At 69.1% G+C, this 55,562-nt stretch carries 54 protein-coding genes and 2 pseudogenes (1 of these 56 running past the window's edge); 39 read left to right on the top strand and 17 right to left on the bottom strand.

Translation table 11 applies throughout. From position 1 onward, the window contains the following. Positions 1 to 211, top strand: the 3' end of a protein-coding gene (locus D8M39_RS09200) for a hypothetical protein (protein WP_055082961.1). It extends 278 nt beyond the left edge of the window; only the last 211 of its 489 coding nucleotides appear in the window; the start codon falls outside the window, past its left edge; its stop codon occupies positions 209 to 211. A 147-nt stretch (positions 212 to 358) separates the two neighbouring features. Here D8M39_RS09200 and D8M39_RS09195 read toward each other — a convergent pair whose 3' ends face one another. Then, positions 359 to 838, bottom strand: coding sequence for a GNAT family N-acetyltransferase (locus D8M39_RS09195; protein ID WP_055082963.1), 480 nt, complete (start codon positions 836 to 838; stop codon positions 359 to 361). A 61-nt stretch (positions 839 to 899) separates the two neighbouring features. Between D8M39_RS09195 and D8M39_RS09190 the strand changes: the two genes are divergently transcribed. From D8M39_RS09190 to D8M39_RS09175, 4 genes are all read left to right on the top strand, one after another. Continuing rightward, on the top strand, positions 900 to 1,862 hold the full coding sequence (locus D8M39_RS09190; protein ID WP_012399287.1) for a 1-phosphofructokinase family hexose kinase: 963 nt from the start codon (positions 900 to 902) through the stop codon (positions 1,860 to 1,862). A 40-nt stretch (positions 1,863 to 1,902) separates the two neighbouring features. Continuing rightward, positions 1,903 to 2,787 (top strand): 5'/3'-nucleotidase SurE, encoded by an 885-nt coding sequence (gene surE / locus D8M39_RS09185; protein WP_055082973.1) that lies wholly within the window; start codon positions 1,903 to 1,905, stop codon positions 2,785 to 2,787. Positions 2,788 to 2,955: 168 nt separating this feature from the next. Then, positions 2,956 to 4,623, top strand: coding sequence for an MFS transporter (locus D8M39_RS09180; protein WP_126874868.1), 1,668 nt, complete (start codon positions 2,956 to 2,958; stop codon positions 4,621 to 4,623). A 353-nt stretch (positions 4,624 to 4,976) separates the two neighbouring features. Continuing rightward, the gene (locus tag D8M39_RS09175) at positions 4,977 to 5,204 is read left to right on the top strand and encodes a hypothetical protein (RefSeq protein ID WP_232300215.1); all 228 of its coding nucleotides are present in this window, start codon (positions 4,977 to 4,979) and stop codon (positions 5,202 to 5,204) included. Here D8M39_RS09175 and D8M39_RS09170 read toward each other — a convergent pair. Next, the gene (locus D8M39_RS09170; protein WP_126874867.1) at positions 5,201 to 5,686 is read right to left on the bottom strand and encodes an NUDIX domain-containing protein; all 486 of its coding nucleotides are present in this window, start codon (positions 5,684 to 5,686) and stop codon (positions 5,201 to 5,203) included. The two genes, D8M39_RS09175 and D8M39_RS09170, sit on opposite strands and share 4 nt — an antisense overlap. Positions 5,687 to 5,709: 23 nt before the next feature. On the opposite strand from D8M39_RS09170, the gene D8M39_RS09165 reads away from it, so the two are divergent. The 6 genes from D8M39_RS09165 to D8M39_RS09140 all read left to right on the top strand — a co-directional run bounded on the left by D8M39_RS09165 (position 5,710) and on the right by D8M39_RS09140 (position 9,924). Next, positions 5,710 to 6,723, top strand: coding sequence for a nitronate monooxygenase family protein (locus D8M39_RS09165; RefSeq protein ID WP_055081983.1), 1,014 nt, complete (start codon positions 5,710 to 5,712; stop codon positions 6,721 to 6,723). A 98-nt stretch (positions 6,724 to 6,821) separates the two neighbouring features. Next, positions 6,822 to 7,331, top strand: coding sequence for a TetR/AcrR family transcriptional regulator (locus tag D8M39_RS09160; protein WP_055081985.1), 510 nt, complete (start codon positions 6,822 to 6,824; stop codon positions 7,329 to 7,331). Then, complete coding sequence (locus D8M39_RS09155; RefSeq protein WP_055081987.1) at positions 7,328 to 7,690, top strand: multidrug efflux SMR transporter; 363 nt, start codon at positions 7,328 to 7,330, stop codon at positions 7,688 to 7,690. The genes D8M39_RS09160 and D8M39_RS09155 overlap by 4 nt, the downstream gene beginning before the upstream one ends. Beyond that, on the top strand, positions 7,687 to 8,016 hold the full coding sequence (locus D8M39_RS09150; protein ID WP_055081988.1) for a multidrug efflux SMR transporter: 330 nt from the start codon (positions 7,687 to 7,689) through the stop codon (positions 8,014 to 8,016). The genes D8M39_RS09155 and D8M39_RS09150 overlap by 4 nt, the downstream gene beginning before the upstream one ends. A 64-nt stretch (positions 8,017 to 8,080) precedes the next feature. Continuing rightward, positions 8,081 to 9,121: a Dyp-type peroxidase gene (locus tag D8M39_RS09145; protein ID WP_094393327.1), complete on the top strand. Its 1,041-nt coding sequence runs from the start codon at positions 8,081 to 8,083 to the stop codon at positions 9,119 to 9,121. Between the two features lie 2 nt (positions 9,122 to 9,123). Beyond that, positions 9,124 to 9,924 carry a family 1 encapsulin nanocompartment shell protein gene (locus D8M39_RS09140; protein ID WP_055083032.1) on the top strand — a complete coding sequence of 267 codons (801 nt, stop codon included), beginning with the start codon at positions 9,124 to 9,126 and terminating at the stop codon, positions 9,922 to 9,924. Positions 9,925 to 9,994: 70 nt separating this feature from the next. Here D8M39_RS09140 and D8M39_RS09135 read toward each other — a convergent pair whose 3' ends face one another. Continuing rightward, complete coding sequence (locus D8M39_RS09135; RefSeq protein WP_126874866.1) at positions 9,995 to 11,881, bottom strand: FAD-binding monooxygenase; 1,887 nt, start codon at positions 11,879 to 11,881, stop codon at positions 9,995 to 9,997. Between the two features lie 405 nt (positions 11,882 to 12,286). On the opposite strand from D8M39_RS09135, the gene D8M39_RS09130 reads away from it, so the two are divergent. The 8 genes from D8M39_RS09130 (at position 12,287) to D8M39_RS09095 (ending at position 20,644) form a co-directional block, all read left to right on the top strand. After that, entirely contained in the window at positions 12,287 to 13,819 is a 1,533-nt protein-coding gene (locus D8M39_RS09130; RefSeq protein WP_126874865.1) for a fumarylacetoacetate hydrolase family protein, read from the top strand. Between the two features lie 45 nt (positions 13,820 to 13,864). Beyond that, on the top strand, positions 13,865 to 14,554 hold the full coding sequence (locus D8M39_RS09125; protein WP_083482341.1) for a GntR family transcriptional regulator: 690 nt from the start codon (positions 13,865 to 13,867) through the stop codon (positions 14,552 to 14,554). A 38-nt stretch (positions 14,555 to 14,592) separates the two neighbouring features. Next, on the top strand, positions 14,593 to 16,128 hold the full coding sequence (gene hpaE, locus D8M39_RS09120) for a 5-carboxymethyl-2-hydroxymuconate semialdehyde dehydrogenase (RefSeq protein WP_094393330.1): 1,536 nt from the start codon (positions 14,593 to 14,595) through the stop codon (positions 16,126 to 16,128). Between the two features lie 143 nt (positions 16,129 to 16,271). Continuing rightward, a complete protein-coding gene (gene hpaD, locus D8M39_RS09115; protein ID WP_055083040.1) occupies positions 16,272 to 17,438 on the top strand; it encodes a 3,4-dihydroxyphenylacetate 2,3-dioxygenase in 1,167 nt (388 codons plus the stop codon). A 210-nt stretch (positions 17,439 to 17,648) separates the two neighbouring features. Next, positions 17,649 to 18,434: a 2-oxo-hept-4-ene-1,7-dioate hydratase gene (gene hpaH / locus D8M39_RS09110; RefSeq protein ID WP_094393331.1), complete on the top strand. Its 786-nt coding sequence runs from the start codon at positions 17,649 to 17,651 to the stop codon at positions 18,432 to 18,434. Beyond that, entirely contained in the window at positions 18,431 to 19,255 is an 825-nt protein-coding gene (locus D8M39_RS09105; protein ID WP_371413776.1) for an HpcH/HpaI aldolase/citrate lyase family protein, read from the top strand. Before hpaH ends, D8M39_RS09105 begins: the two co-directional genes overlap by 4 nt. Positions 19,256 to 19,411: 156 nt before the next feature. Beyond that, the gene (locus D8M39_RS09100) at positions 19,412 to 19,951 is read left to right on the top strand and encodes a nitroreductase family protein (protein WP_126874864.1); all 540 of its coding nucleotides are present in this window, start codon (positions 19,412 to 19,414) and stop codon (positions 19,949 to 19,951) included. A 261-nt stretch (positions 19,952 to 20,212) separates the two neighbouring features. Beyond that, entirely contained in the window at positions 20,213 to 20,644 is a 432-nt protein-coding gene (locus tag D8M39_RS09095) for a cytidine deaminase (RefSeq protein ID WP_126874863.1), read from the top strand. Between the two features lie 558 nt (positions 20,645 to 21,202). On the opposite strand, the gene D8M39_RS09090 is transcribed toward D8M39_RS09095, so the two are convergent. Further along, positions 21,203 to 22,435, bottom strand: a complete 1,233-nt coding sequence (locus D8M39_RS09090) for an RNA polymerase sigma factor (RefSeq protein WP_126874862.1) — start codon at positions 22,433 to 22,435, stop codon at positions 21,203 to 21,205. A gap of 8 nt (positions 22,436 to 22,443) precedes the next feature. Continuing rightward, a complete protein-coding gene (locus D8M39_RS09085) occupies positions 22,444 to 22,824 on the bottom strand; it encodes a YciI family protein (RefSeq protein ID WP_174233404.1) in 381 nt (126 codons plus the stop codon). A gap of 774 nt (positions 22,825 to 23,598) precedes the next feature. On the opposite strand from D8M39_RS09085, the gene D8M39_RS09080 reads away from it, so the two are divergent. Further along, a complete protein-coding gene (locus D8M39_RS09080; protein ID WP_238694031.1) occupies positions 23,599 to 24,081 on the top strand; it encodes a GNAT family N-acetyltransferase in 483 nt (160 codons plus the stop codon). 214 nt (positions 24,082 to 24,295) lie between these two features. Next, on the top strand, positions 24,296 to 24,880 hold the full coding sequence (locus D8M39_RS09075) for a maleylpyruvate isomerase N-terminal domain-containing protein (protein ID WP_126874860.1): 585 nt from the start codon (positions 24,296 to 24,298) through the stop codon (positions 24,878 to 24,880). Between the two features lie 166 nt (positions 24,881 to 25,046). On the opposite strand, the gene D8M39_RS09070 is transcribed toward D8M39_RS09075, so the two are convergent. Then, complete coding sequence (locus tag D8M39_RS09070) at positions 25,047 to 25,724, bottom strand: enoyl-CoA hydratase/isomerase family protein (RefSeq protein ID WP_126874859.1); 678 nt, start codon at positions 25,722 to 25,724, stop codon at positions 25,047 to 25,049. 125 nt (positions 25,725 to 25,849) lie between these two features. Here D8M39_RS09070 and D8M39_RS09065 point away from each other — a divergent pair. After that, positions 25,850 to 27,275: pseudogene (locus tag D8M39_RS09065) on the top strand (NAD(P)/FAD-dependent oxidoreductase). 213 nt (positions 27,276 to 27,488) lie between these two features. Further along, entirely contained in the window at positions 27,489 to 28,139 is a 651-nt protein-coding gene (locus D8M39_RS09060) for a DUF1345 domain-containing protein (protein ID WP_094393334.1), read from the top strand. Between the two features lie 57 nt (positions 28,140 to 28,196). On the opposite strand, the gene D8M39_RS09055 is transcribed toward D8M39_RS09060, so the two are convergent. From D8M39_RS09055 to D8M39_RS09045, 3 genes are all read right to left on the bottom strand, one after another. Further along, positions 28,197 to 28,988 carry a hypothetical protein gene (locus D8M39_RS09055; RefSeq protein ID WP_179229830.1) on the bottom strand — a complete coding sequence of 264 codons (792 nt, stop codon included), beginning with the start codon at positions 28,986 to 28,988 and terminating at the stop codon, positions 28,197 to 28,199. Positions 28,989 to 29,335: 347 nt separating this feature from the next. After that, complete coding sequence (locus D8M39_RS09050) at positions 29,336 to 30,022, bottom strand: hypothetical protein (RefSeq protein WP_126874858.1); 687 nt, start codon at positions 30,020 to 30,022, stop codon at positions 29,336 to 29,338. An 87-nt stretch (positions 30,023 to 30,109) separates the two neighbouring features. Continuing rightward, positions 30,110 to 30,931 carry a sulfurtransferase gene (locus tag D8M39_RS09045; RefSeq protein ID WP_126874857.1) on the bottom strand — a complete coding sequence of 274 codons (822 nt, stop codon included), beginning with the start codon at positions 30,929 to 30,931 and terminating at the stop codon, positions 30,110 to 30,112. 79 nt (positions 30,932 to 31,010) lie between these two features. On the opposite strand from D8M39_RS09045, the gene D8M39_RS09040 reads away from it, so the two are divergent. Next, positions 31,011 to 31,403 carry a hypothetical protein gene (locus tag D8M39_RS09040; RefSeq protein WP_055086509.1) on the top strand — a complete coding sequence of 131 codons (393 nt, stop codon included), beginning with the start codon at positions 31,011 to 31,013 and terminating at the stop codon, positions 31,401 to 31,403. Positions 31,404 to 31,419: 16 nt separating this feature from the next. Here the strand turns inward: D8M39_RS09040 and D8M39_RS09035 are convergent, their stop codons facing one another. After that, a complete protein-coding gene (locus D8M39_RS09035) occupies positions 31,420 to 31,599 on the bottom strand; it encodes a hypothetical protein (RefSeq protein ID WP_055086511.1) in 180 nt (59 codons plus the stop codon). 118 nt (positions 31,600 to 31,717) lie between these two features. On the opposite strand from D8M39_RS09035, the gene D8M39_RS09030 reads away from it, so the two are divergent. The 7 genes from D8M39_RS09030 (at position 31,718) to D8M39_RS09005 (ending at position 39,061) form a co-directional block, all read left to right on the top strand. Then, complete coding sequence (locus D8M39_RS09030) at positions 31,718 to 32,434, top strand: TIGR00266 family protein (protein ID WP_055086521.1); 717 nt, start codon at positions 31,718 to 31,720, stop codon at positions 32,432 to 32,434. A 45-nt stretch (positions 32,435 to 32,479) separates the two neighbouring features. Further along, positions 32,480 to 33,292, top strand: a complete 813-nt coding sequence (locus D8M39_RS09025; protein ID WP_126874856.1) for a carbon-nitrogen hydrolase family protein — start codon at positions 32,480 to 32,482, stop codon at positions 33,290 to 33,292. Positions 33,293 to 33,619: 327 nt separating this feature from the next. Further along, positions 33,620 to 34,747, top strand: a complete 1,128-nt coding sequence (locus tag D8M39_RS09020; protein ID WP_094393340.1) for a Gfo/Idh/MocA family protein — start codon at positions 33,620 to 33,622, stop codon at positions 34,745 to 34,747. 67 nt (positions 34,748 to 34,814) lie between these two features. Then, positions 34,815 to 36,227 (top strand): TIGR01777 family oxidoreductase, encoded by a 1,413-nt coding sequence (locus D8M39_RS09015; RefSeq protein WP_055086517.1) that lies wholly within the window; start codon positions 34,815 to 34,817, stop codon positions 36,225 to 36,227. 49 nt (positions 36,228 to 36,276) lie between these two features. Beyond that, on the top strand, positions 36,277 to 36,447 hold the full coding sequence (locus D8M39_RS12575) for a hypothetical protein (protein WP_153245896.1): 171 nt from the start codon (positions 36,277 to 36,279) through the stop codon (positions 36,445 to 36,447). Continuing rightward, positions 36,441 to 37,985 (top strand): hemolysin family protein, encoded by a 1,545-nt coding sequence (locus D8M39_RS09010; protein WP_055085958.1) that lies wholly within the window; start codon positions 36,441 to 36,443, stop codon positions 37,983 to 37,985. The genes D8M39_RS12575 and D8M39_RS09010 overlap by 7 nt, the downstream gene beginning before the upstream one ends. Next, positions 37,982 to 39,061, top strand: coding sequence for a hemolysin family protein (locus D8M39_RS09005; RefSeq protein WP_055085960.1), 1,080 nt, complete (start codon positions 37,982 to 37,984; stop codon positions 39,059 to 39,061). The genes D8M39_RS09010 and D8M39_RS09005 overlap by 4 nt, the downstream gene beginning before the upstream one ends. Positions 39,062 to 39,119: 58 nt before the next feature. Here D8M39_RS09005 and D8M39_RS09000 read toward each other — a convergent pair whose 3' ends face one another. Both D8M39_RS09000 and D8M39_RS08995 read right to left on the bottom strand, forming a co-directional pair. Continuing rightward, the gene (locus D8M39_RS09000; protein WP_126874855.1) at positions 39,120 to 41,636 is read right to left on the bottom strand and encodes an MMPL family transporter; all 2,517 of its coding nucleotides are present in this window, start codon (positions 41,634 to 41,636) and stop codon (positions 39,120 to 39,122) included. 77 nt (positions 41,637 to 41,713) lie between these two features. Continuing rightward, positions 41,714 to 42,397 (bottom strand): TetR/AcrR family transcriptional regulator, encoded by a 684-nt coding sequence (locus D8M39_RS08995; RefSeq protein ID WP_161971386.1) that lies wholly within the window; start codon positions 42,395 to 42,397, stop codon positions 41,714 to 41,716. Between the two features lie 96 nt (positions 42,398 to 42,493). Between D8M39_RS08995 and D8M39_RS08990 the strand changes: the two genes are divergently transcribed. From D8M39_RS08990 to D8M39_RS08975, 4 genes are all read left to right on the top strand, one after another. Continuing rightward, complete coding sequence (locus tag D8M39_RS08990; protein WP_126874870.1) at positions 42,494 to 43,696, top strand: sensor histidine kinase; 1,203 nt, start codon at positions 42,494 to 42,496, stop codon at positions 43,694 to 43,696. Continuing rightward, complete coding sequence (locus D8M39_RS08985; RefSeq protein ID WP_055085966.1) at positions 43,693 to 44,577, top strand: response regulator transcription factor; 885 nt, start codon at positions 43,693 to 43,695, stop codon at positions 44,575 to 44,577. The genes D8M39_RS08990 and D8M39_RS08985 overlap by 4 nt, the downstream gene beginning before the upstream one ends. 170 nt (positions 44,578 to 44,747) lie before the next feature. Then, positions 44,748 to 45,545: an ABC transporter ATP-binding protein gene (locus D8M39_RS08980; RefSeq protein WP_238694030.1), complete on the top strand. Its 798-nt coding sequence runs from the start codon at positions 44,748 to 44,750 to the stop codon at positions 45,543 to 45,545. Next, positions 45,545 to 47,761 (top strand): FtsX-like permease family protein, encoded by a 2,217-nt coding sequence (locus D8M39_RS08975; protein ID WP_126874853.1) that lies wholly within the window; start codon positions 45,545 to 45,547, stop codon positions 47,759 to 47,761. Before D8M39_RS08980 ends, D8M39_RS08975 begins: the two co-directional genes overlap by 1 nt. A 188-nt stretch (positions 47,762 to 47,949) precedes the next feature. Here the strand turns inward: D8M39_RS08975 and D8M39_RS08970 are convergent, their stop codons facing one another. After that, positions 47,950 to 48,465, bottom strand: coding sequence for a hypothetical protein (locus D8M39_RS08970; RefSeq protein ID WP_055085972.1), 516 nt, complete (start codon positions 48,463 to 48,465; stop codon positions 47,950 to 47,952). A 620-nt stretch (positions 48,466 to 49,085) separates the two neighbouring features. On the opposite strand from D8M39_RS08970, the gene D8M39_RS13020 reads away from it, so the two are divergent. The 3 genes and pseudogenes from D8M39_RS13020 to D8M39_RS13015 form a co-directional block, all read left to right on the top strand. After that, positions 49,086 to 49,376 carry a plasmid mobilization relaxosome protein MobC gene (locus D8M39_RS13020; protein WP_238694029.1) on the top strand — a complete coding sequence of 97 codons (291 nt, stop codon included), beginning with the start codon at positions 49,086 to 49,088 and terminating at the stop codon, positions 49,374 to 49,376. Beyond that, complete coding sequence (locus D8M39_RS08960; RefSeq protein ID WP_126874851.1) at positions 49,373 to 50,119, top strand: relaxase/mobilization nuclease domain-containing protein; 747 nt, start codon at positions 49,373 to 49,375, stop codon at positions 50,117 to 50,119. Before D8M39_RS13020 ends, D8M39_RS08960 begins: the two co-directional genes overlap by 4 nt. 111 nt (positions 50,120 to 50,230) lie before the next feature. Next, positions 50,231 to 50,422 (top strand): annotated as a pseudogene (locus tag D8M39_RS13015) (IS5/IS1182 family transposase); the annotation flags it as partial. A 121-nt stretch (positions 50,423 to 50,543) separates the two neighbouring features. On the opposite strand, the gene D8M39_RS08955 reads toward D8M39_RS13015, so the two are convergent. Further along, on the bottom strand, positions 50,544 to 51,023 hold the full coding sequence (locus tag D8M39_RS08955) for a general stress protein (protein WP_094393349.1): 480 nt from the start codon (positions 51,021 to 51,023) through the stop codon (positions 50,544 to 50,546). Positions 51,024 to 51,649: 626 nt separating this feature from the next. Between D8M39_RS08955 and D8M39_RS08950 the strand changes: the two genes are divergently transcribed. Next, a complete protein-coding gene (locus D8M39_RS08950) occupies positions 51,650 to 52,741 on the top strand; it encodes a hypothetical protein (RefSeq protein WP_126874850.1) in 1,092 nt (363 codons plus the stop codon). Between the two features lie 50 nt (positions 52,742 to 52,791). Here D8M39_RS08950 and D8M39_RS13230 read toward each other — a convergent pair whose 3' ends face one another. The 3 genes from D8M39_RS13230 to D8M39_RS08935 all read right to left on the bottom strand — a co-directional run bounded on the left by D8M39_RS13230 (position 52,792) and on the right by D8M39_RS08935 (position 54,733). After that, positions 52,792 to 53,133 (bottom strand): integrase core domain-containing protein, encoded by a 342-nt coding sequence (locus tag D8M39_RS13230; RefSeq protein WP_161971385.1) that lies wholly within the window; start codon positions 53,131 to 53,133, stop codon positions 52,792 to 52,794. 71 nt (positions 53,134 to 53,204) lie between these two features. Then, positions 53,205 to 54,017: an IS5 family transposase gene (locus D8M39_RS08940; RefSeq protein ID WP_126874849.1), complete on the bottom strand. Its 813-nt coding sequence runs from the start codon at positions 54,015 to 54,017 to the stop codon at positions 53,205 to 53,207. A 101-nt stretch (positions 54,018 to 54,118) separates the two neighbouring features. Then, a complete protein-coding gene (locus D8M39_RS08935; RefSeq protein WP_126874848.1) occupies positions 54,119 to 54,733 on the bottom strand; it encodes a hypothetical protein in 615 nt (204 codons plus the stop codon). Positions 54,734 to 55,562: the final 829 nt, after the last annotated feature.

The following is a 55,562-nucleotide window of genomic DNA, read 5'->3' as shown; positions in this document are numbered from 1 at the left end:
GGAAAAGGACGAGTCTTCGTATGCCCACGACAAGAAGATCATCGGGCAGGCGCTCCAGTCCTCCGAGAACCGACCGCGCTACGACTTTCCCAGGGCGCACGAAGAGACACTGCTCTGGGTGTCCGATGCCGTGGCGTGGTGCTACCAGAAGCGTGGCCGCTGGACGGGATTGGCCGCTCCGCTGGTGGCTGACGTGGTGGAGCTGACCTGACCTGTTATAAGCGCGAGCCAGGCTCGTCGAACGGTGCGGATGACTGCCTGGCCTACTTCTCGGAGCTGGTGCTCCTCGCGAGTCCCACTATGGCCACCCCCGGGTCGGACGTCACGCCCTTGAGCGGCCACACGGGCCACCTCCGCCCTAGAGCACCCGCCCCAGGAACACCGAAGCGGTGGTGTCCCGGTGGAAGGACTCCACCGGTTCGTAGCCGCGGTTGCGGAACATCGCGATGCCCTCGGTCATCTCGGGGTTCAGGGAGACCACCGCGGTGCTGGCGCCGAAGGAGCGCACCTTGTTCTCGAGCGCCCGGACCAGGGTGCGGGCGTGGCCCCGGCCGCGGTGCTCCGGCGCCACCCAGATCCGGCGCAGCTCTACCCGGTCGTCGTCGATCCTGCGGACCGCGCCGCACGCGATCACCTCGCCCGTGACCAGGTCGGTCATCAGGAAGAAGTCCCCGTGGGGCGGGGTGACGTCCTCGGGGCCGGTCACCTCGGTGAGCTCGGGGTCGAACCCGCCGTCGATGCGGTGGTCGAGCTCGCTGAAGTACGCGCCCAGGGCCGCCAGGGTGTGCTCGCTGGCGGCCTGGCCCTCCACGATGCGGACCGGTGCGGTGGAATTCATCCCACCATGGTGGCACCTCGGTGTGCTGTTCACCAGGGACCGCGTGCGGTAGCTTTCGTGCGTGACCGATACCCGTTCCGGCGCCGCACCGCGCCTCTCCGTCCTGGTGCCCACCCCGCTGCTGATCACGGAGATCACGGAGCCCGCCGCGTACCGCAACCGCAGCGCCCACGAGTCGGACGTGCACATGCACCCGGGCGGGCAGGGGCTGTGGGTGGCCCGCATGGCCGGTTCCCTGGGCGCGGACGTCTCGGTGAACGGGCCGTTCGGCGGTGAGCTGGGCACCCTGATCCGTTCCATGCTGGACGGGCTCGGCATGCAGGTCAACGCCGTGCGCTACGGGTACGGCAACGGCGGCTACGTGTACGACCTGCGCGGGGAGGACCGGGAGACCGTGGCCCACATGCCGCCGCCAGAGCTCTCCCGCCACGAGCTGGACGATCTCTACGGCACGGCGTTCGTGGACGCCCTGGCCTCGGACGTCCTCACGGTCACGGGCGCGGAGCCCGGGGACGTGGTGCCGGCCTCCTTCTTCGGACGTCTCATCCGGGACACCCGGGACGCCGGGACCACCGTGGTCGCGGACCTCAGCGGCGCCCCGGCCCTGGCCGCGGTGGCCGCGCACGTGGACGTGCTCAAGATCAGCCACGAGGAGGTCCGGGACCTGGACCTCGGCTCGGACGACACCCCCGAGTCCCTCGTGGATGCCGGGCGGGCGCTCGTGGAGCGGGGCGCGGGCGCCGTCGTCGTCTCGCGCGCCAAGGACCCGGCGCTGCTCGTGGAGCAGGACTCCGTGCGGGAGGTCTGCGCGCCGTCCATCACGCCGCTGGACCACCGCGGGGCCGGGGACTCGATGACCGCCGGGATCTCCGTGGGGCTGGCGCGCGGGCTGGACCTGGTGGACGCCGTGGCGCTCGGTGCCTCTGCCGGGGCGCTCAACGTGGCCCGGCGCGGACTGGGCACGGGCAACCGCACCACCGTCGAGAAGTTCGCCCGTCAGATCACGGTGCGCCGGATCTCCTGAGCCCTGGCCCGGGTGCGTGACGCGTGCCACGATGGTGGACATGCACATCCTGGTGACCAACGACGACGGCATCTCGTCCCCGGGGCTGGCGGTCCTGGCGAGGGCGGCGCTGGAGCGGGGGCACACCGTGAAGGTGGCGGCGCCGGCGGAGGAGTACTCGGGTGCCAGCGCGTCCCTGTCCGGCGAGGAGGTCGACGGGAAGATCGCCCTGGTCCCCGCCAGCCCGCCGGAGATGCCCGAGGACGTGGAATGCGTGGGGGTGAAGGCCGCCCCCGCGCTGATCGCGTTCCTGGCCTCCTACGGCGCCTTCGGGCAGCGCCCGGACATGATCCTCTCCGGCGTGAACCTGGGGGCGAACACGGGCAAGGCCACCCTGCACTCGGGCACCGTGGGTGCGGTGCTCACGGGCGCGTCCCACGGGATTCCGGGGATCGCGGTGTCCATCACCTCCGGTGCCCCCCAGCACTGGGACACGGCCCTGCTGGTTACCCGCTACGCCCTGGAGCGCTGGGAGCAGCGCCCGTTCGACGAGTGGATTCTCAACGTCAACGTCCCGGACGTGTCCCCGGATCGGCTGCGCGGGCTCAAGCCCGCCCGGCTCGCGAGCTTCGGCGCGGTCCAGGCGCAGATCGGGCGCGGGGACGAGAAGCACATCGCGGTGACCTACAGCGCGGAGACCGGTCCGGAGGAACCCGAGAGCGACCACTACCTCCTCACCCACGGCTGGGCCACCGCCACCCTGCTGCGCGCCCCCGTGGACGATCCCACCCAGGACACCCACGCCGTGCCGCGCCAGGAGCTGGGGATCGCGGGGCCCACCCCGTTCTGGGACGTCACCCTCCCGGGCCTCACGGACGACGACGCCGCCGCACCCGGTCCCGGCGACGTCACCGTGGACTCCGCCACGGTCATGCGCCGGACCTGACGTCCCGCCTCCCGTGAGCGGTAGGCACACGACGATCACGACGTCCGCCACCGGTCTCTGCACGTTCACACGGTGAGCGGATAGTCTTCCCGCGAGAACACTCGCCCGTCCCAGCCGGCCACCGGCCGGGGCCAGGGTGGGAGCGGACCCCCTGCGGAGGGCGTGAGCATGGCATCGACACCAGCGACGGACACGCACCCCAGTGGCGTCGCCACCGCGGACGCCCCGAGCCGCAGGGACTGGGTGGCCCTCGGGGCGCTCGCCGCCGGGCTCGGGATGATCGTGCTGGACGGCACGATCGTGGGGGTCGCCCTGCCCGCGATCATCCAGGACCTGGGGCTGAACCTCACGGACGCGCAGTGGGTCAACAGCCTCTACGCGGTGCTGCTCGCGGCGCTGCTGCTGTCCACGGGCAAGCTCGCGGACCGCTGGGGACGCAAGACCATGTTCATGGTGGGGCTCGTGGTCTTCGCCGGGGGCAGTCTGCTGGCGGCCCTGTCCGGCACGGCGGGGGCGCTCATCGCGTCCCGCGCGGTGCAGGCGCTCGGCGCGGCGTTCATCATGCCGTCCACGCTGTCCACGGTGAACGCGCTGTTCCGCGGGAAGTACCGCGGCCCGGCGTTCGGCGTGTGGGGCGCGGTGATGTCCGGCGCGGCGGCGATCGGCCCGCTGGTGGGCGGCGCGCTGACCCACTGGGCGTCGTGGCACTGGATCTTCCTGGTGAACCTGCCGCTCGCAGCGATCATCGCGGTGGTGGGGTGGAGCAGCATCACCAACACCCGCAGCGACGTGCGCGAACGCGGTGCGGACGTGGACGGTGCCATACTCAGCGCCATTGCGTTCGGCGCGCTGGTGTTCGCGATCATCGAGGGCCCGGCCATAGGCTGGCTCACCCCCACGGCGGACTTCTCGATCTTCGGGTGGGTGTGGCCCGCCACGGCGCCGGTGTCCATCGTGGCGAGCGCGCTGGTGGTGGGGTTCGTGGCGCTCGCCCTGTTCGTGGTGTGGGAGCGCCACCGCGCGAAGGTGCGCCGCTCGGCGCTGCTGGACCTCGGTCTCTTCCAGGTGCGCACGTTCTCGTGGGGCAACCTGGCCGCCGCCATGGTGGCCGTGGGCGAGTTCGCGATCATCTTCGTGCTGCCCCTGTACCTCACCAACGTGCTGGGCCTGAACATCATGCAGTCCGGGCTGGTGCTCGCGGCCATGGCCATCGGCGCGTTCATCTCGGGTGCGTCCGCCCGGCACCTCGCCGCGAAGTTCGGGGCGCCCGGGACCGTGCTGATCGGCCTGGGGCTCGAGGTGGTGGGCGTGGTGGTGCTCGCCCTGGTCATGGGCCCGGGCACCGCCGCGTGGCTCGTGGCGCTGCCACTCGTGGTCTACGGCGTGGGCCTCGGGCTCGCGTCCGCGCAGCTGACCGGCACCGTGCTGCGGGACGTGCCCGTGGCGTCGTCGGGGCAGGCCTCCGCGACGCAGAGCACCGTCCGCCAGATCGGCTCGGCGCTGGGCACGGCGTTCGCGGGCGCGGCGCTGTCCGTGTCCATGAGCCTCACCCTGCCCGCCGCCCTGGACGCCACCGGGCTCGACGCCGCCCAGGCGGACCAGCTCGCGGAGACTACCCGCCAGTCCGCGGGCGGCGTGATCCCGCAGCTGCAGGCGCAGGCGGAGCAGCACCCCCTCGGGCCGGAGACGCAGCACGTGATCGACGCCCTCTCCACCGGCTTCATGCACGCCACCCAGTGGGCTCTCGTGATCGCCACCGGGTTCATCCTGCTCGGCTTCCTGGGCGCGCTGCAGGTCCGCCGGGCGGCGCGGCGGGACGATACGCCCGCGGCCTGATCGACTCTCGCGCGCCGCTTCCGAAGCCGCTGGCGCCGTCCAGCCGACGACGCCGCACGGCCGGCCCCATGCGTCGTCTCACCCCGGTCGCACGGCGGGGGAAAGTGGCCGAACGGTCATTGCCCGGGCCCGCCCGGTCTGAAACGGTGGGAGACCGGGAGATTCCAGGTGCAGCAACCGGAGCAGGTGAGACGGCAATGCCCACGAGCGAACCGAACGCCTTCGAGGCACGCCATGGCGGACGGAGGTCCGCGAAAGGCGCACCAGTGGGCGACTCGGGCGAGTCCCAGCCCCGGCGGCAGGAGATCCTGAGGGCGGATCCGTACTATCCCCACACAGCGTGGCGGACGGTTATGACGTGGCTGCTCTACTTCTTCGTCTTCCTGGGGTTCGCGGCACTCCTCACCATGATCGTTCCGGACCTCCAGTTCGGGTGGTATTACGTGGCATACACCGCCGTGTTTGCCACGGTCGGCACGGCCATTCAGATCGTGAACCGCAAGGCTCGCGTGCGGATGCTGGAGAACTCGGACCAGATCTCGCGTGCGCACGCGACCCGGGCCACCCCGGGGATCAGCTAGCTCTGCGTCCCCCGCACCGTCGGCAGCGCGTACCAGCGGGCCAGGGGCGCCAGATCCGGCACGTCCTCCACACCGTCCAGGGGCTGCCACCGCAGCTCCTCGATCTCCGCGGCCGGCACCGGGGTCTGCGTCAGCGCCACGGTGCTCATGAACACGTGGCTGTGCAGCCCGTGACCGGGTTCGTTGGCGGCGTCGCTGTGCCACTCGCCCACCGGCACGAGGTCCGCCGGGGGCAGTTCGATCCCCAGTTCCTCGCGCACCTCGCGGATCCCGGTCTCCTCGGGGGTCTCGCCCGCCTCCGGTTTCCCGCCGGGGAACATGAACATGCTGGTCCCGCGCTTGCGCACGGTCAGCACGCAGCCGTCCGAGGCGCGGCGCAGGACCACGCCGGTGACCTTGATGACGGGGCGGGCGGCGTCGTCGTTCCCGGAGGGGGAGGAGGACGGAACGGGGGCCTGGCGGGGATCATGGGATGCGGACACGCCTGCCAGTGTAAGGAGACGCCATGACCAACCCCCTGACCATCCTGCCCGTGCCCGTGGTGCAGGCGCCCATGGCGGGCGGGCCGTCCACGCCCGCGCTCGTGGTGGCCGTTGCGCGCGCCGGCGGGCTGGGCATGCTCGCCGCCGGGTACAAGAGCACTGAGGCGATGGCGGAGGAGGTCCGCGAGGTTGCGGCGCACACGGACCGCTTCGGCGTGAACCTGTTCGTCCCCGAGCAGGACCCGTCGGACCCCGCGGCGCTCGCCGCCTACGCCCGCGCCCTGGCGCCGGTGGCCGCCGAGCTGGGCGTGCCCGCCCCGGAGCCGGGCGAGTACGTGGACGACGAGTACCCCGCGAAACTCGCGCACCTCACGGCCCACCCCGTCCCACTCGTCTCGTTCACGTTCGGCCTGCCCACCGCGGACGACGTCGCCCGGTTGAGGAACGCGGGCAGCGCCGTCGTGCTCAACGCGACGTCTGCGGAGGAGGTGGCGGCAGCGGCCCGGCTGCGCCCGGACGCAATCGTGGTGCAGGGCCTCGAGGCGGGAGGGCACCGCGCAACCCACGGGCAGGCAGGGCAGCCGGAGGAGATCACCACGGCCGCTCTCCTCGACGCCGCACGGGAGCTGACCGACCTTCCCCTCGTCGCCGCGGGCGGGATCGCGGGCCGGGACGACGCCGCCGCCCTCCTCGCGCGGGGTGCTGCGGCCGTGCAGGTGGGCACGCTGTTCCTCACCGCGGTGGAGGCCGGCACCAAGCCCGCTCACCGGGAGGCCCTGCTGGGCGGCACCCACACGGAGACCGTGGTGACCCGCGCGTTCTCCGGGCGGGCGGCCCGAGCGCTGCGCAACGGCTTCACGGACCGGATGGCGGCGCACGAGGTGACCGGCTACCCCCAGGTGCACTACATGACCGCACCGCTGCGGGCGGCGTCGTCCTCGGACCCCGAGGGGCTGAACCTGTGGGCGGGCACGGGCGCGGCGGCCTGCCGGGAGACCAGGGCGGCGGAGGTCGTGGAGCTGTTCCGGGGGCTGTGAACGGGTCTCAGCACACGCCGATCGACCGTCTGCGCCATCTGACCTGACTGAACGCCGCGTGAACTTTTACCTACCATACGTATGGTAGGCTCACCGCTGTGACAACCAAGACCGAGATCCTGGACAGCGCGCTGGAGGTGCTGCGCTCCGGGGGCACCCTCACCATCGATGCCGTGGCCCGTGCCGTCGGCATCACCAAACCGGGGGTGGTGCACCACTTCCCCACCAAGGAGACCCTCACCGTGGCCGTCACGGAGCACCTCCTGGACGGCTGGGAGGAGGAGCTCGCGGCCCGCGCCGGGGACCGGACGGAACCCGTGGACCGACTGCGCGCCTACGTGGAGCTCACCCTGCTGGGGGAGATGGACGTCGCGGACGTGGCCCTCGTGGCGGACCTGCGCCTGCGGGAGAAGCTCGCGGCACTGTGGTCCGCGCGGATGTCCTCGTGGTTCGGGGAGCTGGACGCACCGGCCCTCGTGGCCGCCCGGCTGATGGCGGACGGGGCGTGGATCGACCGCTCACTGGGACTGCTGGACCTGGACGCCTCCCGCCGCTCGGCGGTGGCAGGCGTCGCGCTGGAGCTGATCGAGAAGGAAGTGGGCCGATGAAGAAGTGGCTGTACCTGGTGGCCGCGATTGTGCTGGAGGTCTCCGGCTCGCTCTCGCTCAAGGCCGCCATGGACGCACCACAGTTCCACGTGATCGTGGTGCTGGGATACCTCGGGGCGTTCGTGGGGCTGTTCGCGGCCCTGCGCAACGGCATGAGTCTGGGCGTGGGGTACGGGATCTGGGGTGCCACCGGGGTGGCCGCCACGGCCGTGCTGTCCCTGGTGATCTTCAACGAGCCCATCACCCCGGTCATAGGTCTGGGCATCGTGCTGGTGATCGCCGGTGTCCTCACGGTGGAGCTCGGCTCCCAGCTGGCCCTCAAGAAGCAGAACACCCTCACCACGAAGGAGATCCGATGACCGCCCTCGCCGCTCTGTCCCTGGCCTCGGCCATCCTGTGCGAGGTCGTCGGCACCGTGTCCCTCCGCCTGGCCAGTGCGGGCCGGAAGGTCTGGTGGGTGGGTGCCACCGTGGGCTACGTCCTGGCGTTCTGGCTTCTGGCCGTGGTGCTGAGCCATGGTGTCCCGCTGGGTGTGGCGTACGGGATCTGGTCCGCCATGGGAGTGGCGATCACAGCCGTCATCAGCCGCGTGTTCTTCAAGGAACCGCTCACCTGGCTCATGTGCCTGGGGCTCGCGCTGATCGTGGGGGGCGTGCTGTGCATCGACTTCGGGGCCATGCACTGAGCAACCCCGGGGGATAGTGTGGACGCACAGGCCTGAGACGGCAGCCCCCACCCACGGAGACACCATGCCCACCCAGAAGATCGTGGCCTCACCGGCCAAAGCGGCCCTGTTCCTGGTCCTCACCGTCAACGAGGGCGCCGAGGCCGAGGTGGCGGACGTGCTCACGGAGGTCTCGGACCTCACCAAGGCCGTCTCTTTCCGCGTGCCCACCAGCAACCTGCTGTGCGTGGTGGGCGTGGGCCACGACGCCTGGGGGCGGCTCTTCGATGCGCCCCTTCCCAGGGACCTCCACCCGTTCCGCGAGTTCCACGGGGACGTGCACTCCGCACCGGCGACCCCCGGCGACCTGCTCATCCACCTGCGGGCGGGCACGCAGGACGTGTGCTTCGAGCTGGCCAAGCACCTCATGACGCGCCTGGGCCCGCACGTGCACGTGGAGGACGAGGTGCACGGCTTCAAGTTCTTCGAGGAGCGGGACCTGCTGGGCTTCGTGGACGGCACCGCCAACCCGGAGGGCGAGGACGCCTGCACCGCCGCCCTGGTGGGGGACGAGGACCCCGACTACCGCGGCGGCAGCTACGTGCTGGTGCAGAAGTACCTGCACGACATGACCGCGTGGGAGGCGCTGTCCGTGGGTGAGCAGGAGCGGGTGATCGGGCGCTCCAAGCTCGAGGACATCGAGATGTCCGACGCGCAGAAGCCCGCCAACTCGCACGTGGCCCTCAACGACCTCGACCCCGTGGACGGCCGCAAGCGCGAGATCGTGCGCGACAACATGCCCTTCGGTCGGGTGGGTTCCGCCGAGTTCGGCACGTACTTCATCGGCTACGCCGCGGACCCCGCGGTCACCGAGACCATGCTGGAGAACATGGTGGTGGGGGACCCGCCGGGCACCTACGACCGCATCCTGGACTTCTCCACGGCCATGACGGGCGGGCTGTTCTTCGCGCCGCCGCGCTCCTTCCTGGACGACCCCTCCACCGTCGCGGCCCGCCCCTCGGCCACCGCGGAGACCACCCCGAACGACGGCACCGCCCCAGTTGCCGCCCCCGCCGACGGCTCGCTGGGTATCGGCAGCCTCAAGAACACCGAGTCAAGGAGTTGAGCATGAACAACCTGCACCGGGACCTCGCACCGATCTCCTCCGCCGCCTGGGCGGACATGGGCGACGAGGCCCGCCGAACCTTCGCGGCCCGTGCCGCGGCCCGCCGCACGGTGGACATGCCGGAACCGGCCGGCGCCGAGTTCTCCGCCCTGGGCACGGGGCACGTGAGCCGCGTGGCCGCGGACACCCCCGGCGTGGAGGCCCTGCAGCGCCACGTGGTGCGCGTGGTGGAGCTGCGCGCGCCGTTCACGCTCAAGCGCTCTGACATCGACGACGTGGAGCGCGGCGCGGCGGACCCGGACTGGCAGCCCGTCAAGGACGCCGCCGTGGCGCTCGCGTCCGCCGAGGACCGCACGGTGTTCTACGGCTCGGACTCCACCGGGATCCAGGGCATCGCCCCGGCCAGTGACAACGAGCGGCTGAGCCTGCCCCAGGACGTGCGCGAGTTCCCCAACGCCGTGGCCAAGGCCAAGACCGAGCTGCGCCTTGCGGGGGTGGCGGGTCCCTACAACCTGCTGCTGCCGGCGGAGCTCTACACCGAGGTCACGGAGACCACCGACCACGGCTACCCCGTGCACGAGCACGTCTCCCGCATCCTGGGTGAGGGCTTGATCATCTGGGCCCCCGCGCTCGACGACGCACTGCTGGTCTCCGCGCGCGGTGGCGACTACGAGCTGCACCTGGGCCAGGACGCCGCGATCGGGTACACGTCCCACACCGCGGAGACCGTGGAGCTCTACCTGCGCGAGACCCTGACCTTCCGGGTCAACACCTCGGAGGCCAGCGTGGTCATCTCCCGCTGACGGGCCACCCGCCACGCACGACGCCGCCGCGCCCTCCCTGGGGAGGGCGCGGCGGCGTCGTGTCCGGGTCTCAGTCCCTGCGGAGGAACCCGCTGAAGAACTCCGCGAGCTCGGCGGTGGCGTCCAGCGGCAGGACTGCGGCCACGTAGTGGTCCGGGCGGACCACCACCACGGCGCCGTCACGGCTGATGGTGCGCTGCTCGAAGATGTCGTTGCCGGGGATCGCGGCGCACACGCGCTCCCAGTAGTTCAGCTCGAACGGGCCCACCTGCGGCTTGAAGGCGCGCGGGACGGCGTTGATGTCCACCTGGTCGTAGGGCTGCTGGTAGGTGACGTCCACGTCGAACAGGGTGGCCTCGCCGTCGCCCTCGCGGCGGAACGCCACGAGCGGGGAGGTGGGGTCGTTGTGCAGCCACTGCGCGAACGCGGTGGTGGGGGAGTCCGCCCCGGCCACGGCGGCGTCGGCGTACACGTGGATGCGCCAGCGCCCGTCCGCGGTGGCCTCGTGGCCCTGGTGCACCACCATGGCGTCGCACACGCGCTGGACCTCGGCGGACTTGAAACGCTTGCCCACCGGGAAGCCCTTGGCGAGGTCCTGGTGCTCGGTGCCCGCCACGATCAGCGAGGGCTGGTACTCGGTCATGAACCCGGCCGGGAACTCGGCCGTCTTCACGTAGAACTCCTCCAGGTACTTGGGGTCCGGGAGCTTGTCCTGCGGTGTGGCCATGAGCGTGGACCACTCGCGGTCGAAGTCGATGAGGTTCTTGGCGATCACCTGCCGCTCCTCGGAGTAGGTGTCCAGGAGGGAGGCGTCCGCGCGGCCCGAGAGCACCGCGCCGAGCTTCCAGCCCAGGTTCCAGCCGTCCTGCATGGACACGTTCATGCCCTGGCCGGCCTTCGCGGAGTGGGTGTGGCAGGCGTCCCCGGCAATGAACACGCGGGGGCAGCGGGTGCCGCGGTCCTCGGTGTCGACGTCGTCGAAGTGGTCCGTGAGGCGGTGGCCCACCTCGTACACGGAGGACCACGCCACGGACTTCACGTCCACGCTGAAGGGGTGGATGATCTGGTTGGCCCGGCGGATGACCTCCTCCACGGGGGTCTTGCGGATCTCGTGGTTGTCGTCCTCGGGCACCTCGCCCAGGTCCACGTACATGCGGAACAGCAGGCCGCCCTCGCGGGGGATCAGCAGGATGGAGCCGCTCACGGAGTTGATCGCGCACTTGGTGCGGATGTCCGGGAAGTCGGTGTTGGCCAGCACGTCCATGACGCCCCACGCGTGGTTGGCGCCCTGGCCCTCGAGCTTGCGGCCGATGGACTTGCGCACCCGTGAGGCCGCGCCGTCGCAGCCGAACACGTACTTGGCGCGCACGGTGCGCTCTTCGCCCTCGCGGGGTCCGGCGGCGTAGCGCACGGTCACGGCTACGGGATGCTCGTGGTCCTGGTTGATCTCCAGGCCCACGAACTCGATGCCGTAGTCCGGCTCGATCTTCCCGGGGCCGCGCCTGGCGGAGCGCAGGAAGTAGTCCATCACGCGCGCCTGGTTCACGATCATGTGCGGGAACTCGGAGACGCCGTGGGGGTCGTCCGCGGGGCGGCCCGTGCGCACGATGTTCTGCGGGTTGGTGGGGTCCGGGTTCCAGAAGCACATCTCGCGGAGCATGAACGCCTCCTGGATGATCTCCTGGGCGAAGCCGAAAGACTGGAAGGTCTCCACGCTGCGGGCCTGGATGCCGTCCGCCTGGCCGATCTCCAGGCGGCCCGGGCGGCGCTCGATCAGCCGGGTGCTCACCTCCGGGTACTGGGACAGCTGGGCCGCGGCGATCACACCGGCCGGGCCGGAGCCCACGATGAGCACGTCCATGGTGTCCGGGAGGTCCTCCGGGCGGTCGATCCCGTGACCGCGCGCCTCCTCGATCCGGGGATCCTCGGAGACGTATCCGTTCTGGTGAAAGAGCATGCCTTCTCCTGCGTTCTGCGATGGGGTGGGCCGGCAGGCCCTGCCCGGGAGGAGCCACGTTGCTCACTCCGCGGGGAGTCAATGGAGTTCAGGGTGTAATCCAGATCATATACGATGTGTGGCCGGGGTAACAGGGGTCACGGCGCCCGGCACGACGCCGCTCCGTCCTCATCCTCGGAGGGGCCGGCTTCCGACCGGGTTCCGCGGCGCGTCGACCCTGGTCTCGCGGGCCCCACCGGGGAGAACGGTGGATGCTTGTCGCAGCGCTCGGGGTCCACGAGGGTTTGCCTGCGGGACTTTCCTGGCTTCCCCGCGCACAATGGTGTGAGCGGGGCCACTTGCCCACCCCCTCGGGATAATATACGATTTCGAATAACATTCTGATGATCCGAGGAGGCCCTCGCCGTGACCGAGAACCCGCAGAACGCTCAGAACCCGTCCGTCGGAGCCGGTGAGGTGCAGCCCGTCCCGGTGCGGCCCGGCAAGATCATCGCCGTGCACGTGGCCTACGAGTCCCGCGCCGCCCAGCGCGGCCGCAAGCCCGCGGTGCCTTCCTACTTCCTCAAGCCCGCGAGCTCCCTGGCCGGGTCCGGTGCCGCCGTGGAGCGCCCCGCCGGGACCGAGCTGCTGGCCTTCGAGGGGGAGATTGCCCTGGTGATCGGCTCGCCCGCCCGCAACGTGTCCCTCGAGGACGCCTGGAACCATGTGGCGGCGGTCACAGCCGCGAACGACTGGGGCCTCTACGACCTGCGCGCCGCGGACAAGGGCTCCAACCTGCGCAACAAGGGCCGGGACGGCTACACCTCCCTGGGACCCTCGCTCATCGACGCCCGCGAGGTCTCGCCGGAGCAGCTGCGCGTGCGCACGTGGCTCAACGGCCAGGTGGTCCAGGAGGACAACACGGCCCCCGAGAACATGATCTTCCCGCTCGCCCAGTTCGTGGCGGACCTCTCCCAGCACGTGACCCTGGAGGAGGGGGACGTGATCCTCACGGGCACCCCCGCCGGTTCCTCCGTCGCGCAGCCCGGGGACGTCGTGGAGGTGGAGGTGGACGCGCCGACCGCGGCCGGAGCGCCGTCGTCCGGCCGCCTGCTCAGCCGCGTGACCGAGGGCCAAGAGCGCTTCGACGAGGGCCTGGGTGCGATGCCCGCCGTGAACGACACCCAGCGCGAGGAGGCGTGGGGCTCGCGCGAGTCCGCGGGCCTGCCCGAACAGGGGGCGGAGCACGCGCTGAGCCCCGCCCTGCGCGCGAAACTCGACAAGGCCCCCACCGCGGGGCTCTCCGCCCAGCTGCGCAAGCGCGGGCTGAACAACGTGGTGGTCGCGGACGTCTTCCCGCAGACCCCCGGCACCAAGCTGGTGGGCACCGCCAAGACCCTGCGCTTCGTGCCCAACCGCGAGGACCTCTTCAAGGCCCACGGCGGTGGCTACAACGCCCAGAAACGAGCGTTCGACGCCGTGGGCGAGGGCGAGGTGATCGTGATCGAGGCGCGCGGGGAGACTGGTTCCGCGACCCTCGGTGACGTCCTCGCGCTGCGCGCCCGCCACAACGGCGCGGCCGGTGTGGTCACGGACGGCGGCGTGCGGGACTACGCCGCGGTGCAGGAGATCGGGCTGCCCGTGTTCTGCAAGGGCCCCAACCCGGCCGTGCTCGGCCGGCGGCACGTGCCGTGGGAGTCGGACGTGGCCGTGGCCTGCGGCAACGTCACGGTGCTCCCGGGTGACGTGGTCGTGGGGGACGACGACGGCGTCGTCGTGATCCCGCGCGAGCTCGCCGAGGAGGTGGCCCAGGACGCCCTGGCCAAGGAGCACGAGGACGCCTGGGTGGCCGAACGCGTGGCAGAGGGGCACCCGGTGGACGGGCTGTTCCCGCCCACCGGCGAGTGGAAGCAGAAGTTCCAGCAGTGGCTCGCCGAGAACCCGCTGCCCTCCGAGTGACCCGCGCCTGACCCCCGAGACCCCCCGAACCGAACCGAGGACCACATGCCCCTGACCGCGAACGCCGCACCCTCCAAGGCGCAGCGCGCGTACGACTGGATCAAGGCCCAGATCATGTCCCAGGCGTTCTCCCCGGGCTACCGCCTGGTGCTCGCGAGCATCGCCGAGACGCTGAGCATGTCCGTGGTGCCGGTGCGCGAGGCCATCCGGCGGCTCGAGGCCGAGGGCCTGGTGACGTTCGAGCGCAACGTGGGCGCACGGGTGTCCATGGTCAACGGCGAGCAGTACACCTACAGCATGGAGACCCTCGCGGTGCTGGAGGGCGCGGCCACCGCACTGTCCGCGGCGCACATCACCGCCGAGGACCTCGCCCACGCGCGGGAGCTCAACGCCTCCATGGAGGCCTCGCTGAAGAACTTCGACCCGCAGACGTTCACGGAGACCAACCACGAGTTCCACCGCGTGCTCGCGTGCCGGTGCCCCAACGAGCGCCTCAACGACCTGGTCACGGTGGAGTGGGAACGCCTCAACCACCTGCGGACCTCCACGTTCTCGTTCGTCCCGGAGCGCGCCCGTGCCTCGGTGAACGAGCACCACCACATCCTCCACCTCATCGAGACCCACGCCCCGGCGGACGCCGTGGAGCGTGCCGTCCGCCAGCACCGCGCCGCGACCCTTGCCAGCTACCTCAGCAGCCGCGAGGACCGTGGTGCGGCGCAGCGGCGCACCGCGTGAGACAACCCACCGAATCCACTGATACGAGGAGTCATCCCATGGCCGCTCTGCAGGACACCAAGCCCGAGAACCTTCCCGAGTCCATCCGCCACTACATCGGCGGCGAGTGGGTGGACTCGATCGACGGGGACACGTTCGACGTGCTCAACCCCGTGACCAACGAGCCCTACATCACGGCCGCCTCCGGCAAGAAGGCGGACATCGAGGCCGCCGTGGCCGCCGCCAAGAAGGCGTTCGAGGAGGGCCCCTGGCCCAAGATGCTCCCGCGTGAGCGCTCCCGGATCCTGCACAAGATCGCGGACATCGTGGAGTCCCGCGGTGACCAGCTGGCCGCCATGGAGTCCTACGACTCCGGGCTGCCCATCACCCAGGCCCTGGGCCAGGCGCGTCGCGCGGCGGAGAACTTCCGCTTCTTCGCGGACCTGATCGTCGCCCAGACCGACGACGCCTACAAGGTCCCCGGGCGCCAGGTGAACTACGTGAATCGCAAGCCCATTGGCGTGGCCGGTCTGATCACCCCGTGGAACACCCCGTTCATGCTCGAGTCCTGGAAGCTGGGCCCCGCCCTGGCCACCGGCAACTGCGTGGTGCTCAAGCCCGCGGAGTTCACCCCGCTCTCCGCCTCCCTGTGGCCGGGGATCTTCGAGGAGGCCGGCGTGCCCGCCGGTGTGTTCAACCTGGTCAACGGCTTCGGCGAGGAGGGCTACGCCGGTGACTCCCTGGTCAAGCACCCGGACGTGCCCCTGATCTCCTTCACGGGCGAGTCCCGCACGGGCCAGATCATCTTCGGCAACGCCGCCCCGTACCTCAAGGGCCTGTCCATGGAGCTGGGCGGCAAGTCCCCGGCCGTGGTCTTCGAGGACGCGGACCTGGAGGCCGCGATCAACGCCACGGTCTTCGGCGTGTTCTCCCTCAACGGCGAGCGCTGCACCGCGGGCTCGCGCATCCTGGTGCAGCGCGGGATCTACGACGAGTTCGTGGAGCGCTACGCCGCGCAGGCCAAGCGGGTGAAGGTGGGTCTGCCCTCGGACCCGTCCACCGAGGTGGGCGCCCTGGTGCACCCGGAGCACTACGAGAAGGTCATGTCCTACGTGGAGATCGGCAAGCAGGAGGCCCGGCTGGTGGCCGGTGGCGGCCGCCCCGAGGGCTTCGAGACCGGCAACTACGTGGCGCCCACGGTGTTCGTGGACGTCAAGCCGGACGCCCGGATCTTCCAGGAGGAGATCTTCGGTCCGGTGGTGGCCATCACCCCGTTCGACACGGACGAGGAGGCCCTGGAGCTCGCGAACAACACCAAGTACGGCCTGGCGGCCTACATCTGGACCAGCGACCTCAAGCGTGCTCACAACTTCGCGCAGAACGTGGAGGCGGGCATGGTGTGGCTGAACTCCAACAACGTGCGCGACCTGCGCACCCCGTTCGGCGGTGTGAAGGCCTCCGGGCTGGGCCACGAGGGCGGCTACCGCTCGATCGACTTCTACACGGACCAGCAGGCCGTGCACATCAACCTGGGCGAGGTGCACAACCCGGTGTTCGGCAAGCAGGAGGACGCCGCCGCCAAGACGGACGGCTGAGCCCCGCCCCCGCAGCACTCCCACGCCGGTCCCACGCCGCTCCCGCCGCCGCGGGCCGCACGGTCCGCGGCGGCGGGCGGCGCCAGAACCCCCACGACCCTTTCACTGTCATCACGAGGCACTCTCACCACGAAGGACACACCATGACGAATCCCGCTGACCGGACGATGACGTCCTCGGGCTTCTATGTTTCGCAGGAAGCCCCGATCACCACCGACAACCCCATCAAGACCCCCTCCGTGCCCGCGCCGGACATCCTGCGCTGCGCGTACATGGAGCTCGTGGTCACGGACCTCGCGGCCTCCCGCGAGTTCTACGTGGACGTGCTGGGGCTCACGGTCACGGAGGAGGACGAGAACGCCGTCTACCTGCGCTCGATCGAGGAGTTCATCCACCACAACCTGGTGCTGCGCCAGGGTCCCGTGGCCGCCGTGGCCGCGTTCTCCTACCGCGTGCGCACCCCCGAGGACCTCGACAAGGCCGTGGCCTTCTACGAGGAGCTCGGCTGCCGCGTGGAGCGCCGTGCGGAGGGCTTCACCAAGGGCATCGGCGAGTCGGTGCGCGTGGAGGACCCGCTGGGCTTCCCGTACGAGTTCTTCTACGACGTGGAGCACGTGGAGCGCCTCGCGTGGCGCTACGACCTCTACACCCCGGGCGCCCTGGTGCGCCTGGACCACTTCAACCAGGTCACCCCGGACGTGCCCCGCGCCACCAAGTTCATGCAGGACCTGGGTTTCCGCGTGACCGAGGACATCCAGGACGAGCAGGGCACGGTGTACGCCGCGTGGATGCGCCGCAAGCCCACCGTGCACGACACCGCCATGACCGGCGGCGACGGGCCCCGCATGCACCACGTGGCCTTCGCGACCCACGAGAAGCACAACATCCTGGCCATCTGCGACAAGCTCGGTGCGCTGCGCCAGTCGGACCGGATCGAGCGCGGCCCCGGCCGCCACGGCGTGTCCAACGCGTTCTACCTGTACCTGCGGGACCCGGACGGGCACCGCGTGGAGATCTACACGCAGGACTACTACACCGGTGACCCGGACAACCCCGTGGTCACGTGGGACGTCCACGACAACCAGCGCCGCGACTGGTGGGGCACCCCCGTGGTCCCCTCCTGGTACACGGAGGCGTCCCTGGTGCTGGACCTGGACGGCAACCCGCAGGAGGTCGTCTCCCGCACGGACGACTCCGAGCTCGCCGTGACCATCGGCGCGGACGGCTTCTCCTACACCCGCCCCTCCGAGGGCGAGGAGTCCATGCCGGACTGGAAGAAGGGCGAGTACAAGATGGGTCACCAGCTCTGACCCGCTCCTCCCGCGCGTGAGCCGCGCCCGCACGCCCCGGCGGCTGCGGGTGCGGCTCACGCCGAGCGGACGACGACGCCGCTCGCACCCTTTCCGGGGAGCGGCACCCGGCCCTGTGGGGCACCCGGGTGACGGAGCGTCGGGACGCCGGCGCAGCGGCGTCGTCGTCCCCTGCGGGCACGGCGCACGGACCAACCGAAAGGCAAGGACATGCTTGACCAGGAACGCGTGGTGGCCATCGCGGACGAACTGGCCGCCGCGGAGGCGAACCGCACGATGATCGAGCGGCTCACGCTGCGCCACCCGGAGATGACCGTGGAGGACTCCTACGCGGTGCAGAACGAGTGGCGCCGGCGGGCCCAGGAGAACGGCCGGCGGCTGGTGGGCCGCAAGATCGGGCTGACGTCCAAGGTCATGCAGGAGGCCACGGGGATCACCGAGCCGGACTACGGGGCGATCTTCGCGGACCAGGTGCACGAGAACGGTTCGGTGATCGAGCACGGGCAGTACTCGAACGTGCGGATCGAGGTGGAGCTCGCGTTCGTGCTCAAGGACGAGCTGCGCGGGCCCAACGTGAGCATCTTCGACGTGCTGCGGGCCACCGAGTACGTGGTGCCGGCGCTGGAGATCCTCAGCTCACGGATCCAGATGGAGGGTCGCACCATCGTGGACACCATCTCGGACAACGCCGCGCTGGGCGGGATGGTCTACGGCGGCAACCCGGTGGCACCGGACAGCGTGGACCTGCGCTGGATCTCCGCGCTGCTGTACCGCAACGAGACGCTGGAGGACACCGGCGTGGCCGCCGCGGTGCTGAACCACCCGGCGAACGGCGTGGTGTGGCTGGCCAACAAGCTCTCGGCGCACGGGGACGCGCTGGAGGCCGGGAGCATCGTGCTCGCCGGGTCCTTCACCAAGCCCATGTGGGTGCACCCCGGGGACACCGTCCACGCCGACTACGGACAGCTGGGAGCCATCACGTGTCGCTTCGAGTGAACGATCTGATCCAGACCTTCCGCGCACCGGACGCCGCCAACCTGCCCGGCGTGCTGCCGAGCCTCAGGGATCTCTTCGCCCTGCCGCGCACGCCGCAGGACCCGGTCACGGGCATCTTCCTGTCCTCGGGGGATCCCACGGCCGCGGAGATCTGCGCGAGTGCGGGCTTCGACTACCTCCTGGTGGACGGCGAGCACTCGCCGCTGTCCCTGGAGTCCATCCAGGCGCAGCTGCGCGCGATCGCCGGGTACCCCACGCTGTCCGTGGTGCGGGTGCCGGCCAACGACGAGGTCGTGATCAAGCAGTACCTGGACCTCGGTGCGCAGTCGGTGATCGTGCCCATGGTGGACTCGGTGGCGGAGGCCGAGGCTGCGGCGCGCTCCGTGGCCTACCCCTCGGTGGGCCTGAGGGGCGTGGGTTCCGCGCTGGCCCGTTCCGGGCGCTGGGGCGGGATCCCCGGCTACCTGCCGCGGGCCCGGGAGACCATCACGCTGGTGGTGCAGGCGGAGTCTGCCGCCGCCGTGGGGAACGTTGAGCAGATCGCGGCGGTGGACGGGGTCGACGGCGTGTTCATCGGGCCCTCGGACCTCGCCGCCTCCATGGGGCTGCTGGGGGAGCAGACCCACCCGGACGTCGTCGCAGCCGTGAAGCACGTGATCACCGCGGTGCAGGCCGCCGGGAAGTTCGTGGGCGTCAACGCGTTCGCGCAGGACCAGGCGCGGGACTACCTTGCTGCGGGAGCGGATTTCGTGAACGTGGGTGCCGACGTCGCCCTGCTGGCTTCCGGGGCGCGGAACCTTGCGGGCGCGTTCCGGGGGTAGAGGCGGGGCTGAACGGGGACGGCCCTGATTTCTGTCAGGCCCCTCGCCCCGGCTGTCCTTGACCGCGGTGGTCAGACACCTGTACGTCGTGCCCGGCTTCGGCCGCAGTGTCTTCTGCTCATGACAGATTCTTGCGCTGAGTAGTTGTATGAAGAGATGGCTCCCGAACTGCTCCCTTTTCGCCGTGAACGATGGAGCCCTCGTGCTTTCGACCCAGTGCACTCCCTCGGTGGTGAGGATGTAGACGTTCTTCTGGAGGCTGCCCGCTGGGCGCCCTCGGCTGGCAACTCCCAACCCTGGGCGTTTCACGTCACGCTCCGGGACACTGAGGCGTGGCGCTCGTTGGTGCAGCATCTCGCCGGCAGTTCAAATGCGTGGGCTTCGCAGGCCAGCGCTCTCGTGGTGAACCTCAGCCATGTTCATGTCGAGGACACCGACTGGGAGTACAGCGAGTTCTCCATCTATGACCTTGGCCAGGCGGTCGCACACATGACGATCCAAGCGCACTCCATGGGTCTCGCCTGCCGACAGTTCCGGGCCTTCGACAAAGATGCCGTGTGCAATCTACTTCAGGTGCCGCTTCACTGGGATGTTGTGACCATGACAGCCATAGGCCGAGCGTCCAAGGAGGCTCGGCGCGGACCGCGGGCAAGCCTGCGAGCGGCCGACATCACCTGGCCCAGAGCAGCCGTGTGAACTGCACGATCTGTGGCGTCGAGAAAACCGACTTTCGAGCGGGCGCAGCGTGCAGGGTGAACGAACATACGAGGACTTGGGCCGCTGGGTTCAGCACGCAAATGGGCGCCTCAAATGAGCGCGGAGGTCCCCAGGGGACCTCCGGCAGACAACGCCCCGGTGACCGGTTCGTCGTAACAGCCACGATACGCGCGTGTTTTCCGGGGTGTCCAGAAAGGCGCTGGCATGGGGACGCCTCGGGGGCAGACCTAGAATTCGGGCATGACTGGTGACCAGCTGGACGAGACCGTCAGTGCGTGTCTGAACCTGATCAAAACCCGTTTTCCGGACTGTGAGGAGCGCGGTGCCGCCGCGATGCTGCTGGCAGACGGGACCATTCTCACTGGAACCGCACCTGATGCCGTGAATCCAGCGGTGGAGGTCTGCCACGAGATCGAGCCCTACGCGGGGGCGTTCCGTCTGAACCAGGCCGTCGTCGCGTCGGCGTGCCTGCACCGTGATGACCACGGGCGATTTCTGGTGCTCAGCCCGTGCGGAGTGTGCCGGGAGCGGCTGGCGGTGTACGGCCCAGACGTGCTGGTGGGTGTCGCGGCGCCGGAGGACCCTGCGCAGGTGGTGTGGAAGGCATTGCGTGAGGTGCTTCCGGACTATTGGATGGCCGTGTTTCCGGGCGAATCAACCGGCGGCTGGTGATGAGCATTGTCCACGGGGCGCAGGCATCGAGACCTGCGCTGAGAAGACCGTAGATTGCCAAATGGATTGCTGGGGATGACAATTTCCAGTGTTTTTGCCGCGTTGGTGACCGTACTTGTCCTGGCGTGCGGCTTCGTTGTCGTCGTGCCGCGATCCCCCGGCGGGTATGTGGGGCTGGTGACGGCTGGGACCTTTGGAGCGGGCCTGTTCTACGGGCATCCCACCCAGCGGTTACTCGCCCCCCAGTGGCGACGAACAGCTCTGCGGTCCTCGATGATTCGCTGGGCCAGGCCGCGTTCGCTGGCCCGAATGCTGGAGCGGGTGGGGTGGAACCGGCACGTACGTCGCCCCATCGGGTCATTTGCCGACCTTGATCCGTTCAGGTCTGATGCCGCCGGATCACTGGTCAGTCACGCTGTGTCGCTTGCGATCCGTCGGGACTGCTGCACGGATAGGTGACATCTGATCTGGCTTGCCCGTAGGGGTGTGCTTTCTATCTGGCGACGAGAGTCGTGAGATGACAGGCACGCCAAGACGCTGTGTGCGGCACGCTGCGCACTACGCGCGTTGTTTCCATCGAGTGAGTAGTTTCGCTAAGTGCTCGTGTTCACTGGTGATTGTGGTCAGAGTCATGGCCCGCTCTAGTGTCGAGATGGCGTCTTGGTTTCTCCCCATGGCGCGGTAGAGATGGCTTCGCAAGACCCATGCGGGTTGGTAGCTCTCCGCTGCTTTTGGGAGGCTGCTGAGGGCGGCCAGGGCCGCGGCTCCTCCTTCCGCATGCTGAAGAGTTGCGGCTCTGGAAACTCGTGCTCCTAACGAGGGGGCGATCCGTAGAAGGTGGTCGTGTTGCCGTAATAGGGCATGCCAGTTTGGTTTTCCAGTGCGCACACCTTGCATGTGGAGGGCTTGGATGCTCGCTTCGATGGCGTAGCGGCCGATTTCTCCGCATCGGTGGACTTCACGAAGATGCCATTCACCCTTCGCCAGATGGCTTGCGTTCCACATGGTTGGGTCTTGATCGTCGAGAGGCACCAGCGCGCCGCTGGGGCTCCGTCGTGCGTTGAACCGTGCCACTGACAGGTGGATGAGAGCGGCAAGTCCGTGAGACTCTCCATCATCGGGGCAGAGGGCGGAAACTAGTTCAGAGAGGTAGACCGCTTCTCCAGCGAGGTCTTCGCGCAGATCCGTTGCCGCATTGGCCCACTCGATGGTGAACACCCCGTAGATGGCTTCGTGGATGGACGAGAGGCACGCATGCAGTTCGGATCGGTCGGGCACGTGCATCTGAAGGCCATTCGTGGCGATCTTCTTCTTCGCTCGGGTCAGCCGCGCTGCCACTGTCGCGGCGGGCAGGATCATTCCTTCCGCGATACGTCGGGTAGGGAGCCCGAGGACTGCAGACAGCATGAGCAGTGGGCGAGTGGCGGGATCGATGTCGGGGTGTGCGCAGGCTGCGAGAAGTTGGAGGCGGCTGTCGGGGAGCTCATCGAGCCCTGCGTTGATGCTGGGTTGTAGCGCTTCGTGTACTTCCGAGTTCAGCTCGACGCTGGTTCGGTGCGCGGCGGACTTCCAGACATCGCGTCGAAGGTTCAGCGCAGTGCGGTAGATCCACCCGGAGGGATTCTGCGGGATGCCCTTGCTGGGCCAGGTATGAAGGGCGCGCTCAACCGCACCGGCTACTGCATCCTCTGCACCGGCGATATCGCCGTCTCGTACAGAAAGCAAGGCGATGATCCTGCCCCAGTCATCGTGGGTCAGAACCACCGCCTGCTCCACCTCAGGAGACGTCATTGCTGCGGCTACTGGCGCCAACTGCCATCGACGTAGGAAACCCCCGCTGCACGCACCTCGACTGTTCCATAACTCGCGCCCGGGAACCGCTCTGCCCACGCCAGTGCCGCCTCGCGGTCGGGAACATCGATCACGAACACACCGGCCAGTGCTTCTTTCGTCGCCGCGAAGGGACCATCCTCGATGACCGTCTTGCCATTGCGTCGCGTCACCGTCGAGGCAGTCGGCGATGGGGTGAGCATCTCGGCGGCCACCATGACCCCGGCAGCCTCGAGCGAGTCGGCGAAGTCGGTCATCAGCTGCTGCATCTCGGCCATCTCCTCTGCCGACGGCTGCTCCTCGGTGCTGATGCCTGGTTCCTCAGCATGGAAAGCAAGTATGTATCGCATGTTGGAGTTCTCCTTGGACTACTCAGGGAGAGCGCCGTTCGCCCTCCTGCACTAGAGACGATTCAGCGACCGCACTTTCGACACCCTGCCATATGCTCATCCGGATGGACCGGCCAGGGGATGCCGCTCAGGACGTGCGTAAGCCGTTGCGGGCGGACGACTGGATGATCGTGATCTCGTCCGAGTCCCCAGGTATCAGACAGTAGTGGATGTCACTAGTATGTGCGCCGAGCGAAGATTAAACATGCGCTAGACAGGATCGGGGTGGTGAAGCTTGAGCGACACAGGTCGCATGCACTTCACGTCCCGCGGTAATTGGCTGGCATCGGCAGGGCTGTCAGTGGGTGTGTCGGTTGATCCGGAAGCCGGGACAGTGACACTCCTGGCACCCCTCTATCGCCGCTCCCTGCTGCTGCCCGACATCGCCTCTGTCTGTACTCACGAGGACGACGGTCTCAATCACGGCTTTGTGAATTGGGTTGTGACAGGTCGAGCAAAGTCCCCCCGTGGCGTCCGACTCAGCGCGGGTGGGAAGGGCCGAGTCGACATCGCAACCCGTGCGGGAAATCGATACGCGGTTGTTGTGGACTCGGTCGCGCAAGCCCGGCAGATCGCCCACGCTATAGAGCGTGCGCAGGCATTCCACCGCGAGTGACTGCTTTCCCCGTGCCTCGGCTGTGTCCTTATTCATCCGCTACGGCGTCACCCGTTGCCGTCTTAGCACCCAAGGTCTCTGAGTAGATGCCCGTGATTCGTCTAGCATTCCCTGCAGACGTGCTCAGCCTGCCGACCATTGAAGCCGCCGCGGGGGAGGCTTTCCGCTCGATTGGGATGCCGGAGATTGCCGACGACCCCTTGCCCAATGTTCAGCAACTCTCGGGGCATGCATCGGACGGCCGGCTGTGGGTTGCCACGGTCGACGACCAGGTCGTGGCCTACGCCCTAGCCGTCGAGCGCGACGGGAGCGCTCACCTCGAGCAGGTCAGCGTCCACCCAGATCATGCCGGGCAGCGCATCGGAGCAGACCTGGTCGATGCCGTTGCCTCGTGGGTGCGCGACCGCGGCGATGAACGGCTGACGCTGACCACCTTCGCCGACGTCCCGTGGAATGCCCCCTACTACCGGAAGCTGGGGTTTCACCCTCTTCCGGATGAGGCCCTCGGCCCGCAACTTGCTGCCGAACTCTCCGAGGAGAGGGCCCGGTTCGCGGCGCCTCGTCTCGCAATGGCCTGCGGAAGCGGACAGGCCCATCTTTGAGATGCGGTTGGTCCCGGAGGACAGCCATGACTCCTCGGCCTTGACCACGGTGCACCTCGGGGAGAAGATCAGCCCGCGCCATATGACAACCGGCTGATCACGGTGACCCCAGCCCGACCTCCCTGGGGGCGGCGGCGCGTCTCCGTCCCCTCACACCCAACTACGCAAAGAAACCTCGGGGTGCTGCGGGGAGCCGCGGCACTAGTCTCTAAGCATGGATTTGATGACGAAAGTGCTCGGCAATTCGGTCATGCAGATGCGGTCGTTGTTGAGTGCAGTCGTGGACACCTCGTGGGTAGTGCCCGCCGGCGACGTGGAGTGGTCCTGCCGTGACACGGCGGCGCACGTGGCAGACGATCTGTTCTCCTACGCGTCCCAGATGATCGCCGAACCCCAGGACAACTATCTGCCCATTGACGCCGTGATCGATCCGAACGCAACTAACCGCCAGATTCTTGACGCAATCGCTATGTGCGGCCGAATGCTTGAGCTGGCCGTCGAGAACGCCCAGCCCGAGGCCACGGGCTGGCACCCCTATGGAGTGTCGGACGGCTCCGGGTTCGCTGCAATGGGTGCCGTCGAGGTCCTTGTCCACACCTATGACATGGCCTGTGGCCTGCGTCTGGAATGGAAGCCACCCGCGACCTTGTGCACGCCACTACTGGATCGGCTCTTCCCCAACTCACCCACCGGTGATCCCACTGCCGTGCTTCTCTACAGCTGCGGTCGAGCACCCCTGGGCGAATGCCCTCGGTTAGACGCGTGGTCGTGGGACGCCACTGTCCCTATCGCGCACTGACTTCTTGCGTTCGTTGGGTGCTGCGGCTTCTTTCAGTTGTCACCGGCCGTGGAACACGGGCGGGCGTGAGCCCACCGCGCCAGTCCCACCCGTCCCGCGACATGCTGGCGCGAAGACGGTGTGACTCGGGTGGTGCGCCGCGTACGCACAGCATCAAGAGGTTGGCTCAGGCGTCCGTTTTCACGGTGAGCTGCTCTGGGCGGTGCAGCGCGTCCACCACGTCCGCGTACCGCCGCCGCTTGTTCGTGGCCAGGACGGAGCCGCGGAGCGGGCTCAGCTCACCGGCCCGGCGCACGGCGTGGGCCAGCAGATCCGCGCCGGGAACGGCGTCGTCGACAATTCCTGCCGCGGCGGCCGCGGGGGCGTCGTAGCGCTGGGACAGGATCATCGCACGGTGGACCTCGCGCGGCGCGAGGCGTGCGGAGACCAGGGCGGTTAGCCCGGAGGTGAACGGGACCCCGATGGAGGTCTCCGGGAGGCACAGGAACCCGCGCTCCGACCGGGCGCAGCGCTCGTCGCACGCCAGGGCCAGCAGCAGCCCACCGCCGTAGCAGTGGCCGTTGGCCGCGCAGACGGTGGGGACCTCCAGGACCAGGAGACGGGCGAGGAGTCCCTGGAACGCCTTGCCGTATCCGGGCTCGACGAACAGATCCGGCACGAGACCGCTCGAGAAGAACTTGCCCTGCGCCGTGATCACCAGCGCGAGGTCCCCGGGCGTGGACTCCACCTGCGTGAGGGCGGCGTCGATGGCCTGCATCCGCTCGTACGTGAAGCGGTGGTCGCCCTCGGGCGAGTCACTGATGTCGAGGACGAAGACATTTTCCTGGCGGGTCAGCTGAGTCATCTCGTCAGCATCGCACACGCCCGCGCATGGACGCGGCTGGGCAACCAGCGCCGGGGCCGCACCGGGAACAGCGGTGCGCACCATCCATCTAGACTCGCCCCACACCCACGACGAACGGAGCCCTCATGACCACCGCGAACCAGAGCACCCCGGAAACCGGCACGAGCGCGGAGGACGTCGCGGACGTCGTCGTGATCGGCGGCGGGCCCGCTGGGGAGAACGTGGCGCAGTACGCCCACGAGGGCGGGCTGTCCGCCGTGATCGTGGAGGAATCGCTGCTGGGCGGGGACTGCTCGTACTACGCCTGCATGCCCAGCAAGGCCCTGCTGCGCCCGCTCGAGGTGGCGGCCACCGCGAAGCACCTGCACGGCGTGACCTCCCCGGAGGTCGACCGCGCCGGTCTGCTCGCGCGCCGTGATGCCTGGGTCTCCCACTACGACGACGCCGGGCAGGTGCGCTGGGCGGAGAAGGCCGGTCTGCGCGTGGTCCACGGCCACGCCGAGATCACCGGCCCCCGCGAGGTGCTCGTGGGCGAGAACGGTCGTTCCCGCACGCTGACCGCCCGCCTCGCGGTGGTCGTGGCCACGGGGTTCGAGCCCCGTGGTGCCGCCCGCGCTGCAGGGCATCCACGCCTGGAGCTCGCGGGACGCCACCGGCGTGGTGGAGGTCCCTGAGCGTCTCGCGATCGTGGGGGGCGGCGTGGTGGCGGTGGAGGCCGCCACCTGGATGGCCGCCCTCGGCTCAGAGGTCACCCTGCTGGTCCGCGGAGACTCGCTGCTGGGCGGGCAGGAGCCTTTCGTGGGCGACCTCGTGAGGAGCGCCCTGGAAGAACTGGGCGTGGCGGTCCGCTTCGGCACGTCCGTGGAGTCCGCGTCCCGCGACAACGCCCGCGCAACCGGCCTGGGCCGTGTCCACGGCGGCCCTGTGCACCTGAGCGCCACCGGGGGCGAGCTCCAGGTGGACGAGGTGCTTGCCGCCACCGGCCGCACCCCGCGCCTCGCGGATGTGGGCCTCGACGCCGTGGGTGTGAGCCCGCAGGACGTCCGCGCCGGCTCGCTGCCGGACTGGCTCCACGTGATCGGTGACGCCAAGGGGGATGCCCTGCTGACCCACATGGGCAAGTACGAGGCCCGCGTGCTCGGCTCCCGACTGGCCGGCGCGAGGGAGAGCGCAGCACCCACCGTCGTCCCCGTCCCGCAGGCCGTGTTCACGGACCCGGAGGTCGGCTCGGTGGGCATGACCGAGCGGGCGGCGCGGGAAGCGGGCCACGACGTCGTCGTGGCGGAGTCCCCGATGACCGGCGCAGCGGGCGCCGCGCTGCTGCGTGACGACGTCGCGGGACGGGCGAAACTCGTGGTCGAGGCGGGTACCGGGCACCTGCTCGGCGCCACGTTCGTGGGGCCCGACGCCGCGGAGCTCGTCCACGGGGCCACGATCGCGGTCGTGGGCCGGGTGCCGGTGAGCATGCTGCGCCACGCGGTCCCGAGCTACCCCACGGCCTCCGAGATCTGGCTCCGCCTGCTCGAGAGCCTTCCCGCGGAACTGCGCTGAGCGGCGGTCCGGGCCCGCGTCCCAGAATCGTGGCGGCGTGACGAGCCACGTAGTGTGTCCCGCGAGACGAACAGGGCCAAGCGCATGGAGTCCCCGCCGTCACCGCAGCACGTCCCGCATCGGAGCGCCGCGGCATCGTCGCCTCCGGGCTTCCGCCCACGCACACGAGGGAGTGTCCGTCCGCCCGACACCTCCCGGAAGGACGCGCACGTCATGAGCACACCACTGAGCAGACGCAACCTGATGACCTCGGCCTCGTTCCGACTGGTGAGCTCCATCGTCACGGGAGCCGCCGCGTTCCTGGTGGCGGTGAACTTCCTGGGCACGTCCCTCTCCCTCCTCGTGGGGATGTGCACCATCTCCCTGCTGTACGTGGGGGTCTCCGCGGGAGTGCTCTGGTCCATGGACCCCGACCGCACCCGGTACAACGCCGGCCGGGAGGACTTCCACCCGTTGATCCAGGAGCTGATCGGGGTGACCCTCGCGGTGGTGAGCCTGGTGACCGTCATCAGCGCGCTGGTGGGGGGCTCCCACCAGCCCCGCACCCTGGCCGCGGCACTGGGACTCGTGACCATCTTCCTCACGTGGGCAGTGCTGCACCTGATGTACGGCGCCCGCTACGCCCACGAGTACTACAAGGACCCGGCCGGGGGAATCGACTTCAACACCCAGGACGCGCCGCGTTACGTGGACTTCCTGTACTTCTCCTTCAACCTGGGCATGACGTTCCAGGTCTCGGACAACAACGTGGTGACCACGGGTCTGCGCGCCATCATCCTGCGCCACTGCCTGCTGTCCTACATCTTCAGCACGGTCATCCTGGCGGCCACCGTGAACCTCGTCATGGGTGTCCTGCCAGGATGACCGCGCCGGCTCCCTCTCCCCGCGTGTGCAGCCCCGTCTGCAGCCGTGGTGGGGGCGTCAGCCGCCCACCCGGATGGACTTGAGGATGGCGTCCACGGTGCCCGCGTCCTCCGTCTGGTTGATCTGGTTGACCAGCTCCACCCCTTCACGCTGGGGCAGGGGCCTGTGGCCCTCGTTCACGGGGGAGTAGTAGAACTCCGCCCACAGCTCGTTGCGCTTGCCGCCCCCGGGGATCGAGACGATGCCCCGTTTGTCCCCCTCCGTGAGGCCCCACAGCACGGAGTCGGCCTTGTCGCTGCGCGGCGGTGCGGGCACGTAGGTGGAGTACGTGGACACCTTCTCGCGCAGCTGCTTGGACAGCTCCGTCTCGTCACCGATCAAGGGATGGATGGGCCTGGTGAACCACTCGCCGCGCGGCGCGCGCGTGGCGGTGGAGGCCACGTTGCCCTTGACCCTGCCGTCTGGGTTGCTCAGCTCCAGATAGCCGCGGTTCTCCTGAGCCTTCCAGCTCTCGGGGTACTTGACCGTGAACAGGCCGTCCGGGTCCGTGTAGGTCTTGGTGAGCTCGTAGGTGGCTTCACTGCTGTCCGGGCTCGCGGTGGTGCCCGTCCGCGTCGCCCCGGGCTGGGCTGCTTCGGTCGAGGTCGCCTCGGACGAGGCCGCGCCGGACGGGTTCGACGACGCCGCGGCGTCCCCGCCGGAGCCGCTCGGGCTTGCTCCCTGCGCGTCCCCGGAGACACTGGGGGGGTCCCCGGCCGAGGGTGCTGCACCACCGCAGCCGGTCACCGCGAAGGCCCCGATCAGGGCACACCCGGCCACCCACGTCTTCACTGAAGTCCTGTTCGCCATAGCAAACAGGGTGACAAGAAGACCCGGGCGAGGCAACGCACAAACGGCGATGTAACCGTCTCGTGATTTTGCGTCTGCATGCAGCCCGGTCTCGACGCAGGTCAAAACCGTGGTGACGTGCGGAAACGTTCGCGCGGGACGGTTTTGCCTCTTCTGGGGACAGGAGGCTCCGAACGGTCCACAAACGGGGGTTGTGGAGCGATTGTTACGCACCGGACCCTCCGCCCCACCCCGCCGCGCACGCCCGGTCGAGGTGGGGTGCTCCCGGGCCGCACGGGAACGCCCCGGGGTGTGGAAACGCCCGGTCCGGCGGGTGCCGGACCGGGCGTCAGAGACCACGCGGGCGTTCAGCCGGCGGGGTTCTCGTCCGTGGGCGTCAGGTAGCGCTCGCCGTCCTCGGTGGTGTGCAGGTCGTAGTCGCGCTCCTGCTCCTCCACGCGCTCCTCGACCGGGACAGAGTGGCGCACGGGCTCCACCTCGGGCATGTCCTCGGCGCGCTCGTAGCCCGCGGCATCGTCCTTCGTGGCGGCCGGGCTGAAGTCCTCGCGGTCCGCCGGGTTGGCCGACACGTTGGGGTTGTCCGCGCCTGCTGGCGGCTGGAACTTGCGGGTCTCCGCGAGCGCCTCGGAATCGACCTCGCGGGCGCCCTGGGCGTCCACGGCTCCCTCGGGCACCACGGGGACGCCCGTCTCCTGCACGGCCTTGGGCGGCTTGCCGTCGGTCGTGCGGTCCTCGCGGGTGGTGTCAGTGGAGCGCCCGGTGCCGGTCGTCGCTGAGGCGGCGGTGGCGCCGTCGGCGTCGCCCGCTGCCGAGGCGGAGTGCGTGCGGCCCGCGGGGCGTGGGTCACGGGCGGCCGTGTCTCCGCGCGCCGGGGTGGAGCGGGGTTGTTCGGGGTCCCCGTCCGCCGCGTCGTCAGGCTGGGTGTCCCGCCCGGCACGGGAGTCGTCCTGGCCGGCCACCGTGGTGGGCTGGTCCGGGTCGTCGATCTGGCCGGCGGACTGGATGGGGTCCGGGGTCTCGGGCTGCTGGGTCATGATCGTGCCTCCTGCGTCTGCATCGTGGCTGTCGGAGTTTCATCTTGGCACTGCGCACGGGAAACCGTAAGTACCCGTCCGGGGGTGTCAGGCCGTCGGGTCGGGCTCCGGGGAGGTCTCCACCGGGCGGTCCGTGTGCGAGTACTGGGACCAGCTGCCGGGGAAGAGCCGGCCCACCCCGAGGCCTGCGTGCTCGGCGACCAGCAGGTTGTGGCACGCCGTCACGCCGGAGCCGCAGTAGGAGATCATCTGGTCCGCGTCCGTCACGCCCGCCCGCTCGAAGGCCTCGCGCAGCTCGGCGGTGGGGCGCAGCGTCCTGTCCTCGCTCAGGTGGCTGCGGCACGGGACGTTGACCGCACCCGGGGTGTGACCCGAGCGGGGGTCCACGGGGTCCGGCGCGTTGCCCGCGTACCGGGTGGCGTCCCGGGCGTCCACCACAGCGGTGCCGTGGGCGGCCTCGTCGATGCTCGCCAGCGCCTCGGGCGGCCACGGCACCGGGGTGAAGTCCGCGGCGGGCAGCACGGTCCGCTGCTTCTCGAGCTCGACGGCGGCGTCCAGGCCGCCGTCCAGCAGCGCGGCGCGGTGACCGGTGGTGCGCAGCAGCCACACGAGACGCGCGGCCATCACGCCGCCGGCGTCGTCGTACGCCACTACCACGGCGTCGTCCCCGATGCCCGCGCGGGACATGGCCGCCGCGAAGTCCTCCGGCGAGGGCAGCGGGTGCCGCCCGCCCTCCGGCGAGGCCGGCGCGGCGAGGTCCGCGCCCACGTCCACGAACACCGCGCCCGGCAGGTGCCACTGCAGGTACTCGGCCTCCGCGCTGCGCCCGTCCAGGTACATGCGCGCGTCCGCGAGCACCACCTCGTCACGGTGCTCGGCCAGCCACTCGGGGGTGACAAAGGGGTCCATGAGCGTCTCCTCGTTCGACGACGTCGTTCCTCACCTCCCAGCGTAGGGCGGCGTCCGGGGCGGTGGGTACGGTGAGGGCATGGGAAAGAAACTGATGACCGCCCGCCGCAAGGCCCACCGCTCCGCCGTGTTCTCCGGCCTGGCCCTCACCGGGATGGGCGTGCTGCACTTCGTCCGGCCCGAGGGCTTCGACGCGTTGATCCCGGAGCAGCTGCCCGGCACCCCGCGGCAGTGGACCCTCGGGTCGGGCTGCGCGGAGCTCGCCACCGGTGCGCTGCTGCTTATCCCCGCCACGCGGCGGATCGGTGGCGCGGCGGCCGCGGCCCTGTTCGTGGGCGTGTGGCCCGGCAACATCAAGATGGCGTGGGACTGGCGCCACGAACCCGCCTCCAAGCAGGCGATCTCGCTGGGGCGGCTGCCGCTGCAGATCCCCATGATCGTCAGCGCGGTGAAGATCGCCCGCAACGCCTGAGACGCGGCGCCTGGGCCTACCTGCGAGATCGGTTCGCGCGGACCGCCCAGAAGCAGGTCACGCTCAGGGCGACGATCCCCACGAACACGGCCAGGGGCACCTGGACCTCACCCAGCACGAGGCTGAGCACCACCACGAGCAGCACTGCGAGCCACGATGCCGAGACGGCGTAGAGCGCGGTCCTGTTGTTGGTCATGCGGTCCTCGTTCCGGTGACGACGGCGCCGGGTGCCCGACACGTGGGGCCGATGGTAGCTGCCGGTGGTGTGCGAACGGCGCCGTCTCCCCTCCGGAAGAGAAGGCATAATGCGGGGCATGCAGATCGAACGCCGCCATGCCCCGTCATTCACCGTCTCCCGTCTGGTCCTCGCACCGGAAGAGACCGTCCAGGTCGAAAATGGCGCCATGATGGCGCACTCGGACGGCATTCAGATCTCCAGCAAGGCTGCTGGTGGCGGCATCATGAAGGGTCTCAAGCGCTCCGTCCTGTCGGGCGAGTCGTTCTTCTCGACCACGTTCACCGCTCCGGCCGGCGGGGGATGGGTCGACATCGCCGGCGTGCTGCCCGGTGACATGACCGCGATAGAAATTGAGCCCGAGCGCCCGTACTTCGTGGCCCGCGGCAACTGGATGGCAAACTCCGAGGGCACGGAGGTCACCTCCAAGTTCGGCGGCATGAAAAACCTCTTTGGCGGCGAAGGCGGCTTCGGTCTCCAGGCCAGCGGACAGGGTCTCGTGGTGCTCAGCGTCTACGGAGCCATCGACACCATTGACCTGCAGCCCGGAGAGCGCGTCGTCATCGACACCGGCCACGTGGTGGCCTACGACCTCGCGATGCAGTTCACCACGCGCCGTGCTGTGTCGGGTCGCTCGTTCCAGTCGATGAAGTCGGGTGAGGGCCTCGTGTTCGAGTTCACCGGACCCGGCCGGGTGTACCTCCAGTCGCGCAACCCGCAGTCCTTCGCCGACTGGGCGGCAAAGCTCATGCCGTCGTCCAACGCGCAGGGCGGCCTCGGCGGGTTGTTCAACTGACGTCCACCATCGAGGGGCAAGCCTCGTGCAACTAGGGTGACAACCATGCGCATCGCTCTCGGACAGCTCCTCAGCACGTACGACCCGCAGCAGAACCTGGAACGCGTCGCGGACCTCGCCCGGCGCGCGGGGGAGGACGGCGCGGACCTGCTGGTGCTGCCCGAGGCCACGATGTTCGCGTTCGGTCGCAGTCTCAAGGACGTGGCCGAACCCCTCGACGGCCCCTGGGGCACCGCCGTGGCGGACCTCGCGCGCGAGCACGGCGTGGCGATCGTCGCGGGCATGTTCACCCCGGGTGACGACGGCGACGGCGGTGACGGCCGCGTCCGCAACACCACCGTGATCGCCCTCCCGGACGGCGCGGTGCGCAGCTACTCCAAGATCCACCTCTTCGACGCGTTCGGCTTCCTCGAGTCGGACACCGTGGAGCCCGGCGAGGACCCGGTCACCTTCACCGTGGACGGAACCACCGTGGGCGTGGCCACCTGCTACGACATCCGCTTCCCGCGCCTCTTCACCCGTCTGGCGCACGACGGCGCCCTGGTCACCGTGGTCGGCGCGTCCTGGGGCGACGGCCCGGGCAAGGCCGAGCAGTGGGAGCTGCTGGCGCGCGCCCGAGCCCTCGACACGACGTCGTACGTGGTGGCCGTGGGCCAGGCGAACCCGCTCGCAGTGGGGGAAGAGAACCCCGAGAACGCGCCGCGCGGCGTTGGGCACAGCCTGGTGGCGGCCCCTGACGGCACCGTGGTGGCGTCCCTCGGGGAGGCACCGGACTACACGGTGGTGGACCTGGACCTGGACCTCGTGGAGCGCACCCGCAAGTCCATCCCGGTGCTGAAGAACGCGCAGGAGCTGTGAGGAGCAGGATCCTCGCTCCAGTGCCGGCAGCCCAGCTGCAGGCACACCACCCCATGCGTGCCTAAGATCAGTCAACTCGGCACGGGCCAGGTGGGCGCACGGGCGGTCGGCGGGTCGATGTGGTGGCCGGTGCCGGCCGTCGACGAACGGGGTGTGCGGACAGCGACTGCAGTGTCGATTCTCGTGCGGGCGGCATCAGCCGTCGTGATCGTGGTTCTCCTGGCGGTCGCTGGCCTCTGCGCGGTGGGTGAACGCGCCCTGACAAGCCCCGGGAGCCGGTCCTAGAGTGAAAGACGAACACGTCAGAAGCCCTCGGAGGTCATAACCATGGTTGCCACCGTCCCGAACGACCGTCCCGTCCGTTTCGCCGTCGTGGGCGTGGGACAGATCTCCCAGCAGGCGTTCATCCCGGGCCTGTCCCGGATTGACGACGCCGAGCTGGCCGCTCTCGTGACCTCGAGCGCCGAGAAGGCCGAGGAACTGGGAAAGGAGTACGGCGTGGCCGCCTACTCCTACGACGACTACCCGGCGCTGCTGGATTCCGGCGACATCGATGCCGTCTACGTGTCCACCCCCGTCTTCCGGCACCGCGAGTTCGCGGAACCGGCGTTGCGCAAGGGAATTCACGCACTCGTCGAGAAGCCCCTTGAGACCTCCGAGGAGGACTGCCAGGCAATGATCGACGCCGCGCAGGAGAGCGGGGCGACCTTCATGGTGGCCTACCGCCTGCACCAGGAGCCCGGGACCGTGGAGATGATCGAGAAGGTCCGGGACCAGAAGGTCATCGGTGATCCCCGCTACTTCTCCTCCGTGTTCTCGCAGGACATCACCGTGGAGAACCACCGAGGGCACTCCGGCTTCTGGGGCGGGCCCATCCCGGACATGGGCACCTACCCGCAGAACATGGTCCGCAACCTGTTCCACGACGAGCCCGTGGAGGTCTACGCCAAGGGCGTACGCACCCCGGGTCGTGAGTTCAACTTTGACGACACCGTGGCCGTGACCCTCACCTTCCCGGGCGACCGGCTCGCGCAGTTCACCATCTCCTACGCCTCCGAGTCCGCGGAGCAGTTCACCGTGGCGGGCACTGAGGGCGAGATCACCGCGCAGCCGTGCTTCGGATTCGGTCCGGACACCGGCATCCAGTACACGCTCACCAAGGACGGCTCCTCCGAGTCCTTCGCCCACGACCCCGTGGAGCAGTTCGGTGGCCAGGCCCAGTACTTCGTGGACTGCGTCCGCAGCGGCGTCTCTCCAGAGGCCGACGGCGAGGAGGGCCTGCTGGACGTGCGCGTCAACGCGGCCGTCCTGAAGTCCCTCGAGACGGGCGCCCCGGTCACACTGGAGCCACGTCGGCGTGAGCGCGTTGTCACCTCCGAGCAGGTTCGCAGGGTCTCCCCGGCGGACGAGCCCGGGGACGACGAGCTCGTGGACCAGATTCCGCAGAACGGCTGAGCCTCCCGCCGCTGCGCGCACCCGGACAACTCCTCCTTGGCTCCTTCGATGAACGGACGGTACGACCGTGACCCATCGCTTCACCCACGAAACCCGCGTTCCCCAGCCCCGTGAGAAGGTCTTCGCGTGGCACGAGCGCCCCGGTGCGCTGACCCGCCTTACCCCGCCGTTCGGTGGAGGCCCCGACCAGGTGCGCCAGGCGCCCTCGGACGGGATCAAGCCCGGCTCGGAGGCGAGGCTGGGTGTCTCCGTGCCGGGGACGTTCGGCACGGTGCACCTGCCGTGGACCGCCGAGCACGGCGAGTGGGAGCCGCCCCACTTCTTCACCGACCGCATGGTCAACGGACCACTGGGGGAGTGGGAGCACCGGCACGTCTTCGAGGAGTCGCCGCGGGGAGGCACGGTCGTGCGGGACGAGGTGACCGTGCGCCCCCTGCCGCAGTGGGCGGGAAAGCTCAACGATCTCGGCGAGCGCGCCATGACCCCGCAGCTGGAGCGGATCTTCGCGTACCGGGACCGGCAGCTGCGCGAGGACCTCGCGTTCCACGACCAGCACGACGGCCCCCGCCTGACGATCGCGGTGGCCGGCTCCTCCGGGCTGGTGGGAACCCAGGTCTGTGCGCTGCTCGAGACCGGTGGGCACACCGTGCTGCGCATGAAGCGCGGGGCCACCACCGGTGAGGGCGTGATCGGCTGGGACCCGGCCCGGGGCTTGCTGAACCCCCGGGACCTGGAGGGGGTCGACGTCGTGATCCACCTGGGCGGGCAGAGCATCGTCTCGCGCTTCACCGAGCAGAAGAAGCGCGAGATCCTCGACTCGCGCGTGGACAGCACCGCACTGATCGTGCGAGCGATGGGCCAGCTCCCCGCGGAGAAGCGGCCGCGCGCGTTCGTGGTCTCCTCCGCCGTGGGTTACTACGGAACGGGCCGCGGAGACGAGGTGCTCACTGAGGACTCGAGTTCCGGCGAGGGCTTCCTCGCGGAGGTCTGCCGCGAGTGGGAGAGTGCCGCCCACGGTGCGGCGGCCCACGGCGTGCGGGTGGTCAACGTGCGCACGGGGCTGGTGCTCTCGCCATCGGGCGGTCTGCTCCGGGCCCAGTTGCCACTCATGGAGGCGGGCCTGTCCGGACCGCTGGGCGGTGGGAGGCAGTGGCAGAGCTGGATCGGGCTGGACGACATGGCCGGCGCCATCGCCCACCTCGCTCTCACCGAGGACGCGGAGGGGCCGTTCAACGTGGCCGCACCGAACCCGCAGCGGCAGAAGGACTTCGCCAAGACCGTGGCGGGAGTGCTGCACCGGCCCGCCGTGGTCCCCACCCCGCTGGCCGGGCCGAAGGCGCTCCTCGGGGCGCAGGCCACCGAGGAGCTAGTGGCGGCCAGCCACCGGGTGGACGTCTCCAAGCTGCTGGGAACCGGCTACCGCTTCCGCCACGAGGATCTGCGCAGCTGCGCTGGGCACCTGCTGGGCCGCACCGGTTGAACCCGGGGCGGCCTGCGAGGGGCGGGGCTGGATTCGGTATCCTGTTCTCGTGACATCTCACCACAACCGGCCCGCGGCGTACCTCGGTGCGCTCGCCTCGGCCGACGACAAGGAGTCGGACAGTCCCGGGCAGCGCCGCTGCTCCCCTGATCCCCTCCCCACAGACCCCTCGTCCTCCCTCCTGCTGAGCAGGCCCCTGAGCGGGGTGGGCCAGTGCTGAGCGCCTGGCTCCTGCTGCTCGTCTTCATCCTCCTGGTCCTCGCCAACGGCCTCTTCGTGGCCGTCGAGTTCGCCTTCCTCACCGTGGATCGCCAAGCCGTCCAGCGGGCGGAGCAGGCCGGTGACAAGCGCGCCGTCGTGATCGAGGAGAGCCTCAAGAAGACCTCCACCAACCTCTCGGGCGCCCAGCTGGGCATCACGGTCACGAGCCTCATGTCGGGTTACATCACCGGGCCGAGCCTGGGAACCCTCTTCGCCGAGGGCCTCGGCTGGGCGGGCGTTCCCGACGCCGTGGCGGTAGGAGTTGCCACGGTCGCCGCGTTCATCGTGGCCACCTTCAGCCAGATGGTGTTCGGCGAGCTCGTTCCCAAGAACTGGGCCATCGCGGACCCCATGCGCGTGACCCACGCCGTGGTGCTCCCGCAGAAGTTCTTCATGACGGTCTTCGGCTGGCTCGTATCCATGCTCAACAGCTCCGCGAACTTGGTGCTCAAGGCGCTGGGCTTCACCCCCACCGAGGAGGTGGCCAACGCCCGCACGGCGGAGGAGCTTGCCTCCGTGGTGAGCCGTTCCGGGCGCGAGGGTACCCTGGACGCCGGCACCGCCGAGCTCGTGGCCCGCTCCATCGAGTTCGGCGAGCGCACCGCGGCGGACGTCATGCGGCCCCGTCCCCGCGTCACCTTCCTGAACGCCGAGGACACTGTGAAGCACATGCTGCTCACGGCATCGGAGACCGGGCACTCCCGCTTCCCGGTCACGGGCGAGACCGTGGACGACATCGTGGGCGTGGTGCACTACACCCACGCGCTCGCGGTGCCGTTCGACGAGCGGGGGGTCGTGCGGGTCGCGGATGTGTGCGTCCCCGCGGACGTGGTCTCCGAGTCCATGACCCTTGACCCGCTGATGCGCCAGCTGCGCGTGAAGGGCCTGCAGATGGCCGTGGTGGTGGACGAGTACGGCGGCACCGCCGGGATCGTCACACTGGAGGACCTCATCGAGGAGATCGTGGGCGAGATCGACGACGAGCAGGACACCCGCGTGCAGCGCTTCCGCCGCACGCGCGACGGCGGCCTGGTGGTCTCCGGGCTTCTGCGCCCGGACGAGCTGGGCGACGTGCTGCGCGTCGACATGCCCGAGGGCGAGGAGTCGGACACGCTGGGCGGTCTCATGGCTGAGGAGCTGGACCGGCTGCCCCGGGTGGGAGACACCCTCACCGTGGAGGCCGTGGACCACTTCCACCGCGACGACGACGACCTCCCCACCGAGGCCGAGATACGTATGGACGTCATGCGCATGGACCAGCACCGCGTGGACCGCATCCTGGTGCACCGCGTGGGCGGGAATCCGGACGAGCGCGGCGGCTCCACGACGTCGACGGCGTGGCAGCCGCCCGGCAGGCCGGACCCGCTGGGCGGGGACAACCGGGAGCCCGAGACGGCGGAGGAGTTCCGCCTCTCGCAGGGTGAGAACAGGGGAGCCCCCGGCTTCCACCGTGACGAGGACGTGTCGGACGTGGATCCCGGGGAGGAGCAACGATGACCACCAGCACAGCCATCATCATCCTGATCCTGCTGCTCGCGGGGAACGCGTTCTTCGTGGCGAGCGAGTTCGCCGTGGTCTCGGCCCGCCGCGACCAGCTGGAACCGCTGGCTGCGCGGGGCTCCAGCTCCGCGAAGTATGCCCTGAAGGGCATTGAGAACGTCTCCACGTCCCTGGCCGCCACCCAGCTCGGCATCACCGCGTGCTCGCTGCTGATCGGCGCCGTGGGCGAGCCCGCGATCGCTCACCTGATCGAGGTCCCCATGGAGGCGGTGGGCGTCCCCGAGGCGCTGCTGCACCCGATCGCCCTGGTCATCGCGCTGCTGATCGTGACCTTCCTGCACATGATCCTGGGCGAGATGGTGCCCAAGAACATCGCCATCGCGGTCCCCAGCCGCGTGGCACAGGTGCTCGGCCCCGTGCTGCACGGCTTCGTGGTGGTCTTCCGCCCCACCATCTGGGTCATGAACGAGACGGCCAACCACCTGGTGCGCTGGCTGTTCAAGGTGGAGCCCAAGGACGAGGTGGCCTCCGCGTTCACCTCCGACGACGTGCGCGGGTTCGTGGCGGAGTCCGGGCGCGAGGGGCTGCTGGACAACGACGAGATCCGGCTGCTCACCGGCGCCCTGAACTTCGAGAACAAGACGGCGGCGGACGTGGCCCTGCCCCTGACCGGCATGCGTACCGTACCGTTCGACATCACCGTGGCGGGTGTCGAGGAGCTGTGCGCGGAGACGGGCTACTCGCGCTTCCCCGTGCGGGACGCGGACGAGCGGCTCATGGGCTACATCCACACCAAGGACGTGCTGGGCCTGCCGGAGACGGCGCGCGAGCAGTCGATCCCCCCGGCCATCGTGAGGCGCTTCGCCCGCGTGGCCCCCGAGGACAAGCTGCGCAAGGTCACCCGCACCATGCAGGCCAAGGGCGCGCACTTCGCGCTGCTGGGTGAAGTGGCACGGGACTCCCGCACTTCCGACGAGTCGGTGTTCATCGTGGCCCTCGAGGACGTCCTCGAGGAGCTCGTGGGCGAGGTCCGGGACGCCACCAGCAAGCCGGAGCCGGGCACCGCGGCCTGACGCGAACCGGCCGCCGCCCCGCTGAGCGGGGCGACGGCCGGTTCGCGAGGCGCCGAACTCACTGGGTGGGCTGCGCAGGGTAGGAGGGCTGCGCAGGGCGCTCCAGGGAGGCACCCTCCACGTCCACGTCCGGGACGATCCGCTCCGCCCACTTCGGGAACCACCAGGCCTTCGCGCCCATGAGGTGCATCAGCGCCGGGATGAGCGTCATGCGCACCACGAAGGCGTCGAAGAGCACGCCCGCGGAAAGCACGAAGCCGATCGAGGCGATCATCGGGTCCCCGCTGAACACGAATCCCATGAACACACCGGTCATGATGAGCGCGGCGGCCACGACCACCCGGGCGCTGTGGTTGAAGCCCACGACCACCGCGGTCTTCCCGTCCCGGCCGTGGCTGTACGCCTCGCGCATGGCCGAGACCAGGAACATCTGGTAGTCCATGGCCAGCCCGAAGAGGATCCCGACCGCCAGGATGGGCAGGAAGCTCAGGATGGGCCCGGGCTCCGTGATGTTGAACAGATCACCCAGCCAGCCCCACTGGAACACGGCCACGGTGGCGCCGAAGGCCGCGAGCAGGGAGAACAGGAAGCCGATGGTGGCCGACAGGGGCACCCAGATGGAGCGGAAGACCAGGATCAGCACGATCAGGGACAGCCCCACCACGATCGCCAGGTACACCGGCAGCACCTTGAAGAGGTTCTCTGAGATGTCGATGTTCATGGCCGTCTGACCCGTGACGCCGAAGCTCGCCTCCCCCTCGGGGGTGTCCAGGTGCAGGTCCCGCAGGCTGTTGACCAGGTCCGTGGTGGACTCGGCGCTGGGCCCCTCGTCCGGGATGATCTGGTACAGCAGCATGGAGTGGTCCTTGCTGATCGCCGCGGGCACCACGGCGGAGACGTGGTCCTGCTCGCGCAGCTGCTCGCCCAGGTCCACCTGCAGGTCCTCGGCCTGCTCCTCGGTGGTGCCGTCCGGGAGGTAGGCGGCGGCGACGACGGTGCCGTTGCGGCCCGCACCGAACTTGTCCTCCACGATCTTGTACGTCTTGTACGCGCCGGAGTCCGCGCTCTGGCTGCTGCCGTCCGGCAGGCCCAGCCGCAGCTGGGTCATGGGGATGGCGATGATCCCGAGCACGGCCACGGTGGCCAGGATGGTCAGCGCCGGTTTGGCGAGCACCACCTTGAGCCAACCGCGCGGGGTGGTGTCCCGCTCGGCGGTCAGGGCGTGGGCGCGGTCCGCGGTGTGCTGCTCGTCCTCACCCACGATCTCGGCGGCGTCACGGCGCAGCTGCGCGCGGCGCTGGATGGCGTCCCAGCGGCGTCGCGGCATGACCCGGCGCCCGATCAGGGACAGCATGGCCGGGGTCAGCGTCACCGCGACCGCCACGGCCATGACCACGGCGAACGCGGCCACGTTGCCCATCACGGACAGGAACGGGATGCCCACCACGTTCAGGGCCAGCAGCGCGATCACCACGGTGGTGCCGGCGAAGAGCACGGCGTTGCCGCTGGTGCCCGTGGCCAGCGCGATGGACTCGTGCATGCCCATGCCGCGGCGCAGGTTGTTGCGGTGGCGGTTGAGGATGAACAGGGAGTAGTCGATGCCCACCGCGAGGCCCAGCATGGAGCCCAGTGCGGGGGTGGTGGAGTTCATGTCCACCACGTCCGAGAGCGCGAACGCCCCCAGGTAGGCCGCGCCCACGCCCACGAGCGCCATGAGCACGGGAAGTCCGGCCGCCACGAACGTGCCGAGCATGATGAGCAGGATGATCAGGGCGATCACCATGCCGATGATCTCGGAGGTCACGCCCATCTCGGTCATGCCCTCGAGGTTCTGGTCGAACTGCACGTCCAGTCCGTGCAGGTCCGTGTCCTCGAACGCGGAGCGGACTTCCGCGAGGGTGTCCGAGGAGACCTCGTTGATCTCGTGCTCGAACGTGACACCCGTCAGCGCGGTGGTGCCGTCCTCGGAGATCGAGCCGTACTCGCTCGTGAGATCGAGCTTCTTCTCGTTGCGCTCGAGCTCCGGCTTCTGCTCGTCGATCTTCTTCTTCTGCTCGTCCAGCTGCGCCTGCTGCTGGTCGATCTGCTGCGTGGCCGAGGCCGGGGCGTTGGCCGGGATCTTGGAGCGGGCGGCGTCGATCTGCTGCTGTGCGCCCGCCAGCTGCTTCTCGCCCTGCTCGAGCCGGGAGCGGCCGTCCTCGAGCTGTTTTCGGGCGTCGTCCACCTGCTTCTGCTGCGAGAACGGGTCCGTGGTGGAGTCCACCCCGTCGATGCCGTCCACCTTCTTCAGCGCGGCGGCCACCGCCTTCTGCTGCTGCTCGGTAATCTTGCTGCCGTCCGTGGTGGAGACGATGGCCTGACCCACCCCGGCGTCCGCGTTGACGTCGAACGCGCCGGCGAGGTCGTCCTGGACCTGGGCAGCCTTGGTCCCGGGGATCGTGATGCTGTTGCTCAGCTCGCCCTTGAACGCGAAGAAAGCGCCCCCCAGGGCTAGCAGGATGACGAGCCAGGCGGTGATGACCACCCAGGCCCTACGGGCGGCGAAGCCGCCGATTCTGTACAGGAATGTCGCCATAACTCACTTATTCGGTCTCGGGAGCGGGTCGGCGGGCCCTTGTGGCCCCGCCGGTGGAATGGGGTGCGGTGGACGCGTTACAGCTGCGGCAGCCCGGCATCCACCTGCTGGAAGGCCCACTCGATGTGGGGGACGAGCTCTTCCGCCGGCGGGATGCGGTCCTTGACCTCCAATGGGGTCAAGGTTTCGCGGGGCAGGTGGTGGAGTGCGGGGCGTGCCAGGCCCAGGCCCAGGGCCAGGTTGGTCAGGTAGAGCCGCAGGCGCATCTGCTGCTCCAGGGAGAGCTGCGGATGCTCCGCTTCCACCTCTGAACTCGCGAGGCTCCCCATGCTGGTGAGCGTGAGGACCACGTGGCGGGTCAGGATCTCGCCGGAGTCCGGTGCGAGAGCGGCGGCCAGATGGACGAAACCGGTGAGGCACTCCAGCCCGGCTGGCGTGGCGAGGCGGATGAGGACGCGGTCACGGACGGCCGTGGGAAGCTCCGCCACGGGGGTGTCCGCGGGGACGTCCAGGCCGGAGAACAGGGGGGTGAGGTACTCCTCGATGCGCGTGAGCGCGGTGTCCTCGATGCTGTCGAAGTGGTTGAACACGGTGCGCTCCGAGACGCCCGCGCGGCGCACGAGGTCCTTGGTGCGCAGCCCCGCGAGACCGTTCTCCAGCACCAGCTCCTCCGCCGCGGCGAGGATGTCCCGGCGCGTGGCGGTGCGGCGTGTGCCCCGTCCGTCCTGTGTTCTCCCGCTGTGCGTGCATGGCCCGATCACGGTCCGAGAGTAACCGTGTTGGTGCAGTTACTGCAAATTTCTCGTGGGCCGACGACGACGTGGTGCGGGCTCCCCGCCGGATAGTGTGCTGCGGTGATGGTTCTGCACCTCAGACTGGCCCAGTGGATCGAGAACCACCCTCACATCAGCAATGCCCTGCTGGTGCTCGTGGGCGGCTTTGTCACGATCTTCTTCACGGTGTCCGCGCTGTGGGACGGGGTGACCTGGTGGTGCATGCTCGTGTGCTGGCTGCCACTGTTCTTCCGCCGGGCCGCACCCACGGTGGTGGCGTACCTCCACGGGGCACTCGTGCTGCTGAGCCTGCTCGCGTTCAACGTGGCTCCCGTGGGTCTGTGCCTGTGGTCCGTGCCGTGCGTGGTCTACACCGCCGCCATCCGCTCGCCCCGGCGGGCCCGGCGCGGCGTCTACCTCGCGGCCCTGCTGGGCAGCGCGGTGCTGGGGTGGCGCAGCAACCACTGGTTCCTGTTCCTCCCCGAGAACTACTCCACGGCCGAGTGGGCGATCGTGGGCACGATGTTCGGTGTCAGCTCCGCGGCCTGCATCACGGTGGCGTACCTCGCGGGAGACCTCGCCCGGGGCCGGCGGCAGCGGCGCGAGCAGCTCGAGGACCGTGCCCGCAGGCTCGAGATCGAGCGAGAGCAGGAGGTGCGGATGGCGGCCCAGGACGAGCGGGCAAGGATTGCCCGGGAGATGCACGACGTCGTCGCCCACTCCCTGTCCGTGGTGATCGCCCAGGCGGACGGCGCGCGGTACGCGGCGGCGTCGGACCCCGGCGTGGCCGTGGCGACCCTCGGCACCATCGCGGACACCGCACGCGGCTCGCTCACCGAGATGCGCAGACTGCTGGGCGTGCTGCGCACCGAGGACGCCACGGGGACCTCGCCGGTGCCGCAGCTGGAGCAGATCGAGCACCTGGTGGCGTCCGTGCGGGACGCCGGGCTGCCCGTGGAGCATCGCGTGAACGGGGAGCCGGCCCTGTCCGCCGGCGCGCAGCTCACGCTCTACCGGGTGGCCCAGGAGGCCCTGACCAACGTGCTGAAGCACGCGTGGCAGGCCTCCTCCGTGCGTATCGTGGTGGAGCACCGCCCGGACGGTTCCTGGGCCGAGATCACCAACGACGGCGCCGCGAGCACCAGCCGAACGCCCCGCGGGGGCTACGGGCTGCAGGGGTTGCGCGAACGTGTGGACCTCTATGGCGGCTCCCTCACCGCGGGCCCGCACCCCGATCGTCCGGACGTGTTCGTCGTCCGGGTTACCCTGCCCGGGGAGGAGAAATGACGACAGCGCCGCCCGTGAGGGTTCTCATCGTGGACGACCAGCCGCTCGTGCGCGGCGGCTTCCGCATGCTCGTGGACTCGCAGCCGGACCTCACCGTGGTGGGGGACGTGGGCGACGGCGTGGCGGCCGTTGACGCCGTGCGCCCCGGGCTTGCCGTGGCTGGGGCTCCGGACGTGATCCTCATGGACGTGCGGATGCCACAGATGGACGGGATCGAGGCCACGCGCGAGATCCTCGCCCTCGCCCCGCAGGTGCGGATCATCGTGCTCACCACGTTCGACCTCGATGAGTATGCACTTGAAGGCATACAGGCTGGTGCGAGTGGTTTTCTGCTGAAGGATGCCCGCCCCGAGGAGCTCTTGGACGCCGTCCGCACGGTTGCGCGCGGGGACGCGGTGATCGCGCCGTCCACCACGCGGAGGCTGCTCTCCCACCTGGTCTCGGGGGCGGGCCGCTCGGTCGCCACCACGTGCGAGTCGGCCGACGGCCCGGGTGGTCGTTCCGGCAGCGCGGGTGCTGTGCCCCCCGGGGACGGTTCGGGTGGCACGGGTGGTTCAGGCGGTGCGGCCGGCGGTGCCGGGGCGTCCGGTGGCTCCGGGGTGCCGGGCGCGGACGTGATGGTGGGTCCGGGCGGCGTGGTGACGAGCGCCGGGAACGATCCGTGGCGGGACCCGCGGTTGCAGGGCCTCACCTCGCGCGAGCGCGAGGTCTTCGAGCTGATCGGCGCGGGGTGCTCCAACGCGGAGATCATGCAGCGGCTCTTCCTCTCCGAGCCCACGGTCAAGACGCACGTGTCCCACATCCTCTCCAAGCTGCAGGCCCGGGATCGGGTGCAGGCCGTGGTGATCGCCTACGAAACCGGTGTGGTGCTGCCGGGCTGAGTCCCGGGCGGGGCACGGCCACGACGGGTGTGGCGCCGCCCGGCTGGGTCCGGGCCTCATCCCCGGGTATGAGAGCCGCGGGCGCGCTGTGGCTCACGCCACGGCACGCAGGGCGCAAGCTCGTACCCCCGTTCGATGAACGGGCGGATCCGGCGCACCACAATGACGTCATGACTTCTCCTGAGCCCTCACTCGCCCGCTACGACAACCCGCCCTGGTCCGAGACCAGCCAGCCCGCCCAGACCACCCAGCCCGCCGCGAGCGCCCCGCGGCGCATCGCCGTGAGCGCCGCGCACGTCTCCCGCACCTACGGGACCGGGGGCACCGAGGTGGCGGCCCTGCGGGACGTGAGCCTGGAGATCCCCGCGGGCACGTTCGTGGCCGTGATGGGTCCCTCCGGCTCCGGCAAGTCCACGCTCGTGCACTGCCTGGCCGGCCTGGACTCCCCGGACCGCCACCCGGAGACGCGGATCGTGGTGGGCGGCCAGGACATCGCCGGGCTCTCCGACGACCAGCTGACCCGCTTCCGCCGCGACCACGTGGGCTTCGTGTTCCAGGCGTTCAACCTGGTCCCCACGCTCACCGCCCGGCAGAACATCGAGCTGCCCCTGGCACTGGCCGGCAAGAAGGTGGACACCCAGCGCCTCGACGCGCTGGCCACCACCCTGGGCATCACCGAGCGCCTGGACCACCGTCCGGACGAGATGTCCGGCGGTCAGCAGCAGCGTGTGGCGATCGCCCGTGCCCTGCTCTCCCAGCCGGACGTCGTGATTGCGGACGAGCCCACCGGCGCGCTGGACTCGGCCACGTCCCTGGAGGTGCTGGCCCTGCTGCGCCGGTGCGTGGACGACCTGGGCCAGACCGTCGTCGTCGTCACCCACGACGCCACCGTGGCCGAGGCCGCGGACCGCGTCCTGCGTGTGCGCGACGGTGAGATCTTCTCCGACGACGCCCAGGAGGCCAACTGATGCTGCGCGTGGTTCGATCACGGCTCACGCAGCAGTGGAGCCGCTACGTCCTCGTGGTGATCTGCGTGGCGGTGTGCGCGGCCTTCATGACCGCCGCACTGGGCCTCGCGAGCACCCTCTCCGCGAGCCTCGCCTCGAGTCTCGCGGCACCCTACAAGAACGCCGACGCCGTGGTGAGCACCCCGGACAGCGAGCAGGCGCCCGCCATCGCGGACGCGCAGCAGCTGCAGACGATCGAGGCGCTGCCGGACGTGAAGAGCGCGTGGTCGCCCACCACCAAGATGGTGCATGCGAAGTCCTCCGGGACGGACACCGGCGCCACCCAGGTCAACGACCTCCCTGCTGACACCTCCCTGGTGCCGGCGGGCCTCAAGGACGGCTCCTTCCCGGACGCCGCGAACCAGATCTCGGTGTCCGAGGGCACCGCCAAGGCCATGAACGTGGGCGTGGGGGACACCGTCCAGCTGGAGCAGTACGGTTCGGAGGACGGCACCACCGCGGACTACAAGGTCAGCGGCATCACGGACCAGACCGCCTCCGGAGGCGTGCCGGACTGGTACGTCACGGTGGCCGGGCTCAAGACCGTTCCCGGTGAGGGCATGGACATGGGCGGTGGGATCCTGCTGCGCACGGACGGCACCCCGGACGAGGACCAGCTGGCCCAGTTGGCCACCGAGATCAACCGGATCCTGGGCACCGGTCAGGGCGGTCAGCCCGCGCTGACGGTGCAGACTCCGGACCAGATGGCGCAGGACCTCCTGGACGACATGTCCCAGGGCACCGACGTGCTGGCCATCTTCCTGGCGCTGTTCGCCGGGCTGTCCGTGCTGGTGGCGCTGCTCGTGGTCACGAACACCCTCTCCGTGCTCACCGCCCAGCGTGCCCGCGAGCTCGCCCTGCTGCGGTGTGTGGGGGCCACCGGGTCCCAGCTGCGCCGCGCGGTGCTGCTGGAAGGCCTCGTGCTGGGCGTGGTCTCCTCCGCGCTGGGTGTCGGTGCGGTCACCGCCCTGGTCGTGCTTGCCCGCACCGTGGTCTCCACAGGGTCGCTGAAGCTCACGCTCACCCCGCGGGATGTCGTCGTGGGTCTCGTGACCGGCGTCCTGCTGACCGTCGTCGCGTCGCTGGGCCCGGCCCGGCGTGCCCGTGGCGCCTCCGCCCTGGACGGGCTGCGCGGTTCCCGGGCGGCGGACGGGCTGCCCGTGGTGCGCACGGTCTTCGGGGCGGTCGTCCTGATCGCCGGTGCCGCGGCGCTCGTCTTCGGTGCCACCCAGCACAGTGCCGGGTGGGGCATCGCCGGTGGTCTCGCGGCGTTCCTCGGCGTGGTGCTGACTTCCCGCGCCTACATCCCCTCACTGGTGCGCGGGGCCGGGAAGGCACTTCCCGGCGGGATCCCCTCCCGCCTGGCCGCCGCCAACGCTGCGCGCTACCCCACCCGCACGAGCACCACGGCCACGGCCCTGCTAATCGGCGTGCTGCTTGTCTCCACCGTTCTGACCGGTGAGCACGTGGCCCGCGTGAACCTGCTTGAGCAGCTTGATCAGGAACGGCCCGTGGACATCTCCGTACCGGCGCAGGTGGGTGAGCTCAGCCAGCAGCAGGTCCACGACCTCGGGGCCCTGCCCAACGTGCTGGGTGTGCAGACCGGCGGGAACCTGCCTGACGGAGCCAGCGCGACCGTCGACGCTGCGCAGTACCTCAACGTGCAGCAGGCCACGGACCTGCGACGCTCTGTGGCGGACGTCCTGCATGTGAGCAGCACCCAGCTCAGCGGCGCCCTCATGGAGAAGGCCGGCTACGTGGCGGTCCTGGACACCATGCTCACCGTGGTGCTCGCTCTGCTTGCCGTGGCCGTGGTGGTCTCGGTGCTGGGCATAGCCTCCACCACATCCCTCTCCGTGCTGGAGCGGGCCCGGGAGAACTCGTTGCTGCGGGCGCTGGGGCTGTCCAAGCGCCAGCTCGGGGCCCTGATCCGGCTCGAGGCGCTCGTGATCTCGCTGGTGGCCGCAGTGGTCGGACTCGTGGCCGGGTGGCTGTTCGGTGTGCTGGGCGTGATGTCCCTCTTCACAGAGGGCATGACCGTGCGACCGGTGGTGCCCTGGGGAGGCTTCCTCCTGATCCTCGCCGGGGCCGTGGTGGTGGCGGTGCTCGCCTCCGCCCTGCCGGTGCGCAGGGCCACCAGGCTCAGCCCGGTGGAGGGCATGGCCCGGGCGGACTGAGAAATCTGCGGGGTGGCCGACTGGCAAGGGGGCGGTCACCCTGCTCTTCAGCTCCCTCTCTCACTCCCAGGCTGGACGGTAGGCCCCGTCAAAAACAACACCACAGAACAAAATGAGGAAGAGCTGAGGGCAGGAAAAGAATGAGGGTGAGCGAAGCGAGCTCCATTGCCCGCCTTGTGAGTCACTCTCTAGGCGAGTGCCGGCTTCGGGTAGGTCTCATCGAACCAGTCGATGAACTGCTTGACCGTTCCTACCTTGGAGATTCGCTCGTGGATGGCTTTCTGATCGTGGCCTGGCAGGAAGTCACCTCGACCGACGGCCTTGCCGCATCCGCACTCGCACAGGCGCTCATCGAGGGGTGAAGTGATGTACCCGACCGGGTTGCGCTGGCCCTTGATGGGTGCATCTCTCCCTACGTACTGGTCGTAGACGGGATGTCCCGGAGCCAACGGGTGCCCCGTCAATGCCCGTCGTGTAGGAGTCGGAACGATCTCATCGATCTCCACGGCGAAAACCACTTTCCCGTCATGAGAAAAGAGCGCGTAGCTCTCCCGATCGGCGCGCCGGCCCAGCACCCAGCACGAGCGATTGACGTCGTACAGGGCCTGTGGGCTGGCCTGCGGGTCGTACCCGTTCCATGTGCGCTCCATCTCATCGACGGCGGGATCCAGCTCGCGCCGGGGACCAAGAGTGAAGTGAAGCATCGAACATCCTCCATCATAGGTAATACCCTTGTTTACCGGGGTATGCGGTTATCGTAACGCATAACCGCTCACCCCGGGGTCCGCGGTTATTGCCCTAGGGGCTCGGGGCTGCCCCTGCTCTGTCGAGACCCAAGGGCGTGATCGTCTTCCGCTGCGCTGCAGACGATGCGTGGTGGTGTCCTGGCCCTGGCTCTGTCCTCCTGCGTCGGTCAGGCCCAGAACCCCACCACGCCCCCCGTTCCAGCGCGCTGTGATCCTCCTTCGTCGGGGCGCTGAAACGGAGATGTTGGATATGATTGTCCGTAACGGAAAACCTGGCCCACCGCTCGTTCCTCGCTGCCAGGTGTTCCCGTTCCGGTCAATCCCCTTGCTCCTGCGGAGGGCTGGTCTCGACCCCTTGGCGGGGTCTCGGAAGGGTGGTCCCGTTGGGCTTGTTCTCACGTCGTTCAACCTCGCCGGGCACGGTCCCTTCGGGGTCCGGGAACCGGTGGGAGGAGCTGCTCGAGGAGCAGCCCCTCGCCTCACCGGACCCGGAACCGACTGCTGCGGAACCGGCGCCTCGGGTGCGGGGTGCTGGTGGGCGGCCGGTGGCGGTGGAGCCGCGCACCCGGCGGGTATCGATGTCGTTGACCGAGGCCGAGCACCGGGCATGGACAGAGGCCGCCGGCGGGCAACGGGTCTCGGTGTGGGCTCGGGAACGAGTCCAGGAACAGCTCGAGGCGAGCACCCCGGGGGCGGGTGAGGTGCAGGAGTTGGCGAGGATCCGGGCGGATCTGGCGCGGGTGGGGTCGAATCTGAACCAGTTGATGCGCGCGGTGAACCAGGGGCAGGTCGTCCCGACCCCGCAGCTGCACGAGGCCGTGGAGGCCCTGGCTCGGGAACTGGGCGCGTTACGGAGGGCGTTGCCGTGATCGCGAAGATCACCCGGGGGTCGAACCCGGGCAACATTGGTGCCTATCTGCATGGGCCGGGGCATGCCAATGAGCACTTCTACGAACGCAACGGGGGCCGGTATGCCGGTGGTGTGGTCGTGGGCGGGAACGTGTTCGTGACCGGGGATGCGGATGAGAAGGCGTGGGTGAAGGAGATGCGCGCGGCGATGCGCACCCGCCCGGAGATTACGAAACCGGTCTGGCAGGCCTCTTTGCGCAACACTGTCGAGGATCGGCGGTTGACGGATGCGGAGTGGGCGCAGGCAGGACAGACGTTTGCGGAGTCGATGGGCTTCGCGGAGCACCCGTGGGTGATGGTCCGTCACGCCGATGACCACGTGCATGTGGTGGTGTGCCGGGTCAGTGACGAGGGGACGGTGTGGCACGGTCGCAACGACCGGCGTGCGGTTCAGAGTGCGTGCACCCGCCTGGAGTTGGAGCACGGGTTGCAGACCGCGCCGCGGCGCCGCGCGGCGGGCCGCGGTAAGCGCTCGGTGGCCGCGGTGCGTCAGCAACAGGAGCAACAGGCGGAGGTGGTGGCGGCCCGCCGCGCGGAATGGAAGCAGATCCGCAAGTTCGTGAAGCTGGACAACCCGGCACCCCGGAAAAGAACCCCGGCACCCCGGCCGCAACAGCGGGTAGCCCCGCCTCATCCGTTGGAGCAGGCGCAGCACCTTCGTCGCCCCGGCCCCGGCCGAGAGGACCGTGGACGGGGTCTGTAGCTGGTCTTAGAGGTCGCGCGGGTAGGGCGCGGCTTGTCGGGGATGTGACGCAGGCACGGGATGTCCGCTTCGATGTGGATTGCCTAGATCTACGTCGTCGCGAGGAGTCCCGTGCCTGCGGTGCCAGCATCGTTCATCGAGCCGTTGTGGGTCCAGTTCGAGGCCCTGATTCCTGCGCGGGTCGACACCCATCCGTTGGGGTGTCACCGGCGGCGGATACCGGACCGGGTGGTGTTCGACAAGCTCGTGGCCCGGCTCGTGCTGGGCGGCTCTTACCACAGGCACGCCGACGACCCTGCTTCCCGGCGAGATCCGCTCCTGAATCCGCCCCAGCGGTGAGTGTCGGGGGAGCGCAGAGGGCCACGGCCCTCAGCACTTACTCGGGCGTGGGCCAGCACCCGGTCCGGGCCCGGGCCTTTGGCGGTCAAGTCGTGGGACGGCTGGCGTCGAGCTTGGCCGTGGCCGCCTCGACGTACTCGGCCTCCACGAGGATCTCGTAGGAGGACGCCTCCAGGCCCTGGACGCTACTGAAGTCCCGGCGCCCGCCGGTGGCCGCGTGACCCAGCAACCCGAAGATCAGCCCCCACACCGCGCCCAGGAGCACCGCCCACAGGATTACCGACAGCCACCCCACGACCGTGAAAAGACCCAACAGCAAGCCAATGAGCAATCCCAGCCAGGCCCCGGAGGCGGCCCCGTACAGGGCGGCCTTGCCGTAGGTCATCCGCCCGGTGACCTGCTCAACCAGGCGCAGATCGGTGCCGACCAAGCGCACGTGCTCAACCGGGAACCCGGCGTCGGAGAGTCGATCGACAAGGCGCTGAGCCTGGTCATAGGAGGGCACTGTGCGCAGGACCTGGTAATGAGCCGAAGCAGTAGGTGGAAGAGGGGAGGGATGGGACATTTTCATCGTTTCCTGTTCGTGGTGACGATCCGACCCGGACGGTGGCCTGCACCCGGGGTTGCCGGGCACCTGGGTCGGGAGTGGACTCTCAGGGCCTTACAAAATGTCGCAGACCTTACCAGGATAAGCATATTTATCTCTGCAGTAAACGCCCGGCCCGTCTTCGGCGCCTCGTGCCACACATGCCTTCCCGCTCGGGTTGCGGCGGGCCATAATTCGCCTTTCACGTGCCCGGCTTGCCGTCTTCGGAGCTGGGCCTTGACACCCCTGCACCGGGTACCCCCGCATCAGTACCGCACCTGCCGCTGGGCAGTCGATGCATCACCTGTCCGAACGGAATCGACCGGCCCCACGCTGATCACTGCTCCCACATTGCCGAAGCACTTCAACCGATCCGTCACTGCAGCATCATCGAGAAGCCGTCCTCGACACCGGCAGGTCCCGGGCCCGCTGGCTGTGATGTCTTCGCGCTGGCGGCGTCGGCGGGGAGAGGATTTCGCAGTGAGCAGCACCGCTCTTTCCGGGATCGAGGCGACCACCGAATCCGGCCCGCGGTGCTGCACGAAACCTTGGGGGCTCCATCGAGCCAGTGGCAGTCCGGCCCGTGGTTGCCTCATAATGGAGCGGTGACTGCTGAGCGTTGCCGATCCACCGCCGATCCTGCCGAACCCCTTTCCGATGCCGAGCTGCTCATCGGCCTGGTGGTCTCACCATCCCTGAGTGCGGTGCTCGGCCCCGAGGTCACCACCTCGGTGCGCGAGATTTTGGTGCAGCTGTATCCGGGAGTGCGCTGGCAACTGAAGATGGCCGAAGACCGGCTGGTCGATCCACCCACCGAGACCTTGGACCTGCTGGAGGCGGCCCGAAACCGCGTGCTGGAGGAGAACTGGGATTTGGCCGTGGTGCTCACCGAGATCCCCCTGAAGACCGGCCGACGTCCGGTGCTCACCCAGCTCAGCCCCGTGCACGGGGTGGGACTGGTCTCCGTCCCAGCCCTGGGAGCCGTGCACGTGCGGCAGAAGGTGCAAGAGACCACCGTGCACGTGGTCGGGCAGCTCCTGGGCTACGACGCCGAAGACCTCAACGCCCAGCGGGATCTTGCTCGAAGAGCCCACCAGCTGTCCACCGATCTCGACGAACGCCCGGATGACAACGTTGTGCAGTTCACGGCCCGAGTGCTGAGCAGCAACGTGCGGTTGCTGCTGGGCATGATCCGCGCCAACCAGCCTTGGGCCTTCGTGACCCGGCTCTCCCGGGCGCTGGTCGTGGCAGCGGCCACCGGCATGCTGACATTGGTGGCCTCGGACCTATGGGTACTGGCCATGGCCTACGGGCCGGTGCGCCTGGTCCTGCTGGCGGTGATGGCGATCGGGGCGGTGAGTGGCACCCTGATCCTGGGAGCCGACTTGTGGGAGCGCCCACGGCGGCGAGCCCAACGTGAGCAGGTGATCCTGTTCAATTTGGCCACCACCGCGACCGTGGCCATCGGGGTTGTGGTGTTCTACCTCGTCTTATTCATCCTGTCCTGGGTCGGCGCGCTGCTGCTCATCGACGAGCAGGTACTGGCCGGTGTCGCCGGTCACCCAGTGAACGCTTTGGACTACGCGAAGATCAGCTGGCTCACCGCCAGCCTGGCCACCGTGGGCGGAGCACTAGGAGCTGGACTGGAGGACGAAGATGTGGTGCGCGCCGCTGCCTACACCCGGTCCAGCACCTGACACAGCCCCAGCACAGAAGAAACTGAAACATCTACGCGTTGATGCCACGTCTATGCAGGTGTCATTGCCGGTCGCGATGACTTGGTGGGCTCAGCGCAGTGCGCTGCCTCGTACTCGGCAGGTGGGGCGTTGCCGAGGCGGGTGTGCGGGCGGGCGCTGTTGTACCTGTCGATCCAGGCCAGGGTGAAGCACTCGACGTCGTCGACGGATCGCGGCGGTCCGGGCTGAAACCGGGAATGATCCCGGACCGCTTCGTTTGACGAACGCAGGAGGTGTCTAAAAGTGCGCTGTCCGCCGTGGGAAGCGACGATCTTCTCGCGACTGGTTACCGGCGCCTGGTCATTGCCAACATGCGGCAAAGCCTTGTGGTATCCGTGTAGGGCGATGACCACCTGCGCCTGGCCGTGGAGGATGAGTAAGAGGTTCCGCCATTAGGTCATGGTCGTCGGGTCGGGCGGGTGGCCTAGCGGTGGGTGGTCCAGGCCTCGCGGAGGAGCCTGCGAGTGATGATGATGGCGTTGGCCAGGGCGATGAACGCCTCGATTACCCGGATACGTTTCTCGGTGCAGACGGCCAGCTTCTGGAACCCGCGGTTGTGCCAGGAGTTCGTCCGTTCCACCACCCACCTGGACGTGTTCTGGATCGGGGCGGGCACGCCCTTGACCGCGATCCTGGCTTCACAGCCGAGCTCGGCGAGCAACCCCCGGGTGCCCTTCGAGTCGTAGTCGGCGTCCAGGTGCACGGTGATCCGCTCCGGCAGGTCGAAACCGAACCGGGACAGCGTCTCCAACGTCGGGCGCAGCAACGGGGAGTCGTGGCGGTTGGCCGGGGCCACCACGGTACCCAGCGGGATCCCGGCGCCCTCGACCAGCAGCGACCGTTTCGTGCCCTGCTTGCCGCGGTCCACCGGTGACCGCCCGGCGGCCTCGCCACCGCACGGGGCCTTGGTGATGCACCCGTCCACGGCCAAGTTCTCCAGCTGGAGCCCGACCATCTTCTCGTAGCCCTCCAGACAAAACTGTTCCAGCTCCTTTAAGGCTCCGGCCTCGATGCACTCATCACGCCGGCGGCGGATCGTGGTAGCCGAACACGTCGTGTCGGAGATCCTCTCGTAGGCGGCCCCGGGGACGAGGACCTGGACCAGCTTGTCGAACACCACCCGGTCCGGGATCCGTGGCCGGTGGCAACCCAATGGATGCTCGTCCGCCACAGCAGGGATCAGCATCTGGAACTGGTCCCAGATGGGTTCGATGATGCACGATGGAACGGCAGGCACGAGTGCTCCTCGTCAACACACTGATTCTCAACAAATCCGTGTTTACCAGGCCTCGTGCCTGTCTCATGCCACCGCTCCACCACACCTATCGGCGGAAGCTCTTAGGCCGAGAAGATGCGGGAAAAGAACCCGCGGCGCGGCTCTTGAGAGGTCACGGGTGTGGTGGGTCCCGGGGATGCTTCCGGCTCCTCGGCCGGCCTGGCACGAGCAGGCTCGGGAGCCGTAGGAGCCTGTGGGGTGTGGGAGCTCTGCCCGGTGAGCATCCGCAGCGCTATGCGTTCGGTTTCGTTGGCGATCTGGAGGGCATCGAGAGCTCGGCGGCGTTCTTCGGCTCGTGCTTCAGCAACTTCGGCGCGCCGTCGCCATTCCTGGACCTCAGTTTCCAACTCACGGACGCGCTCGAGCAGATGCCTGGTGCTCTCCGATCCCTCCGAGGGTTGAGCAGACGGCGTCGATGGTCTGGCCTGTGAGGCGGTATGGAAACCTTCGCCGTGGATGAGGCCCACGGCGATGAGTGCGGTCATGGGCACCTGCCACCCGGCGGAGGTGATGGTGGCCCCTGCTCCTTCCAGCTCGGCGCGTCGTCGGCGGAGGGTGCTCACGCTGACACCTGCCACATCGGCGGCTTCCTTCATCGTGAACACCGCACTGGAACCCCCTGATACCCCTTCCTGGCTAGGGGCTTCGTTGCTGGGGGCGTCACCGTGAGTGGTCATGACACCCATTCTGACACCCCACCGTAGGGTCTCCTGATACCCCGGGTCTTTCCACCCTTTGCAACCACCCAAAACGCGCAGGGACATGTGGCCCCTCTTGGCACCTTGTCATGAGGCCCCCTGATACCCCCAATTGAAACCCCGAGAGAGACTTCTGCACGCAGATGCCATCGCTGCACTTGGGCCTCTACCTCACCCCTAGGAGCAAGATGCGGGGAGAGCAAGGTAGAGCGTGCAGGGGAGGGGCGAAACGGGTCCTGATTCCTTGCGGGAATGGGTCTGTGGAAGAGGTGCCCTAGGCTGCGGTGACCAGCAGACCTGGGGCCCATCCAGTGATTTTGGATGCGGTCACGGAGACCGGCATGCCCTGCGGCAAAGAGAGCAAGCCACCGTTTGCCGTGATCAAGCCCGCCCCGCAGAGATGAAGGAAAGATCCGCCATCAATCAAAGAACCCTCTTCTTCGAACGCACGGGCTTTTTCAGCGTTGTAGCCCAGAGAACGGGACCAGGCAGTATCGGACTGAACAGGGCAACGGCTAATCACGCTACTTTTTACCCCCTGCAGGTACTCAGAAACCGGGATGAGCTCGCCCTGGATAGTGGCCCCTCCGGTGAAGAGCGTGACTAGTGTTGGCCCGCCGTCCATGCTGGAGCGGATGAAGTGTTCCAGAGCTGGGTCGAGTCGCAGAGCTGATGTCCTTATGGGCTGACCCCGTTTGGTAGGTCCGGTGGTTGTGTGAGTCGTCCTGTTGCCCGGGGGTCCGGGCAGTGAGACTGGTCAGATCATGACGAACAGCAGGAAGCGTCACACCTCGGAGCAGGTCGTCCG

Source organism: Kocuria sp. HSID17590 (assembly GCF_003989485.1).
In the GTDB taxonomy this organism is placed as follows: Bacteria; Actinomycetota; Actinomycetes; order Actinomycetales; family Micrococcaceae; genus Kocuria; species Kocuria salsicia.
Note: the sequence above shows the minus strand (reverse complement) of the source record. Positions and strands in the feature narration are given on the sequence as shown.

Excerpts from the sequence above, each read along its gene's own strand:
- D8M39_RS09020 (WP_094393340.1), top strand. The coding sequence starts at position 33,620 with ATGGTTGCCACCGTCCCGAACGACCGTCCCGTCCGTTTCGCCGTCGTG.
- D8M39_RS09055 (WP_179229830.1), bottom strand. The coding sequence starts at position 28,988 with ATGGCGAACAGGACTTCAGTGAAGACGTGGGTGGCCGGGTGTGCCCTG.
- D8M39_RS09150 (WP_055081988.1), top strand. The coding sequence starts at position 7,687 with ATGACCGCCCTCGCCGCTCTGTCCCTGGCCTCGGCCATCCTGTGCGAG.
- D8M39_RS09100 (WP_126874864.1), top strand. The coding sequence starts at position 19,412 with ATGGCTCCCGAACTGCTCCCTTTTCGCCGTGAACGATGGAGCCCTCGT.
- D8M39_RS09050 (WP_126874858.1), bottom strand. The coding sequence starts at position 30,022 with ATGACCCAGCAGCCCGAGACCCCGGACCCCATCCAGTCCGCCGGCCAG.
- D8M39_RS09085 (WP_174233404.1), bottom strand. The coding sequence starts at position 22,824 with ATGCGATACATACTTGCTTTCCATGCTGAGGAACCAGGCATCAGCACC.
- surE (WP_055082973.1), top strand. The coding sequence starts at position 1,903 with ATGCACATCCTGGTGACCAACGACGACGGCATCTCGTCCCCGGGGCTG.
- D8M39_RS09060 (WP_094393334.1), top strand. The coding sequence starts at position 27,489 with ATGAGCACACCACTGAGCAGACGCAACCTGATGACCTCGGCCTCGTTC.
- D8M39_RS08990 (WP_126874870.1), top strand. The coding sequence starts at position 42,494 with ATGGTTCTGCACCTCAGACTGGCCCAGTGGATCGAGAACCACCCTCAC.
- D8M39_RS09075 (WP_126874860.1), top strand. The coding sequence starts at position 24,296 with ATGGATTTGATGACGAAAGTGCTCGGCAATTCGGTCATGCAGATGCGG.
- D8M39_RS09045 (WP_126874857.1), bottom strand. The coding sequence starts at position 30,931 with ATGGACCCCTTTGTCACCCCCGAGTGGCTGGCCGAGCACCGTGACGAG.
- D8M39_RS09195 (WP_055082963.1), bottom strand. The coding sequence starts at position 838 with ATGAATTCCACCGCACCGGTCCGCATCGTGGAGGGCCAGGCCGCCAGC.
- D8M39_RS09025 (WP_126874856.1), top strand. The coding sequence starts at position 32,480 with ATGCGCATCGCTCTCGGACAGCTCCTCAGCACGTACGACCCGCAGCAG.
- hpaE (WP_094393330.1), top strand. The coding sequence starts at position 14,593 with ATGGCCGCTCTGCAGGACACCAAGCCCGAGAACCTTCCCGAGTCCATC.
- D8M39_RS09165 (WP_055081983.1), top strand. The coding sequence starts at position 5,710 with ATGACCAACCCCCTGACCATCCTGCCCGTGCCCGTGGTGCAGGCGCCC.
- D8M39_RS08935 (WP_126874848.1), bottom strand. The coding sequence starts at position 54,733 with ATGACCACTCACGGTGACGCCCCCAGCAACGAAGCCCCTAGCCAGGAA.
- D8M39_RS09175 (WP_232300215.1), top strand. The coding sequence starts at position 4,977 with ATGACGTGGCTGCTCTACTTCTTCGTCTTCCTGGGGTTCGCGGCACTC.
- D8M39_RS09135 (WP_126874866.1), bottom strand. The coding sequence starts at position 11,881 with ATGCTCTTTCACCAGAACGGATACGTCTCCGAGGATCCCCGGATCGAG.
- D8M39_RS09035 (WP_055086511.1), bottom strand. The coding sequence starts at position 31,599 with ATGACCAACAACAGGACCGCGCTCTACGCCGTCTCGGCATCGTGGCTC.
- D8M39_RS09095 (WP_126874863.1), top strand. The coding sequence starts at position 20,213 with ATGACTGGTGACCAGCTGGACGAGACCGTCAGTGCGTGTCTGAACCTG.
- D8M39_RS08985 (WP_055085966.1), top strand. The coding sequence starts at position 43,693 with ATGACGACAGCGCCGCCCGTGAGGGTTCTCATCGTGGACGACCAGCCG.
- D8M39_RS13020 (WP_238694029.1), top strand. The coding sequence starts at position 49,086 with ATGTCGTTGACCGAGGCCGAGCACCGGGCATGGACAGAGGCCGCCGGC.
- D8M39_RS09090 (WP_126874862.1), bottom strand. The coding sequence starts at position 22,435 with ATGACGTCTCCTGAGGTGGAGCAGGCGGTGGTTCTGACCCACGATGAC.
- hpaH (WP_094393331.1), top strand. The coding sequence starts at position 17,649 with ATGCTTGACCAGGAACGCGTGGTGGCCATCGCGGACGAACTGGCCGCC.
- D8M39_RS08975 (WP_126874853.1), top strand. The coding sequence starts at position 45,545 with ATGCTGCGCGTGGTTCGATCACGGCTCACGCAGCAGTGGAGCCGCTAC.
- D8M39_RS09145 (WP_094393327.1), top strand. The coding sequence starts at position 8,081 with ATGCCCACCCAGAAGATCGTGGCCTCACCGGCCAAAGCGGCCCTGTTC.
- D8M39_RS08980 (WP_238694030.1), top strand. The coding sequence starts at position 44,748 with ATGACTTCTCCTGAGCCCTCACTCGCCCGCTACGACAACCCGCCCTGG.
- D8M39_RS09180 (WP_126874868.1), top strand. The coding sequence starts at position 2,956 with ATGGCATCGACACCAGCGACGGACACGCACCCCAGTGGCGTCGCCACC.
- D8M39_RS09030 (WP_055086521.1), top strand. The coding sequence starts at position 31,718 with ATGCAGATCGAACGCCGCCATGCCCCGTCATTCACCGTCTCCCGTCTG.
- D8M39_RS08970 (WP_055085972.1), bottom strand. The coding sequence starts at position 48,465 with ATGCTTCACTTCACTCTTGGTCCCCGGCGCGAGCTGGATCCCGCCGTC.
- D8M39_RS09040 (WP_055086509.1), top strand. The coding sequence starts at position 31,011 with ATGGGAAAGAAACTGATGACCGCCCGCCGCAAGGCCCACCGCTCCGCC.
- D8M39_RS09005 (WP_055085960.1), top strand. The coding sequence starts at position 37,982 with ATGACCACCAGCACAGCCATCATCATCCTGATCCTGCTGCTCGCGGGG.
- D8M39_RS09125 (WP_083482341.1), top strand. The coding sequence starts at position 13,865 with ATGCCCCTGACCGCGAACGCCGCACCCTCCAAGGCGCAGCGCGCGTAC.
- D8M39_RS09000 (WP_126874855.1), bottom strand. The coding sequence starts at position 41,636 with ATGGCGACATTCCTGTACAGAATCGGCGGCTTCGCCGCCCGTAGGGCC.
- hpaD (WP_055083040.1), top strand. The coding sequence starts at position 16,272 with ATGACGAATCCCGCTGACCGGACGATGACGTCCTCGGGCTTCTATGTT.
- D8M39_RS09070 (WP_126874859.1), bottom strand. The coding sequence starts at position 25,724 with ATGACTCAGCTGACCCGCCAGGAAAATGTCTTCGTCCTCGACATCAGT.
- D8M39_RS09140 (WP_055083032.1), top strand. The coding sequence starts at position 9,124 with ATGAACAACCTGCACCGGGACCTCGCACCGATCTCCTCCGCCGCCTGG.
- D8M39_RS09155 (WP_055081987.1), top strand. The coding sequence starts at position 7,328 with ATGAAGAAGTGGCTGTACCTGGTGGCCGCGATTGTGCTGGAGGTCTCC.
- D8M39_RS08955 (WP_094393349.1), bottom strand. The coding sequence starts at position 51,023 with ATGTCCCATCCCTCCCCTCTTCCACCTACTGCTTCGGCTCATTACCAG.